Consider the following 55,805-nt stretch of genomic DNA (forward strand, 5'->3'; position numbering starts at 1 on the left):
CCGGCGGTTTCAACGGGTGGTCGCAACACTTTAGTCTTTTTGGAAAGATGGAGTGTTAGAGATGAAATATCGGACGCGGACGTTTTACACGGACAAACAGAAATCTGAGATGTGGGATCGGTGGCAGCGCGGCGAGTCGATGAGTTCGATTGGACGGCATTTCAATCGTGCGTCGTCTTCGATCTTCCCGCATTTGGCCCAGTTCGGCGGAATCCGACCCGCTGCCCGTAAGAGGTCGCGGTTTGCTTTAAGCCTCACAGAGCGGGAGGAGATATCTCGCGGCTTGGTCGCAAAGCAATCCTTCCGTTCAATTGCCAAAAGTCTGAAGCGGTCGCCTTCGACGATCAGTCGAGAGGTCCGCAGGAACGGTGGACGTCAGGCCTATCGCGCGGCGCGCTCGGATCAACGGGCCTGGGACTGCGCAACGCGGCCCAAATCATGTAAGCTCTCGTTCAACGACCCATTGTGTCAACTGATTGCACGCAAGTTGCGTCGGAAATGGTCGCCGCAGCAGATTGCAGGTTGGCTTAAACGCAAGCACCCGGATGAGGAGCAGCACCGCGTGTCGCATGAAACGATCTACCGCAGCCTTTATGTGCAGACCCGTGGTGTTTTGAGGAAGGAATTACAGCAGTGTTTGCGCAGCCCGCGTGCCATTCGACGGTCACGGCATGCGACCCAGAAAGGGCTAAAGCTGCGCAAGATCAAGGATGCGATCCCGATCAGTGAACGCCCTCCAGAGGTCGAGGATCGGGCCGTGCCGGGGCACTGGGAAGGCGACCTGATCGTAGGGTCCAACAACAGCTACATCGCCACACTGGTCGAGCGTCATTCCCGGTTTGTGATGCTGGCCAAAGTCGAGAACAAGGACACCCAAAGTGTCATCACAGCCCTGATCAAGCAGGCCCGCAAGCTGCCCAAAGAGCTGTATCGGTCACTGACCTGGGATCGCGGCTCTGAGATGGCAGGGCATGCGAAGTTCACCATAGCCACAAAGATCGACGTCTTCTTCTGCGATCCGCAGTCACCTTGGCAACGCGGTAGTAACGAAAACACCAACCGGTTGCTTCGCCAATACTTCCCGAAAGGCATTGATATATCGGGCTTTAGTCAAGCCAAACTCAGCGCCGTCGCTCGTCAACTCAACGAGCGACCTCGAAAGACCTTGCAATACCAAACGCCAGCAGAGAAATTTGAAGCATGTGTTGCGGCGATCAGTTGAAACCACACCCGCATAGCGGTTGTTAGACCGTGATGCCGCGAACGACTGGTGTGAGCTTATTCTGTTGAAAAACTCCAGTTTCGGGCCTAATCGATGAACTTTTTTGCCATGCAGGCCGAGTAGTGGGGTTGGCCAAACGCCATCTTAAACGCTGCTGGGCGATCGCATCACGTCTGGTTCACAATCCTATCTAACTTTCGCCGGCCGCGCGTTTCCACCGGAAAATCGTGATTTTCAGAATTTGGTGTCTTTCAACAGAGTAAGCCCTTCCAAGACATTCGCAATCAAACAATCACGCCGGAGTCCAACTGGTCGAACCGGTCAGTCATCCTAAGCACGGTCTCCTACGCTAGTGACGGCTGTTAGCATTCCGAAGCACAGCGGTCGTCCGTATTGAGCGCAACTAGCCTTCGGGTTCTGGCGTCAGTACGTTCTTGTCAATCAACTGGCGGAGGCTCTGTGCTGCTTCTGCTTGTACCCCTGGCGTGTTCAGGGCTGCCGCAAGATTTGAGACTTTCTCGCGGTAGAGTTTGGCGAGGTTCGGATGCAGGGCAGGTGGACGAAACATTTGGATGGCGTTTCGAACAACGACAATTGGTACATCGTTCCGCACGACGAAATGCTGGGTTGGAACGAATTGGCCGCCGCTCAGAGAACTGCGTCATGGCTAAAGGAGAACGCCTGCTACCAAAGCGCAACGCAGTCGAAGACATATTGGAAAGATTGCGGGCACAATCGAGCAAGCTGCGTAGACGAATGATGATGTTGATGACACCACCATTTTTAGAAATCAGCTCTTATGTCGAGTTACAGTTTCGACCATATTTCGATAGTTTTTTTGATCAACCTCAGGCCAATGATAATCGTTAATACGAGAATTGCAGAAGCCTTTGACAGAGCTATAAATTGGAAGAATTATCTCTTCGAAGCTACCGTCAGCTTGGTGAGATATACCGTCTGAATCTGATCCTTCCGTCTCCATGGTCATAGTAAATGCATTTGCCTTACGTGCCAACGACATCACATAGAACGCTGGTTCCAGGCTCAAATGGACCAATTGTTTGTCTTCGTAAGTTAGAAGCCGAGACAGGGCGATCATCGTGTCATCGATAAAGTCATTTGGCACATCTGATATATTTTCTTCGAGGCAATATTCATTGTCAGTGATTGTAAGATTGACCCAACCATGTTCCGGCGCCCCTAGAGAGAATTTCATTTCGTTAGCTCCGATCCACAAAATTACTACCAAATAGGCCCTACCCGGGGAAAGCCTATTATCTGCCGCCAAACTTGGAACACCTTGGCTCAAAAACCGTGACGGGTACAAAAAGATCAAATCACTGTCTTTTGAAATTAGCATGATTTGCGAAAGCAGGCTTCGGATAGGCTAAATGCGATTATTCTGACATTTCCATTTAAGTTGTTATGCTCAAAAAAATATTTTCATGACAGATAGAGACGCAATATTATGAATCGAAACCTAGAAAACAAATTCGCACGGACTTTTATGGTGCTTGCGCTCACTCTTTCGATGGCGTCTGGAGCGCGGGCTGCGTGCGGCGATTTCGCGGGTAATGGCGTTGATTGGTCGCACTGCGATCTCCGGATGGCAGGCTTGAAAGGGGAGAACCTTGCCGACGCAAACCTGACCGCAGCGTGGCTCTCTCGCGCGAACCTGACTGGTGCGAACTTGACAGATGCAGACTTGGATGGAGCCACCCTTCGAGGATCGACCATGATTGGCGCAAACTTGACAAGTGCCTCGTTGAGAGGTGCGAGCTTGAGCCTTGCAGACCTGACGAGCACTAATTTGTCCAGAGCCGATTTGTCGGGTGCTCTCTTGGGAGGGGCACACCTAAACAGTTCGGTTCTAGCTTCGGCGAATCTAGTCGGAGCCCATTTGGGGGTTGCTGATTTGACCGATGCAGATCTTACCGATGCGCTCATGAACTCTGCGCATTTTGATCAAGCCAATCTAGACAGCGCGAACCTGACCAGAGCGACACTTATTGGAGCGAGCCTGACACGAGTGAACTTGACAGGCGCAAATTTGTCGGATGTAAACGCGTCAGCCGCAGACTTCAGTGGCGCAGATCTAACTGGTGCCAAATTGACTCACTCGGTGTTAATCGGCGCAAATTTTGCGGCGTTCTATTTGAGCGAAGATATTGACTACGCGGCCGCGCATCTGACTAGTGCAGACTTAACAGAAGCGAACCTAACGGCATCAAATCTTGCCGGCGTGTCTTTAATTAACGCCGATCTGAGCGGTGCTATCCTTTCTGGTTCCAACCTGATTGGTGCCGATCTGACCAGCTCTAATCTGAATGGTGCCGTTCTTATCGGAGCGGACCTGACCGGCGCAGACTTAACAGATGCAGATTTGACCGGTGCGGAGCTGTGCCGTGCTATTTGGACAAATGGCAGAATTTGCGAATGCGGCTTGCTGGGGCAGTGCAATTGATGGCTGCAGAGCCTACGTCGCATATTGATTTATTTTCGTGAATTTCTCTCTCGAGAAATTCCAGCGAGAGGCGAAGTGTGTCGATTATTGACGGACAACAACGCTGGGTATTTCTGCGCGGATTAAAACTGAACAGGGAAAGGTTTCATTAATGCCAACAAGTGACATGTCGAGCAAACCACCTTGGAAAATCGTTGCTGAACACAAAGGCACGTCCCGCAGAGCGTTCCAGCGCACGGACGAGTTTAAACACACCGGAAACAACGAAGGAACCCAAACCGATTCCGTGAAAGTTCTGGATTCAGAACTGAATATAATTTTTGAGACGTCGATGAAAATTGAATGGGAATACCACGGGTTCATCAGCGTCGCCTTTTCCGATGACGGAACAGAAATAATGCTTAGGGGTTCTGACGGGCAGCAACGCACGGCCCGACTTGTATAGAGTGCGCAAACGGGATTTGCCCTGATTGGCGGTCACTTTGTTTATTTCTTCGGATGCAAAAATCCGATCAGTTGGGTGCACGATTTCCCCAATTTTGAGAAGGCGAGTCACGGCTTAAAACTGCCATTGTCACGGGAAATATCTCTAATCTACTCAGCGTTAGGACTTTGTCAGTTTCCCTGTTACTGTCTATTAATGCTTAAAAAACTTTCAGTCTTAGCGCTCGTTTTTATCTTTCTCGCTTCCACTACTTCATGGGCCCAAGTACTTCGTGCCCGGCCTTTTGATGAAGGCCCGACCAATCAAAGGTTTTCCAGTTTTAGAGAAAATCTGCTGCAAGCAATTAAAATCCGCGACGTAGACTTCGTCGTTAGCCAGGCAAGTAGCGACATTGAGCTCAGTTTTGGCGGCACTGCAGGTCGCGAAGCGTTAAGGGATTTCCTGACAGTAGATCCCCAAAGCCTGTCGGAGGATTATCGCCATTTGGCACCAAAAATCCGCGAGGAAAACTGGGCTAACCTGGAAGGCACGCTCCGTCTTGGAGGGCGGTTTGAAGAAGGTGGTCTTGTCTTCGTCGCTCCGTACACGTGGGTTGTCGAATTACCCCAGTCTGCCAACCCTTTTGAAACGTACTTTGTCACCGGCGATGGTGTGGCGTTACGTAGTCAGCCTAGCCAATCAAGCGAAGTGATTACTCGTTTGAGTTATGACATTGTGACAATGCTGGACAATGACGACAGTAAAACCTACCAAAAAATTCGCTTGATAGACGGGACCACTGGTTTCGCCCACGGTGATTACCTTAGGTCGTCCGTTGGTTATCGGGCTTTTTTCTCCTCCGAAAATGGCCAGTGGAAAATGACAATGTTTATTGCGGGAGATTGATGTGAAGGCTTTCATGAGAGCTCTGCCTCTAGTCCGAACCAAACCAGTTTCACCGTCAGATATCCCGCCTTTTCGCAGCCGAGACAGCGCGAAAATCTGGGTTGCTTTTACCTTTGCAAACTTACTTCTGGCAGCAACCATTTTTACACCCCCAGCCATGGCTCAACGTTTTGTCAATGCAGAGCCGACAGAGGATAATTCAGAAGGTCTTAGATGTTATATCATCAACTCCCGGATTGGCTGGCAGTATATGCCGTTGATCAGAGGATTTGAGAATGAAGTTAGTATTAACATGTCCGACACCTGGTCTGTCGATGCCGCCAATTATGAGAGAGTGGGCATTTTCGGTCATACCGGTGCAGATGCTGAAAGGCTGGGCCCGTATTCAGAGTACAAGTTCAGCCCAGCATTCGACTTCGGATATTTGTTGGTGAGTGATACGAATGGAAATTTCTACTCAAGTGTTGTGAATGAGTTCAAACTCAACCCTAGTATTCAGGGCTTATATTTGCGCATCAATGACAGCGATGAGACGCTGCATGACAATGTTGGATTTATCCGAGTGTGCACACAACAAGTCTTATGGTAATCATGCGCATCGACAGGTCGCTTGATTTCCGCCTCAAGACGCATGTGCCGCCGTGATCAGGGCTCAAATTCGCAGACCGTGGCGCACGTTTACACTCACTCCCGGAATTTTTAACTTGAGGAAATGGTCAGTGAAACAAAGATTTGCCGCAGTAATTATTCTTGTATTCAGCTTTACGCATTTTATCGCAGCGCAAGAAAATAATCTTGCTGAACAACCAGCGGCAAAAACTGCACCTTATCAGATTCTACTGGAAACCGACTACGCCGAACTGACCGGGTGCGACGTCTACCACAGCTATGAAGACTCACTCGTAATCGCTCTGGACTTTCTGGTCTTTGACGAAGGCTCGGACAAAGACGCTCTAGGCTATGTGCAAAGAGAAACCGTCCACTTATTTGAGCATCTGGTTAAAAGCGGTGAAACCGATTTAGTGGATGCCGCCTGTCTTCCCATGTCTCTGCGTCGTTTGGGAGAAGAGTTAGGGCTTTTGAGTGAACTGTCTTCAACTGTTCCCGATTTTGCCTACCCGTTGTCTTTTCGCTATGATGGAGGTTCTACAGGTTTTCCAGATGAAGCGGGCAAAACCTATTCTGTTCAATCACGTGCAAACTATATTGAAACAACCGAATGTCTGGTATCTGCGTCGACCTATGAGAAGCTCCAAAAAGCGTTTATTGAGTTTTTCTACTACTCTGGGCACCCGGGTGACTCCAAAAAATACATGTTAGCATTTCTTACTGACGTAAGAGATAGCCGACCAACGGCAGAGGGTGAACTGAACCCAATGTGTATGACCCCGGAGATTACAAAACTGGCGCAAGACATCGGCGTCTTGACGGAAGGTGGAAAGATAATACCGTGAAGTGATCTGTCGATACCAAGGGGCGTGAGCCTACCCTTTATCAGGTGATCTACGGCGCGGATCGTTTTGAAGTGATCAGACAGAACGGCGTTTTCGAACAACAGCAAGTATCGCGGAAAAATTATGAGCATAGAACAAGCGAAGAAATACATTAGAAGATTGCGAACCGAGGTACCTTTGCGGCAGCAATTCGAGCTGGTCTGGCAAGGAAAGCGCCGCAATCCGGATGATATCTACGTGATCAAGGGAGAATCGATGGTGCCTCATCTGCTGGCCTCGTCAATTCCCGATTTCAAGACTGACCCCAGCGGCAATCAATCATGGTGGAGTATAAGTAGCGCCCAGCAGGATATGCACGACCTGCTGTTTAGCAAATGGGATGGCAAAGACCACGCTCAGCGATATCTAGACGGTGGCACGATCTCAAATGAGAGCATACAGAAAGTGATCGATAAACCTGAGATGGAGGCGGTGCTACAACTCTTGGCCAACGTCGCCAATGCTTGTTGCGGATATGAAATCAGTCTGGCCCACATGAACGAGGCTTGGCATTGCTATGTGCAATGGGTTTACAAGAAAGTTGACTACACGGGAAGGCATGACGAGGTGCAGCGCCTGCGAATGGATTTGGTCGATAAATTGTCCCTGCGTACCCATATCAATGACTTGGTTTCATCCAAGGATATGCCATTGGGCGTTGCGGGTCTTTTAAAAATCTACTTGCAGACGGGATTCACCAACGAAGGTGCGTACGAGGGCTTTGAAGAACATAAAACCCTGCTTGAATCAGTAGTTATTGTAGCCGAAGAGGCTGGCTATAACTTCAGTGCTCTCGACTATCTCAAGGACTGCATCCACAAACAAGCGGAGGACGATCCGGGGCCTGATCTGGATGATCGTTATTGGCCGGAGGACGACCCCAATCGCTGGAACCACCAATCAATCACGCCGGTGCGCCTCAGTTTTTGAGTGATCCTCCCCTTTTGAATTGGACCGCTCTTATGGTTGGGAACAGAGTTCTTCCCCGCACAGGATCATGACCCGACGCGGAGCCCAAACCGGTTAAAACGGGAGGCTGAAGCGATGACACTGATCCGTGCCATGCCGGACAAGGAGCTTCGGATTGCGCTCGCCCAATTGGAATCGCTTTTCAAACTCGCGCCTCACCCAGGGTACAGGCGGATTTCACAGTTAGCCATTGAGAATCCTGCGAGTTCTCTGAAAGTGTTGCCGTGGCCCACAACGGCCAGTGGTCTTTCAGTGAGGCGGGCAAGGTCCTGCGCGAAACCACGTATCCGCTCTTGAAACACGTCCTTGGGTTCGAGGGGCACGCCGTTTTCATTAGTCAGGCCCTGATGCCACCAAATCTCTTCCAGATGATCGAAGGAAAGATCGAGAAATTCGCTTTTCAACGTGCTCGCAGGCCGACCAATGTCGCAGCTGTAGCTAAGAAGCTCACGGTGCTCGGCGACAACCCTTATCGGTGCAATGTCGTCGAAAATGGTTTGCGCCGTCTGGATAGCACGCGTGAGCGGAGAGGTTATCACTTGCATGATCCCAAGGTCCATCGCAGCGGCTTTGGCTTGTTCGGCCTGAAGACGCCCTTTTGGGGTAAGTGGAGCATCGAAGATCATTGGATCTGGATCACCATCTTTGTGCGCTGCATTGAATTCCGATTGTCCGTGCCGGATTAGATAGATTGCCATTTCAATACCTTTGCCGGGCGTCGCCCCGCATTTTTCGGGTCTGAAATTCCGGCATTTTTTCAATTATTTCCCGATACAGAAGTACTGCAATCTCGATTGCATGTCGAACTTAGTCTGAATCCGCCACACCAGAGCTAAGTCCTACGCACTCCAAATATGTGAATCAAGCATCAAACTGATATCGGGACGGTCTTTGCGCACCGCTTGCTGCCGAAGATTTGTGGCCAGTTCACAAACCACCAGTGTTGGCGTGCAAGCCCCAAAGTAGCCGTTGGCGCGGCCGCAGAAAATTGGCATTTTGTCCGCATAGCAGTCGCTCAGGGTAGGAAGAAACAATGTCCGCTAATGGCGCAAAAGGGCCAAGTAATCCGAGCGACCCTACTTCTGCCAAGACATAGGGGAGGTGCAATCTCTCAGACATTGAGAATGGGATCGGCGCGGGTGGTCAGATTTACGCGTGGGCAAAATCAAGACATTTTTCTTAACGGCTAAACGCTAACCTCATAGACCCAACACAGCGTCTCAGAAATGCGCCTATCAGTATTCTGGTACAATGTGGTTTCGACAATCGTACCGACCACTATTTGAATTAGACTTGATATTGTTATTGTGAAAACGACCTTTTGAATCTGCTTTTAGCAATTCTGTCACCACCTGTTCTCCAATCTCGCAGTAATGGTAGTAGGTAGCAGGGCAAGTCTTCTATATCTCCGATCCAACTGTGATGCCTTCTGATGCGTCAATGAGGCACAAATGATTTCATTTGATTGGCCTCAATCTTTTTCATTGTGTGGTAAAATATGTGGTAACAAAAATAGTTACCTACAAATAAAAAATAATAAACAAATAGTTAGCTGATGTTATTGGCGGACTGTCTGTCCGCCACCCACCCCAGTCTCTGTTAGCATAGTCGAAATTTCCCTGTTTTATCCCGACTTTCCGGGGCCTTGCGCTGTGTCATCTGCGTGGGAGACACCTTTGATCCAGTCGATCAGGGCCGAATCCCTCGGCTGTCTCTGCGGCCAGCATCACGCGCTTCGGTAAGGCCTGATTTTCCCTGCTAACAGGGAATTAACAGGGAAATTTTGCTAAAACAGCCCAATTTGATCCAAATCATCCGTCAATAACCATAAAATATCAATGTGTTACGAGTGAATTCCCTGCGCAAATTAACAGGGAAATTTTTCACCGTTAACAGGGACCTTTCCCAAGGGAACAGGGAATGACATGCGCAGATCAGGGATGGTTTAGATCTTGTCTGAACCCGTAAATCCGCGCCTGCACATCCCAGTCGAGCGGGATCGGTTTGCGGATGATCTTTTCCAAAGTCAGTTCTGGCGGCTGACTGCCAACGAGGATCGCTTTTTGGATCTTGGGCGAGAGGAAGGCGAGTTGGGCTCGGGTACGTACATATGATTCAGAGTGGCTGGTTGCGGCGGCAATGTCGTTCAATGATTTTCCCCGGCGCAGGTCGGCTGTCCAGATATGTGCCCGAGCCAGCGCACGCAGCATCGTTCTGTCTGGTTCGGGCTCACGATCGCCAGCGATGATCTTTCCCTCGACGCCGCGTCGACGCAGCGCGAAGGGTGCTTGGATTTGCAGCGCGGATGGATCGATCTCGTCAGGTTTCAGGCCAAGTTCATTTGCTATCTCCGTCGTCTGCAGGTTCAGGACGATGCGCCCATTGGCCAGCTGGCCTCCCACAGTAATGTTTGCGAGAAGCTCGGGTGCACCTTTCAGTAGCCTCTGTGTTAGATCTTCGGCCTTGGTGCGGACTGCGTCTCCAAGCTGAAGATCTGGCATGACGCAAATTCGGTGACCATTGGCGAGGTCGCTCAAATGCCGCGCGATGATGTCAGCAACTGCCTGCTCCATTGCCATTGCGGGCAAGCGCCAGCCACTTGGATCGGTACCGCCTGAGATAAGCCGATTGGAGACGTAATACCGCAACCGTCGTCCATGGCGTTGTGTATGTGTGGGCGTCAATCGGTCTCCGGTCTCGTCCCGTAGTTTACCGGTAAGTGGCGCAGCCCCGATCTTATTGTGACTGCTTACAGAGCCGACCTGCGATCTTGGCCGGGCGCTGGCGTCCTGCAACTTGGCCTGAACGCGATCCCAAAGCTCAATGTCAATGATGGCCTCATGCTGCCCGTCCCAGACATTTGTTTTGTGTCGGATCTTGCCGATGTAGATAGGATTGCGGAGCAGTGCGTAGATCTGACCGCGGGAGAACGAATTGCCGCCCTGGATCCGCCCCGACTTGAAGTGGTGCCGCTTCGATCGCAATCTCATTTTCGTTGTCTCGTGCATGACCTTATTCAGGCAGCCAAGCTGGACGTAGAGGTGGAAGATCGTCTCGACGGTTTTCGCCTCATTCTGACTGATCACAAGCCCGCGGGTTTTTGGATCAGGGTGCGGATCATAGCCAAGGGGCGGCACCCCACCCATCCAGAGGCCCTTCTTTTTTGAGGCAGCGATCTTGTCACGGATCCGCTCGGCCGTGACCTCTCGTTCGAACTGGGCGAAGGACAAAAGCACATTGAGCGTCAGTCGCCCCATCGACGAGGCGGTGTTGAAGGACTGTGTTACAGACACAAAAGAGCAGCCAGCTGCATCAAATCGCTCCACGAGCTTTGCGAAGTCGGCAAGAGAGCGGGTCAGGCGGTCGATCTTGTAGACCACAATCATCTGGATGCGACCCGCGTCAATGTCAGCAAGCAGGCGCTGCATCGCAGGCCGCTCCAGCGTGCCTCCGGAGATGCCACCATCGTCATAGCGGGTTTTATCGGGAACCCAGCCTTCATGCCGCTGGCTGGCGATGTAGGCGGCACAGGCCTCGTGTTGGGCGTCGAGCGAGTTAAAATCCTGATCGAGTCCTTCGTCAGAGGATTTGCGCGTGTAGATCGCACATCGGATCCTTGGTTTGGTCATCGGAGTGCCGACTTCTTGAGTCCGAAGAACCGCGGGCCGGACCATCTGGCACCAGTGATGGCGCGGGCGATCGCTGACAATGATGAATGGCGCTGACCGTTCCAAAGGAACCCACCCTCAACGACATCGACGGCATGGGTTACGCCGTTCCATTCCCGGATGAGCCGTCCGCCCGGTTTGAGCGCCGGGCTTCTGGTCTCAGGCTTCACTGCGTCAGCCCTGTCAAGTCTGTCGATAAGGCCCTTTGGCAGCCCGCCGAATTGTCGCGCCTGGAGTTCGAAGGCGAGGAAACGTCGCAGAAACGGGCTGCTCAGCCGCTTTGGGACCGGTGTGCCGAAGATCTCTGACCAGGCGGCAATCAGGGCCGTCCGGTCCATGGCCTCAATGTCTGTGATGGGTGGTATCATCGGGCACCCTCCGGACCGCCAGTAATACGGTATGTGGCTGTGCCGCCGGGTTTGGCAGCTTCGGTCCGATCAATAGCGTAACCGGCTTTTCTGAGCCCGCTAAGGCCCGCTCGAACCGAATGAGGTTGCCAACCCGTGGCCAATTGCAGGGTGGCAAGGTCGGCACCAGCCTTTCGGGCAAGAAGTCGGCGCAGGACTGCGGCTTTCGTTTCGCGTGGGAGTGTTGTTTTGGAATTTGGCATGTTTGGTCCTCGGATGTGCCGGGCCAGCGGAGTGCTGGCCCTGGTACCGAGTTGCGCCCGGGGTCAGGCCGGGCGTGGCATCAGTGACGCTCGTGTCGGGCGTGAAGTCCAGTCCGGAGTGACTGAACTGTCCGCTATTTCAAACGGTCTGGGATCGAGACACCTGTCCGTTCACGGGCATCCAGGGCAAGCTGTCGCTTGGTATGCTCGTGTTCTTCATCTGCATGAATGGCAGGGCCAACCTCGAGCATCACTCGGATCGCTTCGAGCTAAGACGCTTTGTGGCACTTCAACCCTTATGCAATGGGCAAGATAGGCAGTACCAGACCAGCCGCCGGTTTCCAGGGCGCATAGCTATAGTGGCGCGCTTGCGCTTGTAGTGAAACACTGTTCTCTCATAGGCTTCGCTCTTGAAGATCAGCGCGCCCGTCGCGGCCCAAGCACTCAAGGAGGAAAAATGACCCAAGCCCTCTCTCCGTCTGGCCCCTCCAAAACAGCACAGGTGCGATGGTTGATTCTTTTTGGGGTCTGGCTGATATATTTCTGCTTTGGATTGACCATCGCGTCGATGGCGCCGCTGGTAAGCCCGATAAGTGCCGAGCTTGGCATCAGTAACGGTCTGATGGGGGCGATCCTTGGCGCATGGCCACTGACCTATATTCTGGCCGCCATTCCCTGCGGAATCCTGCTCGACCGTCTGGGTTCGCGGCATATGCTGCTGCTGGCGGCACTCGTTATGGCCGCATCAGGGTTGGCGCGCAGTTGCGCGGAAACGCCGATGCAGCTGCTTCTGGCGGTCGCGCTCTTTGGGATCGGGGGCCCGATGATCTCGGTTGGGGCGCCAAAGATCATCGCGCGCCTCTTTCACGGCAAGACACGCGCTACGGCCATGGGAATCTACGTGACCGGCCCCTACCTGGGCGGGATACTGTCGCTGTCGCTGACCAACAGCGTTGTCATGCCTATGGTGGGCGATGACTGGCGCAGCGTGATGTTAGTTTACGCCGTTCTGGTCGCGCTGAGTGGCGTGGTCTGGTTCGCGATAGCGAGCCTGCCAGCCGCTCGCAAGCAAAGTGGCGGGGAGGAGGGCAGCGCGAAGTTCAACCTCTCGGCCTTTCTCGAAATCGTGCGCTTGCCCGAGGTGCAACTGATCCTTGCGATGAGCATTGGTATCTTCTTCATCAACCATGGCCTGAACAACTGGCTGCCCGAGATTCTGCGCGGCCACGGCTTCTCGGCGGTGCAAGCCGGGTATTGGGCCGCGATTCCATCCTCGGTGGGCATTATTGGCGCGCTGGTGATCCCGCGTCTTGCCGTGCCGGAACGGCGACTGACGGTAATGGCGGCGCTCTTCGTGTTCTCCATGGCCGCAAGCCTGCTGTTACAAGTCTCAGCCGGGCCTCTGCTGGTCGTGGGGCTGATCCTGCAAGGGATGGCGCGCGGTGCGATGATGACGGTGGCGATCCTGCTGCTGATGGAGACGCCGCGCATCCCGGAAGAGCGGCTTGGCCTCGCAGGCGGGCTGTTCTTCACCTTTGCCGAGATCGGGGGCGTGATGGGGCCGATCACCTTCGGTGTTCTGTCCGATCTGTCGGGCGATTTCGTGCTGCCGCTGGCCGCCCTGACGGTGGTGTGTGCCGTCCTGCTGACCATTCTGGCGCGGCTTCGCGCGCTTCTGAGATGGATGGGGGGCTGACTAGCCGTTGTGCGAGGCTTCGATCTTCGCTTGGATATGCCTGCCTGCGGTGATCGGGGGATAAAGCGCCCCGTCGCCAGCACAGCTTGGCAGGCATTCGATCTTGGCGTCGTAATCGGGATGCATGAAGTAGCCGATGGACATCCGTCGTGACATGGCATCGTTCAAGTCTTCCGGCGTCACGACCCGGTGCATGGTTGAAACCCACTTGTCATTGGTCCACCGCTGCATCATGTCGCCCAGGTTCACCACAAGCGCCCCTTTGGGCGGGCGAACGCGTACCCAGCCACCGTCGCGGGCAACCTCCAAACCACCTTTGGCCTCGGTCATGGCCAGAATGGTCAGAGCGCCGTAATCGGTATGCGCGCCGGTGCGCAACTGGCCGGGCAGGGGTGGTTCTGTCAAGGCAGGGTAGTGATGCGCTGACATGATCGAGAAGTGCTTCTGGATAAGGGGCGCAAAATGGTCTTCGGGCATCTCGGCAGCGACCGCGAAGATGCGCAGCAGATCCGCCGAAAGTCCCTCGAAGGCGCGGTAGAGTGCAACCAGCGATGCGTCCAATCCCGATGACGTATCCGGGATCAAGTTCGCTGCGTAAGCCGTTGCAGCTTCAGAGATATGTGCGAAGTCAGCGGCGTGATCGTCGATCGGCCCCAGAAACAGGCTTTCGCGCAAATCCTTGGGCGCATCCTTGCCCAAGGTGGCCGATAGCCCGCGCGTCGCGATCCCGTGATAACCGCGTTGTTTGGCAGGCCCAGTAGGGTGCCACTTTGCCTTCTCTTTATCCGGCAGATCGAAGAATGCGAAGCCTTTCTCGAAAACCGTATCGAACAGGGCCTGCGGAATGCCATGGCCCGAGAGGACAACAAAACCGATGGTCTGCGCCGCCTCGGCAACCTCGCGGGCGACGCGGGCTTTGCCTTCAGGGTCCCCGGCAATGAAGGGGGCGATATCGATCGCGGGAACGTTGTTGGTCATGGTTTTTCCAATCGGGCTATCACGTGGTCATAGGGGATGTCGCGCGAGATCAATCCGCCCGACAGCAATGCCGCCTTCAGCCGAACGAAGGCGGCGGGGGGCAGATCGGTCTCCCGCGCCCAAAGGTTTGAGGCTTGGTAGCCTGCAATGACGCTGGTCAGGACAGTCTGGGGCACATCGGGAAAAAGTTCTGCAAGCTCGGCGGCAATCTCGGATGCAGGTTCGCTCGCCATGGCAGAAAGCGCAGGCGCGATCCCTGCCAGGAGGGCCGCGCAGGTCTCTGGATGCGCCTCCAGATACCCGCGTTTTGTGTAGAAGCTGGTGTAACCGATATCACCCCGGTTGGCGAAGCGATGCCAGATATGAGCGCTTCCCTCGGCCACAGCGGCGGAGGCATAGGGCTCCAGCACCTGCGCCACGTCGATCTCGCCCGCTGCGAGCCGGGCAGGGGCTGTCTTCATCGGGGCCTTGGGTGTGATGTCGAGGCTGGCGGGATCGACACCAGCGCGCGTCAGATCGTCCTGAAACGTCATCCATGGGGTCGGCACCTCGGTCGCAACGGCGAGGCGTCCGCTTTGCAGGTCCTCAAACCGAAATCTAGGGTTGGCTGCGCGCCCGATCAGTACAAACGGGTCCCGCGCCACGATCTGTCCAAAGGCCACGAGCGGGCAATCTGGATCACGGTCATGGTGCAGCAATACGCGCATCGGCCCGCCCCAGGAGATATCGGCACGGCCCGCCAGTAGGCCCTCGGCGGTCTCGACTGGATCGGGGGAGAGCTGGATGTTCACCTCCAGCCCCTGATCCGCCCAATATCCGCGCCGGTCAGCCAGATAGAAGGGCGCGTAGACGATAGTGCGCAGGTTCTCGTAAAGTGTGATCATGGCGCGGAAGCTGGTCCCTTGAGTTCAATCGTGTTGCCATCGGGGTCCCGAAAGGTCAGCGATGGCCCTGTGCCACCCGCCCCAAACCGGTCGCGGGGTGCGGTGGGATCAAGGCCGTGGTTTCGTAGATGCGTCATCAGGGCATCAGCATCAAACGGCTCGATCTGCAGGGCGACGTGATCGACGTTTTGTCCAGTGCTTTCAGGATCCGGCGCGGGCAGCAGGTCGATCATCGAAGACCCTGCCGACAAATGCATAAGGTTCAGCTTGGTGTTATGCCGGACGACCTTGCATCCCAGCACGGCTTCATAAAAGTGCACGGAGCGCTCCATATCCGAGACATAGAGTACAACATGGTCGATCATCTTTACGGTGAATGTCATTGGGGCCTCCGGTTCGGGATTGGTATCGGGTTGCATGGGGCGTGATCTTCGCTAGGCTGCGCGCTGCCAGAGCGAGGGAGCCAGACATGCCGGTTATTAAAGTTACGCTGATCGAAGGCTATGACGCGGAGACAATCGCGACCCTGTCGCGGCGGATGACCGACGCAGTGTGTGCGACGATTGCCGCCCCGCTCGACGCAATCACGGTGATTGCGGAAGAAGTGCCCCCGACCAACTACATGCGCGGCGGGCGGTCGCGCACGCCCGGTGCGCCTGTTCCGGGCGCCGCAGAGGTCGTTCAGGATTTCCTCACCGCGATGGAGGCGCGCAATCTGGCCCGCGCCCAAGGCCATCTGCACGAAGACTTCAAGATGGTCTTTCCGGGCGGCGCTGCGATGCGGACGCTGGACGAGCTTATCGCATGGAGCAAGACGCGCTATTCTAGCATCAGCAAGACCTTCGACGGTTATGACGAGGCGTTCGAGGGAGACCGCGCTATCGTCTGGTGCCGGGGTACTTTGCATGGCACGTGGCTCGACGGCAGCGCTTTCGAGAGCATTCGCTTCAGCGACCGGTTCGAGCTGGTCGCTGGGCGCATACTGCGTCAGGAGGTCTGGAATGATCTGGCCGAGCATCGCACCTCCTAAGCTCCAAATTTGCCGCCAAGCTCGTCGAATTCGAGCGCACCGAGACGGTCCTTGATCTCGCCGAAACCTGCCAACAGGTTCGGCTCTGAGCCGGGCGTGCCCGAGGCTTTCAGGGACGCCAAAGCCTGTTGCACGCCTTTCATGGCCGCAAGGATCGTCGTCACGGGGCAGGAGACCCGTGCTGCGCCCAGCTGTTCCAACTCGGCGAAGGTGAACAGCGGCGTGCTCCCGCCTTCCACCATGTTGATCGAGACGGGGGCGTCGATCTCGGCAATAACGCGTTTGACCTCGTGGCGGGTTTCGATCCCATCGACAAAGATCAGCGTCGCGCCCGCTTCGGCATAGGCATTGCCACGTCGGATCGCCTCATGGACCCCAAGGGATTGCAGTACATCGGTGCGCGCGTTGATGATGAAATCTGCATCCCTGCGGGCATCTGCGGCCGCACGCAGTTTGCCGATCATTTCTTCCATCGGGATAACAGCCTTGCCGGTGAAGTGCCCGCAGCGCTTGGGCATGACCTGATCTTCCAGATTGATCCCGGCAGCTCCCGCAGCCTCGAATTCCCGCACCACATGCCAGGTGGTGGCAGCATCGCCAAAGCCCGTGTCCCCATCTGCCATCACCGGGATATCGACAGCACCAGCGATTACACGCGTCCGGTCCAGCATCTCGCGAAACCCAAGGATACCGATGTCGGGCAAGCCCAGATGGCTGGCCGCTAGCCCGAAGCCAGAGCCTTGCACCGCGTCAAAGCCCGCATCCTCGATCAGCATCGCCGACAGCGCATCGTAAGCGCCCGGCATGACCAGCAACTTGGGCGCTTGGATCAAGGTCTTCAGACGTGTGGTTTTTCGCATCTCTCACCCATTTGAGTGGATTCGGGGGTTGCTGCCTAGCCTGTCTCGTTTAGTGTTAACTGTAAACAGTTTGCAGAGAGGAGACGTGGTGCAACCCAATCGCCCTTTTGCCCATGCCGACCGTGCGCCCTATTCGGCCTGGCCGGATCGACCCAAGATCTCCTGGCCAAATGGCGCGAAACTGGCGCTCTGGGTGGTGCCGAATGTCGAGCACTACGAATACGCGCCGCGTCCGTCACCGGTGCGCAACCCTTGGCCCAGAACCCCGCATCCGGATGTGATCGGGTATGGTTCGCGCGACTATGGCAACCGCGTGGGTCTCTGGCGGATGTTTGATCTGTTTGATCGGCTGAACATCCGCGGCACGGTCTCGCTGTCAATTGCGAATTGGGTGCACTATCCGCACATCTTCGAGGCGATGGAGGCGCGCAACTGGTCGGTGCTCTGTCACGGAATGTACAATACGCGCTACCATTGGAACTATTCCGAGGAAGACGAGCGCGCGGCGATACGCGAATGTGTCGACCTTTACGGCGAGCTGACCGGAAGGCAGATCCGGGGGTGGTTCAGCCCAGCGGCCTCCTACACATTGAATACGCCCGACCTGATCGCGGAAGCTGGCATCACCTATTACACCGACTGGCATCACGACGACCAACCCGCGCCGCTGCGCACCAGATCCGGCTCGCTAATCACGATCCCCTATACGATGGATCTGAACGACTCGATTCTGCACCGCCAGCAGTTCGAGGCAGCCGATTTTTCCCAGATGATCCGCGATGGGTTTGACGAGCTTTATGCCGAAGGCGGGCAGGTGATGTGCATCGCATTGCACCCCTACATGATGGGCCAGCCGCACCGGATTAAACATCTGGCCGAAGCACTGGAGTATGTGCTGGGCCATGAGGGCGTCTGGGCCGCTACGGGTGAAGAGATCGCCGATTGGTATCTGGCCAACTGTCAGGACCATATCGACTGGCATCAGGGGCTTGCGACATGACCGAGCCGCGCGAGGGGATGGATCACAACCTCTACCCGTTCTCGGCGATGCCCGAGCGGCCCGCAATGCACTGGCCCGATGGGGCGCGCATGGCGGTCTGCGTTCTGATCCATCTCGAGTATTGGGAGTTGGAACCGCCCGAGGACGCATGGAAGGACACACGGTTCACGGGTGAATACGGGTTCTATTTCCCGGAATACCGCCCCTTCACCCAGCGCGAGTACGGCAATCGGATCGGGCTTTTCCGCGTGCTGAAAGCGCTGGAGGGGCGGGGGCTTAAGCTGACGGTTGCTGCCAATGCCAGTGCGCTTGAGCGTTACCCAAGGGCGGTGGATGCTTTGCAGGCGCGTGGTGCGGAATTCGTCGCGCATGGCGAATACCAGTCGCGCATGCTGACCTCCGAGCTTGGCGAGGCGGAAGAACGTGCCATCATTCAGCGCACCACCGATACCTTCGAACGCGTCCTTGGCGCACGTCCGCGCGGCTGGCTGGGCCCCGACAGTGGTGAAAGTGCCCGCACTCCGCAATTGCTGGCGGAAACCGGGTATGACCATCTGCTCGACTGGCCCAATGACGATCAGCCGTATCTGTTCCAGACCACGCCACCGCTCGTGTCGATCCCGAACCAGATGGAATGGGACGATGTGACGGCCCTCTGGCTGCGCAAGGTGCCCAATCCACGCTACCCTGACCTCGTGGGGGATGCCGTTGAAACCCTCGCTGCGGAAGGTGGGCGCAGTTTCATGCTATCGCTGCATCCGTGGGTGATCGGGCAGCCGCATCGAATGCGCTATCTCCGCGAGGCACTGGATCGGCTGGGGGCGGTTGAGAATATCTGGAGCGCGACCGCAAGTGAGATTGCCGATCACTGCCGTCAGGTCTGGGGAGCAGGCTGATGGTGCTTTCCGAGCTTGCCTGCGTCGTGCGCTCCAAGAACGCAGGCCCGACTTTACTGACCATTGATGTGCTGTTTGCCGATGAGGCAACGTTCGCGCGGGGGAGTGTGGCGCTTACGGCCGAAGCGGTGGCAGAGCGCTACGGGCACGCGGTCGAAAACATTCAAGTGATTGCTGTGCCAGCAGCCCGCGCGGTGAAGATCGTGCTGCCGCGTGCAGTGCCCGCAGGCACCCCGGGAGATCGGGATGTTTACGGCGCGCAACAACACGCGCTGCTGCTGGAGCTTGCGGTATGAGCGCCTTTGCGCGTCTTGCTGCCCGCTGGCCGGGGCCGGATGCGCCGCTGCGAGTGCTTGCCGCGTCGGGTCAGCTGGGACTGGGTATCCCGCAAATGGCGTTCCAGGCCGGGGTTGCGCGTAAACCTCATGTCATAGCCGCCGATATGGGATCGATCGATCCGGGTCCGGTCTATCTCGGATCGGGCAAGATGGCCGCCTCGCCCTCGATGGCGCGGCGTGATCTCGCCCTTGTCCTGCGGGCAGCGCGCGAATTGGACGTGCCACTCTTGATAGGCAGCGCTGGAACGGCAGGCGGGGCGTCGCATCTGGCCACGGTCGAGAGCCTTTTGCGCAGCGTGGCGGCTGAATTGGGTTTGAACTTTTGTCTGGCAACGATCGGGGCAGACGTGCCGCAGTCTATGGTGCAAGCGGCAGAAAAGGAGGGGCGTCTCACCCCGATCGGACCAATGGAGCCGGATATCGATTGCTCAGTCGCGATTGTCGGCCAGATGGGGCAGTGGGCCTTTGCCAAGGCGCTGGACAGCGGCGCGGATGTGATCCTTGCTGGCAGGGCTTGTGACACCGCCCCCTTCGCGGTGGTCCCGGTCTTGCTGGGCTATCCAAAGGGGCCTTCCGTCCATATGGCCAAGATTCTTGAATGCACTTCTCTGTGTTGCGATCCCGGCGGGCGCGATGCGATGATGGCGACGCTGAAAGGCGATGGCTTCACGCTGGAGAGCATGAACCCTGCACGCGCGGCCACGCCCATGTCCGTCGCCGCCCATGCCCTCTACGAGCAGGCCGATCCGACCCGCGTTTTCGAGCCCGAGGGCCATGTCGACCTGAGTGAGGCGACTTACCAAGCCGTCGATGCCCGCCGTGTCCATGTCCAAGGGGCGGTTTGGCACGACGCCGCCAGTCCCAGCGTCAAGATTGAGGGCGCGCGGTTTCTGGGGCATCGAGTGGTGATGATGGCGGGGATTGCCGATCCGGGGTTCATCGCGGCGTCTGACGATATTCTGAGCGGTGTCCGGGACGCGGTTGCTGACTTGATCCCGTCTGAGCCGGACGCGCCATGGCAACTGTTCTTCCGGCGCTACGGGATCGATGGTGTTCTAGACTGGCCTACACCTCCGGTCACCCCGCCGCGCGAAGTGTTCATCCTTGGCGAGTGTGTCGCCCCCGACACCGAAACTGCGCGGGCCGTTGCCGCTGCCGCCCGCCAGCAGCTTCTGCATTGGGGGTTTCCGGGGCGACTGTGCACCGGCGGAAATCTCGCCATTCCGGTCACCCCGCCTGAACTCGATGCGGGACCAGCTTATGCCTTTTCACTTTACCACATCCTGCAATTAGACACCTGGGAGGCGCTCGACGCGCTCTTTCCCGTCACCCTTCACGATATCTGAGAGGACAGCCCATGACCCAGACAGTCGCCGATTATGTTCAGGAATTCAATGCCGAGCGGGTCACCGACCCCGCGCGCTCGGCCCTTGTGATCGTGGATATGCAATATGCCACGGGTCATCGCAGTGGGGCGCTGGCGCGCAAGATGAAGGCCGAGGGCAACAGCGTAACTGACTGGCGCTTTGACCGGATCGAGACCCTCGTCATCCCTAACAACCAGCGCCTGATCAAGGCGATGCGCGCGGCGGGCGGCAAGGTCGTCTACGTGACCATTGGGGCGGCTCTTACCGATTGTTCGGACGCGCCTGTGCATATGCGCGCGTTCTTCCAGTCGGTGGGCAATTACGCAGGCCAGCGCGAGCACCAGATCATCGATGAACTGGCCCCCGAACCCGGCGATCCCATCGTGCGCAAGACCTCAATTGGGGCCTTTGCCTCGACAGGGCTGGACCATCTGCTGCGCGCCCTCGACCGCGAGCACTTGTTCATGACGGGCGTCTCGACAAACATGTGCGTTGAGACCACAGCGCGCGAAGCCGCGGACCGGGGCTATGCCGTCACGCTGGTCGAGGACGCCTGTGCGACCACCCACAAGGAATTGCACGAAGGAACGGTGCGCAACTTTGGCCGTTTTTTCGGCAAGGTGCGCTCCACCGACGAGGTGATCGAGCTCCTGTCCTAAGTCTTGATGGTGTTGGCACCAGCCATGTAGACGGCGATCTGTGTGATCTGCCCGTCCTGCGTGGAAAAGACATTGGCGTTCGACTTGGGCTCCGCCGCGCCGGGGCCCGAATAGGTCACTGTGAATTGGCTCGCGATCCGGCCTGTCGAGGGTGAGGGCGAATGGGTGAAGTCGTGGTGCACCGCGCGCAGCGGCCCCTCCCAGCGCGTCGCAAAGAGCGTCCGGATCGCATCGCGCCCGTCATAGGTTATGCCGTGGGTTTCAATCGTCATGATGCAGCCCTCTGCCAGTGTTTGGGCCAAGGCGTCAGGATCGCGGGCGTCGAGCGCCCTGAAATATCGCATCGCAAGCTCTGTCAGCGCGTCATCGGTCATGCGGTATCCTTCAAGGTGTTTTGCCCCGTCATGTAGACGCGCACGGTCGCAAAGCGGCCATCCGCGATCTCGAAGAAGTTACAGTTTGATTTGTGGGTCAGGCTGCCATCATGCTCAGTGTTCTGGACCGTGAACCGGGTCGCGATGCGCCCCGATTCCGGGTCGGGGACATGGGTGAACGTGTGATGCAACACGGCCGTATGATCGGTCCAGAGCCGAGTGAACATGGCGGAGATTTCGGCGTGCCCTTCGAGGCGGATACTGTGGGTCTCGACCGTGAAGACGCAATCAGGGGCGAGGGTGTCCAGCAACCCAAGCAGGTCCTCGCCGTCCACCGCATCGAAGTAACGCTTTACTAGGGTGATTTGAGCTTCACGAGTCATGGCACGGTTCCTTCGGGCAGCCCGGCTATATGGCCGGCGATGCCACCGGGCGTGGTCAGCCATAGGTCGTCACGATGTTTCAGGATGTGGTCGAGTGCGCGACGCAACGCTCGCAGGCGGAACGGCTGGCCGATGACGAAGGGGTGCAGGACGATGTTGAAGACCAGTGGATATTTCTCGGATTGCAGCAGCATCTCGTCGAAATGGTCGATGATCATCTCTTCGAACTCGCGGCCCGTGTGGTGACGGAACACCTGTGCTGGGCTGTCGTTCAGCTCGATCGAATAGGGCATGGATAGCATCGGTCCCGCGCGTGTGCGCATCCAGAACGGCTGATCATCGGCGGGCCAGTCGAGCATATAGCTGTATCCCGCCTCCTTCAGCAGATCGAGCGTGATCTCGGATTGCACGATATAAGGCCCCAGCCAGCCTTTGGGCGGCGCGGCAAAATGGTGTGTTATGGTCTGCGTGGTCTCGGCAATCATGGCGCGCTCGGTCGCCTCGTCCATGACATCTTGGCGCTCCGAGTTGGTCACGCCGTGCCCGATCACCTCATCCCCGCGCGCCCGGATACGTGCCACGATCTCAGGGCACTGGTCCAAAGCGGCAGCGTTCACGTTGTGCGAGGCAGGCAGGCCAAGCGCGTCGAGTAGATCGAACAGGTACCAGATGCCCACCCGGTTTCCGTAATCGCGCCACGCATAGTTTCGCGTGGTCTGCGCCGCACCCGGCAGAGTGTGATCACTGCCGAGCCCTGTCATGAACGAAAACCATTCGATGTTGTTGAACAGGCATACGGCCAGACGCTTGCCCTCGGGCCAGTCATAGACCGGGCGCTCGGGAAGGGGAACGAACGGGTACCTATTGTGGTGTCGGATTTCCATGGCGATCCTCTTGGGGACGATAGGAGCAAGGTTGACAACGCCAAACCCATTTCGTCAACTGTTTACAGATTGCAGCAGCCGGGGGAATGCGTAATGCCGCCATGGACCGGGGTTATCACCGAAGAAGAAGAGCTCCGCTACGCATCTGCGGGGTTTGGCGGGGCAGGCGGGTTTGGCAGCCGCCCGGCGCTGCTAATAATCGACGTGCAGTATCGCACCGTCGGCACCGACCGGAAGCCTTACTGGGAGGCGATCAAGGAATATCCAACCTCCTGCGGCGACGTGGGATGGGATGCCGTAGACAAGATCACGCCGCTTTTGGCGGTGTTCCGGGCCAGAGAGTTCCCGGTTCTCTATCCGCATGTGGCCCCCAAGAACGCCGCTACCGATGGTGGGCGTCTTGCCCAGAAGATCCCGTCGATCATGGGGATTGATGCCAAGGGCTATGAGTTCGTCGAGGATATCGCCCCGGTTCCGGGCGATGTGGTTTTGCCCAAGAAACACCCCAGCGCCTTCTTCGGAACGCCCCTGACCAGCCATCTGATCGATCTGGGTGTCGATACGCTCGTTGTGACGGGCTGCACTACGTCTGGTTGCGTACGCTCTTCGGTAACGGATGCCTTTGCGCTCAACTTCAAAGTCATTGTGCCGGAAGACTGCGTCTATGACCGTGCGCCAACTTCCCATGCCGTCAACTTGTGGGACATGAACGGCAAATACGCGGACGTCATGCCTTCGGCGGACGTGATAAAAACCCTGAATGGACTGGAGACCGCGTCATGAGTGCTGCTGATATTGAAACTGCACTGGCGCAACTGGTCGCTTTCACCAGCGGAACCGAATGGGCGGATATACCCGAGCCCGTGCAAAAGCGAGCCACACTTGTTCTTTGCGATGACATAGCCGCGATGGTGGCCGCGCGGGGTGAGCCCGAGATTGTTGCGCTCCACGATGGTGTCGCCAAAAGCGCGGGCCAGCCTGAGGCCACGGTGTTCAATGCGCGGGGGCAGCGGTTCGATCGCTACTCGACCGCTCTGGCCAATGGCTGCGCTGGGGACTGGGCCGAGCTGGACGAGGGCTATCGCCGGGTGATCTGTCACGCGGGGGTCTATTGCCTGCCGGCCTTGCTCGCCGAAGCCGAGGCCGGGAGGCATTGCACGCAAGACCTGCTGCACGCCTTGGTGATCGGCTATGAAACCGTGGCCCGTGTGGCGCGGGCCTTTACCTTTCCGAACCTTGTCCTGCACCCCCATGGCAGCCTCGCCGCTGTCGGGGCCGCAGCGGCGGTCTCGGCCTTGCGCCGCGTGCCTCAGGACATAGCGATCGGGGCGATCTCCAGCGCCGCGACGATGGTTTTGCCGGGCCCCTATACCCACCCAATCCAGGGCTCGCTGGTGCGCAACGTCTGGCCGGGCATTTCTGCCCAAACCGGGCTTCGCGCGGTCGATTGGGCGGCGATTGGCATTCGTGGTCTGCCCTCGGCGCTGCACGACGTCTACACCGATGCATTCGGGGCGGCGGCGGATGCCGAGCAACTGAGCGGCGGTCTGGGCGAGGCTTGGGCGATCTCGGACGGCTATCACAAGGTCTTTGCCTGCTGCCAATACGGCCACGCCACGATTGAGGCCACAAAGAAGCTCCTCCAACAAGTCCCCGTCGAACGTGTCGCGGCGATCCATTTGGAAACCCACGAGAAAGCCCGGATCATGGACAACCCTGACCCGGATACGACGATTGCCGCGAAGTTCTCAATCCAGCACATCGCTGCGACGGCAGCGGTCCATGGCAGTGGCGGGGCGGAAGCGTTTTCGTCCAACTCGCTGCACATCCCTGAAATCATGGCGCTACGCCACAAGGTCAGCACCTCGCCTTACGAGCCGCTGCCCGACTGGCCCAACGACCGTCCTACGCGTGTGACGTGGACGCTCGACGATGGTTCAACCCTTACCGAAGAGGTCATGAGCGCGCGCGGTGGCCCGGACCTGCCCTTCACGCCGGATGAAATCCGCGCAAAGATTCACGGCATTGTCGATGGTCCTTACCCCGCGATGGGCGCCGTCGTGGATGAGCTGCTCGATCTTGAATCGGCTGCGCTGTCGCGGCCTTGGGATGAGACCGTACGCGGTATGACAGGGGCATGAGCGAGACGCTTGATCTGCTGGTCATTGGGGCTGGCGCCTGTGGGCTGGCAGGCGCTATCGCCGCCCATGATGCTGGCGGAACGGTTGCCATTCTGGAGGGGCGCGACCGACCGGGCGGTAATTCCGCACTCTCAACCGGGTCGATCCCTGGCGCGGGCTCCAAATATCAGCGTGCGGCTGGCATCGAGGACAGCCCCGAGCGGATGGTCGAGGATCTGATCCACGTCGCGGGGCATCATGATGCGGATGATCTGACGGAGATGATCGCCGCCGAATGCGGCCCGCTTTGCGAATGGCTGATTGATGACCTAGGCGCGCGGATGGAGCTGATCACCGCCTATCGCCATGTTGGCCACTCGGTCGAGCGTCTGCACGCGCCCAGGTCCCGGCGCGGACAGGACCTCGTGGACGATCTGCTGCGCTTCGTGGCGGACCGGGACATTCCCATCGCCGTGGGCAACCGGGCGGAGGCCTTGCTGGTGGAAGACGGCCATGTTGTGGGAGCCGTCGTGGGGGGCGAGCCCATTCGCGCCCGCAAGGTGCTGCTGGCCACGAACGGGTTCGCCGCCGATCCGACGCTTGTGGCCGAGCATTGCGCCGAGATCGCAGCGGCGGAGTATTTCGGCGCACCCGGCAGCACCGGCGATGCTGTGCGTTGGGGGCAGGCGCTCGGCGCGGCTTTGGGCAATATGGGGGCCTATCAGGGCTATGCGGCTGTGGCCTATCCGCAAGGGCAACTCCTGTCTTGGACGACGTTGGAAAAGGGTGGCGTCTTGGTCAGCAAGACGGGCCGCCGGTTTGGCAACGAAGATCTGGGATACTCGGGCTTTGCCTCGCACGTGATGAAGCAGGGTGCGTTCGCTTGGGCGATCTATGATGCGCGCATCCATGCGGTGGCGGAAGCCGAAGAAGAATACGCCGAGATGTCCGCGATGGGCGCGGTAACATGGGCCGACACGCCAGGGGGGGTGGCCGAGGCGGTTGGACTCGACTCCGCCGGGCTGGAGGAGACGATTGCGGCCTATAATGCAGCGGCGCGCGGCGAAGGGCAGGACGCCTGCGGCCGGACCGCTTTTTCGATGGCTCCGCTCGAAGCGCCTTTCGCGGCCGTCAAGGTCAAGCCGGGACTCTTTCACACGCAGGGCGGTTTGCTGGTGGATACCAAGGCACGGGTGCGCAAGGCGAGTGGGGGCATCGTGCCGAACCTCTTTGCCGGTGGCGGCGCTGCGGCGGGCATCAGCGGGCGCGATGGCGCACTGGGCTATGCCTCGGGCAATGGTCTGATCACCGCGCTTGTGCTTGGTCGTAGGGCTGGAATGGTCACGATGGAAGAAATCAAGGCCGTAGCATGACCGGGGCAGAGCGGATCGCTGAGTTTGCAGCGCGCACCCTGATGGAGGGCGTGCCACAGCTGGTTCTGGACGCTGCGCACTTGCACCTTCTTGATGCGTTGGGCGTTGGGATCGCCTCCTCGACCGTCGTGGGCAACACGGATTGGGCGGCGGCAGCGCCTGCAGGATCGGCCAGCTTGCTGTCCGGTGGAACCGCTGAACCGGGCGCTGCGGCGATGATCAACGGCGCGCTGATCCATTCGCTCGAATACGATGACACGCATATCGGATCGGTCGTGCATGGCAGCGCGGTGGCAGCCCCTTTGGCGCTGGCTGTGGCACAGCTGGCTGGCGCATCCGGGCGTGATCTGATCCTCGCCTATGTCGTTGCGTGGGAGGTTGCGATCCGCATTGGGCTCGCGGCCCCGGGCGCGTTTCAGGCGCGTGGGTTTCAGGTCACCTCGGTTGGCGGGGCGATCGGTGCGGCAGCGGCAGCGGCGCAGGTCCTGGGGCTGAATCACGAGCGTGCGGTTTCGGCTATCGGGATTGCGGGCGGTCAGGCCTCCGGCACGCTCGCGTTTCTGGCCGATGGCGCGACCTCAAAGGCGCTGAACCCCGGATGGGCGGCGCGCACTGGGGTCGAGTCTGCGCGTCTGGCGCAAGCTGGTATGACGGGCCCGGCATCGGTTCTGGAAAGCGCTTTCGGGGTCATGAACGCCTTTGCCGGGGGCGGGGAAGGGCTCGACCACCAACTTGCTACGCTTGGGGAGGACTGGCTGCTGCCACAAGCGGCCTTCAAACTTTATCCCTGCTGTCACTACATTCACCCGTTTCTGGAGGCCTTGGAGCAGGTGATGGCGCAGGGGGGTGTGGCCGCCCATGACATCACGTCCCTGACGGCTTTTGTTCCGCCTCCCGTCGCTCCGCTGGTCTGCGAGCCGTGGTCGCGCCGACAAGCCCCTGCCTCAGGCTATGACGGCAAATGGGGGCTCGCATATTGCATGGCGATGATGCTGGTGGAGGGACGCGTCGATGTGGCGAGCTTCGAGAGCGCGCCGCGCGAAGAGGTTATTGCCGTAGCGCAGAGGATGGTGTGGAAGCCGATGCAAGCGCATGGCTTTCCCGAACGCTTTGCGGCCCGGATCGAGGTCGAGACACCGCAGCGGCAGGTCAGCGCCGAGGTAAATCAGGTACGCGGCGCGCCAGACCGGCCCGTGGAGGGCGCGGATATTCGTGCCAAGTTCGCCGGGAACGCGGAGCGCAAATTCAGTCCGGCGCGGGTCAGCGATCTGGAAGGCACGGTCCTCAATATCCATGCAGCCCGCGACACAGGGTGGCTCGGCACACTTCTGCGCACCTAGTTCATCAGGTTCGGCAGAAAGAGCACGATCGACGGGAAGGCAATCAGCAGCCCCAGCGTGAAGACGTCCATGATCAGGAACGGCGTCACCCCGGCAAACACCTCTTCCAGTCTCAATGGGACGGGCGAGGCAGATCGCACGACATAGACATTCAGGCCTACGGGCGGCGTGATCAGACTGATCTCGGCCAGCTTGATCGCGATGACGCCCAGCCAGATGGGATCGTAGCCAACGCTCGTCATGATCGGGAACATCACGGGCAGGGTCATGACCATGATGGCGATGGGGTCAATCAGCATCCCCAGCAGAAGATAGAGGGCCGCGAAACCAAGGAGGTAGGCGATGGGCGAAAGCTCCAGCGCGAGCATCCAGTCCGAGATGTCGCCGACAAGGCCTGTGTAGGTCAGGAAGCGCGCGAAGATGATGCCTCCGATGACGATGATGAAGATCGTCGAGGTGGTGATGCCTGCGTCCTTGAAGGTCTCGACCAGCATCTTGAAATTCAGTTTGCGCTTGGAAGCCACGATCAAAAAGGCCCCGAACGCGCCCACAGCTCCGGCGTAGGTCGGTACGAAAAAACCCAGATAGATCCCGCCAATGACAAGCAGGAACAGGAATGAGATGCCCCAAACGCCCTTCAGCGACTCCCATTTCTCGCGGCGTGTGATCGTCACGTCCGGAATCGGGGCAAGGTCCGGGCGCGCCCTGGCGACCAGATAGATACCACCCATGTAGATTGCCGCCGACATCAACCCCGGGATTAGGCCCGCCACCAGCAGACGCGCTACGGATTGTTCGGTGATGACTGCGTAAATGATCATCAGGATCGAGGGGGGGATCAGCGAGGCCAAGGTGCCCGAAGCCGCGATACAGCCCGCCGACAGGCGCTTGTCGTAGCCGAATTTTGTCATCTCCGGCATGGCCATCTTGGTAAAGACTGCGGCATTCACGATGGTCGAGCCGCAGGCCGCGCCGAAGGCCGCCGAGGCTAGCGTGGTGGCCATCGCCAGACCGCCTGAGATCTTGCCCAGCCAATTGTAGGCGGCTCGGTATAAGTCCGCCGTTAATCCCGCTTGGGTCGCAAGCGCCCCCATCAGGATGAAGAGGGGGATAACGGCAAGCGTGAAGGAATTTGTCGTCGAAAACGGCACCGTGGCCAACTGCGCCAGGGCCGCGTTCTCGTTGATCGTGATGAAAATGCCAATAAAGCCACTCAGACCGAGCGCAACACCGATGTGCACGCCGGTCGTCAGGAGAAAGAAAAGGAGACAGGCGACAATTACACCCGAGGTCGCTGGATCAAACATTAACCGTTACTCGACTTTCTGCAAGATGCCGAGCGGGTCGTTTTCGAGCCCCTCGCCGGTTTTGATGCGAATTAGATCTTGGATCAGATGCAGCGTCAGTTGGAGGATCATCAGCGCGCAACCAGCCGCGAGAGTGAAACGTGCGGGCCAGAGCGGGAAGCGGATCAGGCCAACGGTGGCCTCTCCGATCTGGAGGGAATACTGGGCTTCGGAAATAGCCTGGGACAGGATTAGGCCAAAGAACGCCATGGCGGCAAGGTCGGTGATGACATCCATCACTGCGCGCACCCGTGGGGGCATCTGGAAATAGACGAGCTCGACCCGTATATGGGCGCGCCGTATCTGCGCATAGGCCAGCGCACCAAAGACGATCAGAACCATCGTGCTTTCGGTCAATTCGCGGGGGCCGGGCACCGGGATCAGCAGTATCTGGGTGCCAACAATGTCAGCCACGCCAAGGAACATCGACATCAACATGCCAACACCGCCAATCATCAGCACGACGAGGGCGAGGCGTTCGACAATTCGGGAGATCAATTTCACGGGGGTGCCTATTGTCGGAGAGCGGTGGCGGGCAAAAACACCCGCCACCAAGTTTGATCTTAGTCAGCGTCGATGATCGCACGCCAGTAGGTGGCGACCTCGGTGGCCTCATCGCCCATTCCACGCGAGGTCATATCATCGACCCAGTTTTGCAGGAGGTCAGGGGCTGCGTCTTTCCACTTTGCCAGTTCTTCTGTAGGGAAAGGCTTGATCGTGCCACCGGCTTCGACGATGGCCGCGCCAGCTGCTTCTTCGGCGACTTCGATGTTGGTGATATAGGCTTGGCCCGCTTTCGTGGCCTCTTCCTGAATAATCGCCTGATCATCAGCCGAAATCGACTCCCACACATCTTCGTTGATCACGATCAGGTGGCCGGTGATGGCCATGACCGGACCACAGCTGTAGGGGCCGGGCTCATAGAGGCGGTTGGACAGGATGTTGCCGCGGTTCAGGAACGAGTAATCCAGCGATCCGCGTTGAAGGGCTTCGTAAACATCGCCCACGCCAACCGAAACCGGCACAGCGCCGATGGCCTCATGCGCTTTGGGGATATCGGCACCAAACGACCGGATCTTCTTGCCTTCGAGGTTCGCGACGCTGTCGCAATTCTCGTCTGCGCCGGTCAGGTAGTAACTGCCCAGGGGTTGGTGGAACAGGAACTTGACGCCGAACTTCGACAGCTCTTCTTGGAAGTAAGGCATGTCCTGGAACGCCGCAGCGGAGATTTCCATCGCCTGACGCGGGCTCTCGAAGACGAAGGGTATCTGATAGGCGCGCCAGAACAGCAACTGGTCGGCGTAGTAGCCTGGCACGACCGAGGCCATGTCGATGGCACCACGGCCTGCAAGTGTCATCACCTCGTTGCCGGCCCCAAGACCGCCTGCGAAGGTGATCTCGACGGTCACGCGACCCTCGGTTCGAGCGGTGACGGCTTCGGCAAAGTCTTTCTCGGCCTGAAGGAAGGCAGAGTCACCCAAATAGTGGCCCCAGCGCAGGGTCACATCCTGCGCACTCGCGGCGCTGGCGGCGAGAAGCGCTGCTCCGACGATGCTGGTAAAACGGTTAAACATGAACGTCTCCCTAATTAAATGCCGCCATTCCGGGGCGGTCGGTTCGTGGTCAGTGAAAACCTGATCGGGACAGAGGAAGCACCTGTTACTTGACCACGAAGCGCGTCACCCTGCGGCAAACGACATAGTCCGGAAAGATGCGCCTTCCAGTGAAAAGATTACCCCCTCAACCAATCGGTCAACTGTTGACAGTTTTGCGAACTTGACAAAGACTTGTCAACGACGACGTTCGTTTTAGGGAGAATTGATTGTGAGCAGCTTGCGAAAAGATGCCGATACGGCCTTGCCGCAAACGCCTGCTGCGGAAGTCCGATCAATCCTCGACAAACTGGCTGCCCGTGCGTCCTGCCGGGACTTTGACAGTAGCCTGATCGCACCTGAAATTCTGGAAGACATCGTGCACGATGGCGTCGAGGCGCCCTCGTCCTGCAATCAGCAAAACTGGCATTTCATCATTGTCACCGACCCGGCCCGAAAAAAGCGTGCGCGCGAAATTTCCGGTGGGAACCATCACTTTGCCGAGTGCTCGGCACTGATCTACCTGTGTTTCCAGAAGGGCTGGACGCATGGCAATTTCTCCATCGTACAGTCGGTTGCCGGGGCCTGCTATCACATGATGCTCTCGGCGCATCTGCGCGGCTTCCAATGCATTTGGAATGCAGGCATTGGGGATCATGTCGCACTGCGTGAAATGCTGGATTTGCCCCAGACATTCGATGTGATCGGCGCGCTTGCGATTGGTCGAGCAAAAAGCACAGCGCCCAAAATGAAGGCACCGCGTAGATCGGTGGAAGAGATTTTCTCGTGGGAGCGATTCGAGCGCCCCGAAGCCAGCCTCTATCCGGTAAAAGACGCCGCTGTTTATCCGTATTGGGAAATCAAGAACGATTCCAACCCCTTCGCGCAATGGGACCCGAGCGCCTGGAGCTGGGCTCAGATCGCGGATTTCCGCGGCTATTCGGTCTGGGCCAAATCCCCTCTTGCGGGGGTCTATGTCTCGCGCCGGCAAGGCGATGCGTTGGAAGCGGAACATGCGCTGCTGCCGGATGCGCAGTCCGGTGCGCGGGTTGCCGAGATCATGCCATGGGGCGGGACCACGACAACGGCCCTTTTGGAAAAGCTGGGGTCGGATGTTTACCTGTCGGTGGCGGAGTTGTCGAAGAACAACCTAAGCTTCATAAAGGAACGTCTGCGCCGCGAAGGGCATGATCTGGGCCGTGTTACTTTTGATCTGATGCACGATGGCAAGCTGCCCTATGCGGGTGCCTCCATTGATCTGGTGGTTTTACCACAAGTGCTGGAACACATGCCGGACCCCAAAGCCCTGCTGGACGAGGTGGGCCGAGTGCTCGCGCCGGGCGGGTCATTCGTGGCCAGTACGCGCAACGCAGACTCGTCCTACGGTGCGCTGTGGCGCGATCAGGAATCAAAGGCGCAGGTTCCAAATCAGGGGCCGTTCACTCTATTGCCCGCAAAAGACGTGGCCGCGTGGGTCGCCGCTCGGTTTGAAATCGACGAAGAGGTTGGGATCGGTGCTGAGGCAACCGGCGACGCCGCTATCCTGACAGGCGCAGCGCGCTATTCCGGCCGGATCTATGCGGTGCGAGCCCACCGTGTTTGAGCGCGCCTCACCTCAACTCACGGGCAACAAACAGCCCGGCACCCACTGCGTCGTCCTGCAACGCGCCATCACGCAAGGCAAAACGACCGCGCGACAGGGTGTGGACGACGCGCGCGCTCATCCGTTCGCCTTCGTAGATGGAATAGCCCGCGTCGGTGCCCAGACTGTCCTTGCTGACCACCCAGTCGGCGTTCAGGTCCACAACCGCGATATCGGCATCCGCACCGGGGCGCAACGTGCCCTTGGCGTTCAGCCCCATGCGGCGTGCCGGGTTCTCGCTGACAAGGGGGATGAGTTTGTCGAGGGGCAGCCCGCGGCGGTCGTACCCGTAGGTCAGCAGGGCGGGGAGGAAGGCATCAAGCCCCGGAAAGCCGGGTTGCGCCTTCCAGATGTTGCCGTCCTTGCAACTGATCGGCCGGTGAATGTGATCGGTCGCAATCGTGTCGATATCTCCACGCGTAATCGCAGCCCAAAGCGCCTCGCGGTCTTCGGGCGCGCGCAGCGGTGGGTTGACCTTGCCGACCGCCCCGATTGCGCTGGTCGTGTCATGGGTCAGATAGTGCAGGCAGGTTTCGATACAGACCTCGGATCCGGCAGCGCGCTGGCGCAGGGCTGCATCGAGCGCTTCGCCAGAGGAGGTATGCACCGCATGAACCGGGGTTCCGGTGATGCGCGCGAAAAAGGTCGCGCGCGACAGGGCATCGGCCTCGACAAACGGCGGGCGGGTGGCGTTCCACGTCGCCAAGCCGTTATTGCCCTCGGGATCAGCGGCGGTGACACGGTCGCGCAGAACCCACGCAACTTCGATGTTCTCCGGGTGCGGGCAGAGCAGGCCGTTGTTGGCCGCCAGCACCTCCAACAGACGGAAGAGAAACCCGTCATCCGTGCCGGGAAGCCCAAGGCGCGCACCCTCATTCCCGCGAATATTCATGAAGAGCTTGGCACTGGGGGCACCGCGTCCGATCAGGTCGGGAAGTTCGGCCAATTGGTCCTCGGTTGCGATGACGAAATGAAAGCCGAAATCGACCCGTGCCCCGGCTTCGGTGATCTGGCAAAGCTCATCAAAAACAGGTATGTAGGGATCGGCGCTCATCACATAAGAGATGAGCGCCGTCACACCGCCAATGGCCGCGGCCCCGGTCTCGCTTTTGGCATCTTCGGGCACGCGTGGGCGGGCTATGTCCATGCCATGCCCCAGGTGGATATGCGCATCCACCGCGCCGGGCAGCACCGTCAGCCCGGTTACATCGATATCCTCGCGCGCATCGCCCGCGCCGGGGGCAGCAATCGCGGTAATTGTGCCATCCGTGACCAGAACATCGGCCGACTGCAGGCCCAACCCCGGCAGGAAAGCAACGCCGCCTCTGAGTGCAAGATCCGCTTTGTGGGCCATGGTCCGTCTCCTTCAATAGGGACTGTACCATGACATTGGAGCGTGTGCCTTATCAACCCATCACCGACCGGCCCCGGCTGACTTGGCCAAATGGCGCGCGTGTGGCTGTCTGGGTTGTATCCAATGTCGAGCACTACGAATACCTGCCGCCGGCGACGGGCGGGCGCGATGCTTGGCCGCGCACGCCGCACCCGGACGTGCTGGGCTATGGCTTGCGTGACTTTGGAAATCGGGTCGGGCTTTGGCGGATGGCTGAGGTGACCGATGATTTGGGGATTCCGCTGACGCTCTCGCTTAATCTGGCGAACTGGATGCATTATCCTGAGATTTTCGAGGCCTCCGAAGCGCGTGGCTGGGATGTGATGGCTCACGGCCTCTATAACACGCGCTATCACTGGGGCATGCCGGAGGAGGCTGAGCGCGAGGTGATTGGCGAGTGCGTCGATATCTACCGCTCCCTGACGGGGCGCATGTTACGGGGCTGGTTCTCGCCCGCCGCGACGTGGACGCATAATACCCCAGACCTCGTCGCAGAGGCCGGGATCAGCTATTACTGCGACTGGTATCACGACGATCAACCCACTCCGATGAACGTGCGGCAGGGCCAGTTGATCACGCTGCCCTATCAGATGGATATCAACGACGCGATGGTCTGGCGGCACCATTTCGAGGCGGAGGATTTCGCCCAGATGGTGATCGATCATTTCGACACGCTCTGGCACGAAGGGGCGGATCAGGGTCGCGTTGTTTGCATCGTGCTGCATCCCTACATCATGGGTCAGCCGCACCGCATCCGGGCGCTGGAACGTGCACTGCGCCATGTCGTGGAGCACGATCAAGTGTGGATGACCACAGGTGCTGAGATTGCGGACTGGTATCTCTCGGATGCGTGGAGGCAGGCCGCATGACCATCTCGGCAGGCATGGACCACAATCTCTATCCCTATCGCGGGGTGCCCCAACGCGCCCCGCTCGCGTGGCCGGGGGATGCGCGAGTCGCCTTCGCGCCGGTGGTCTATCTGGAGCATTGGCCGATGGAATCGACCCCGGACGGCTATGTCGATCCCCGATTCCGCGACCCCTATGGCAAGTTTGAGCCGGATTACCGAACCCATACATGGCGGGAGTACGGCAGCCGGATCGGGATATTTCGGCTGTTCGAGGTTCTGGACAGGCACGGTCTGACGGCGACACTGGCTCTCAACGCCTCCGCCGCTGCGCGATACCCCGCGCTCATCGACGAAGCCCTGAGCCGCGGTTGGGAGATCGCTGCGCATGGTGAAGTCGCCGACGCAATGGTCACCTCGCGGATGTCGGCCGACAAGGAAAGCGCCTTGATCCGCCGCTGCATTGACGTGCTCGAAGCGGCCACGGGCAGTCGGCCCAAAGGCTGGATCGCGCAGGATTTTGGGGAAAGCACGCGCTCAATTGGCCTCTTGGCCCAAGCGGGCTTCGAATGGGTGGCGCATTGGCCCAACGATGACCAACCCTATTGGATGACTTCGTCGCCGCCGATCGTCTCGGTGCCGCAACTCTCCGAACTCGATGATGTAGAGTGCCTTTGGCACCGTCGCGTCCCTACACCGCGCTGGCCTGCGATGTTGGAAGAGGCGGTGAACGTGTTGGCAGGCGAAGCCGGGCGGGTCGCAGTTATCGGTCTGCATCCATGGCTTTTCGGAATGCCCCATCGTATTCGCTATCTGGACGAAGGATTGGGGCGAATCATTCAGACTAAGGGCCTGTGGGCTACGCGTGTCGGGGAAATCGCTGCACATTTTAGATCGAGACAGGCCAAGGAGGATGAGTTGTGAGCGAATCGAACGAATCAGAGCGTCTTGTTGCGCAAAACCTGTCCGGGCTTGCTCTCGAACGCCTTGAGAAGGCCATCATGGAGGGCGAACTTGGCCCCGGTGAGCGGCTCAGCGAAAGCGGACTGGCACGCCGGTTCGGGATTTCGCGCGGCCCGTTGCGCGAAGCCATCGGACAGTTGGAAGGTCGCAAGCTGGTCACGCGTGTTTCAAATCAGGGCGCGCGGGTCGTGTCGCTGTCAAATGAGGATCTGCTCGACCTTTTGCAGGTGCGTGAAAGCCTTGAGGGAATGGCATGCCGCCTTGCCAGCCAGAACATGAACGAAGCCGATCTGGCGCGGCTCGAGGACATGCTGACGGCGCATGAGAAGGCGGACGCCATGCGGACAGGGCGTGGGTATTTTCAGGGTCCTGGAGATGGCGATTTCCATCAGGTCATTCTCGCGGCCTGTGGCAACAGGCGGCTGACGGGCATGCTGGGCCATGAACTTTACTCGCTGCTGCGCCTCTATCGACATCGCCTGTCGATGCGTCCCGGTCGTCCCGCTGAGGCGTTGGAGGAGCATAAGCGCATCGTGGCCGCCTTGCGCGCGCGCGATCCCGATGCCGCCGAAGCCGCTATGCGGGCGCATTTGCGCAGAAGCCGGTCAGCGGTTGAGGACTGGATGACAGATGAGGAGTTGCACCAATGACAGGCAGCCTAGCCGATCGCCGCAAAGCCTTCCGGGCGCGTATGGATCGCCGGGATGCAATGATCCTTCCGGGCGCAGGCAATGCGCTGACTGCAAGGGTGATCGCCGACCGGGGATTTGACGCGGTCTATGTCACCGGGGCGGGCATTGCGAACACCTACCTGGGCGCGCCGGACATAGGGCTTGTCACCTTGACTGAACTTGTGGGCACCGTCTCCGCCATTGCCGAGATCACCGACTTGCCGCTCATCGTCGATATCGACACCGGGTTCGGCAATGCCATCAATACGCAACGCACTGTCCGCATGATCGAGCGCGCCGGGGCCGCTGCGATGCAGATGGAGGATCAGGTTTTCCCCAAGAAATGCGGCCACTTCGCGGGCAAAGCTGTGATCCCGCTTGAGGAAGCCGTTTCGAAGGTCAAAGCCGCCGTCGATGCCCGCGAAGATGCCAACACCCTGATTATTGCGCGCACCGATGCCCGCGCCATCCACGGGCTGGAGGCTGCGCTGGATCGCGCCGAGGCCTTCATCGAAGCCGGGGCCGACATGACATTTGTCGAGGCGCCCACGTCCGTTGAAGAAATGCAGGCGATCACCGCGCGTCTGAGCGTCCCGCAGGTCGCCAATATGGTTGTTGGTGGCAAGACACCGCTGACCGCGCAGGCCGATCTCGTCCGGCTTCGGTTCTCGATGGTGCTTTATGCCAACACCCCGCTGCAGGCGGCCATGCGCGCGATGAGTGACGTGCTCGGCGCGCTCAAGGCCGATGGCGATGTCAGCGGCGTGATCGACAAGCTGGCCGATTTTGAAGAACGCCAACGCCTCGTAGACAAGGATGGCTATGACGCGCTCGAGGCGCGCTACAAACTCGACTGAACCAGAACCGCCCCAAGCGCCGTAGCAACGGCGGCTTGGGTCGGATCGACAACCGGGCGTCCAATCGCCGCTTCAAGCCCGGCGCGATGGGCCGAAAGCCCCGCGCAACCTAGGACAATCACATCCGCATGGTCCTCGCGCACCAGCGTTTCGGAGACCGCCTCCAGCCGCGCAAATGTCTCCGTGCCCGAAGCTGTTTCCGCCACTGACATGTTCAAAGGACGCTCGACCACCATCCGTTCCAGCACGCCCATGCGGCGCAGATACTTGCGGTGCCGCAGGATCGACCCGTCCGATAACGCGATCACCCCGATCCGGTCGCCGCGCGCCATGGCCGTCAGAAACCCGCTTTCCTGCATCCCGAACACCGGGGCAAGGGTCGCTTCGCGCGCCGCATCAATGCCAGGATCTGAATAGCAAGCTATTACCACGGCAGAGGCATCCGCGCGCGCGCGGATCATCGCCAGCAGCGGTGGGACAGCCGCATCGCTGTCGGCCTGGCTTTCGATCCCGAACGGGCCTTCGGGCACGGTGACGCATTCGATGGGCGGGCTTCCCGCTATGCGAAACGGCTCCATCGCGGCGTCCAGACCGGCGGTGACGGCGGGGTTCGAGTTCGGATTGATGACAAGGATCGGGCCGCTCATGGCAGGATCGCCCCGAAATTCTGGGTCGGGTCCAGCTCTGGGACCGGCTGTCCGGGGTGTCCGGTCGAATCAACCGGCGCCCGCTTCACAAACTGGCCAGAGCCGGGTTCCGCGATCAACTCGCCCTTATCGACGATGCGGCGACCCCTGCCCAGCACGGTGACCGGTCGGCCCGTCACCTTAATCCCGGCAAAGGGGTTGTAGTCCATCGCATCGTGCATCTCGTCTGCGAACCATGTCTCGTTCGGGTCCCAGATTGCAATGTCCGCATCGGCCCCGATCGACAACGAACCTTTGCGGGGCAGCATCCCATAAATCTGCGCGGCGTTGGTCGAAGAGAGCGCCACGAACTGGTTCAGACTGATCCTCCCCTTGGTCACGCCTTCGGAGAAGAGAAGTGGCAAACGCATTTCGATCCCTGGCATCCCGTTGGCGATTTGGCGGAAACTGATATCGTGCCCGGCGTTGAATTTGCCCGTTTCGTCATAACGATAGGGCGCGTGGTCGGAGGAGACCAGCGACAGCGACCCGGCCTGCACGTGCTGCCAGAGCGCCGCTTGTGTGGACGTGTCGCGCAGGGGCGGCGAGCAGATGAACTTCGCCCCCTCCATATCCGGTTTGTCCAGATCCTCACGGGTCAGGAACAGGTATTGCGGGCAGGTCTCAGCCCAAACCTGTCCGCCCTTGGCACGGGCATTCGCCACGAGCTCGGCCCCAACCTGGGTAGAAACATGGACGATGAAAAGTGGCGCTTGCGCCAGCCGGGCCAGCGAAATAGCCCGATTGATCGCCTCTTCTTCTGCCAGTCCGGGGCGCGAGGGGGCGTGGTAGCGCGGGGCCACGTTGCCGCCTTCGACCATGCGGCGGGCCATCCAATCAAGCATGTCGTGGTTTTCGGCATGCACCATGGTCAGCGCGCCGTGGCGTCCGGCCACCGATAGAATATCGAGGAACTGCGCGTCCGACACCCGCGTCGCATAGGTCATGAAGACCTTGAATGAGGTGACGCCCTTGGCAAAGACTTCCGGCAATTCGGCCAGAACATCTGGCGTCGGGTCGGTCAGGATCAGGTGATAGGACCAGTCGAGCACGGATTTCGGCACTGCGCGACCGTCATAGGTCTGCATGGTTTCGGCAAGGCTCTGGCCGGTCTTTTGCGCCGCAAACGGGACAAAACAGGAGTTGCCCCCGAACGCTGCCGAGATCGAGCCCGACTGGTAATCGTCCGAGGTCATCACGCCCATGCCGCTTTCCTGCGCGATATGGCAATGCGCCTCGATCCCGCCGGGCATCACGATGCGATCCGTTGCGTCGATCACATCCTCGGCGTCTGTCACCGCCTCGGCAATCGTGACGATGCGCCCATCTCGGATACCGATATCGGCGCGGAAAGTCTCGGTTGCGGTGGCAAGTAGCCCCCCGCGAATGGCGAGATTATGACTCATGGTTCAGCCCTTTGTTCCGTCGGGATAAATCACACCGGTCTGGCCAGTGATGCGGCCGTAATGTTCAGTCCGGCGATGGCGTTTGAAATCAAAGATCGTGGCTTTGCCGAACTTCGTTGCATCCATATCGCAGGCATGGACCAGCAATTCATCTCCGTCCGTTTTCGCCTTTTGAACGATCATGCCGTTCGGCGCCACGATGATGCTACCCGCAAACAAGGGATGGCCGTCCTCATCCCCCGCTTTGGCCACGGCAACCACCCAGGCGGAGTTCTGATAGGCCCCGGCCTGACAGCAGAGATCGGAGTGAAACTCGCGCATCGAGGGTGGCTCGTCCGGGTTTTGCGAATTGGTGGTGGGCGTGTTGTAACCAAGCATGATCAACTCGACACCTTGCAGCCCCAGTTCACGGTATGCCTCGGGCCATCGCCGGTCATTACAGATCAACATTCCCATCCACGCGTCCATGTTGCGGAACACTGGAAAGCCCAGATCGCCGGGTTCGAAATAGCGCTTTTCCAGATGCTGGAAGGCGCGGTCCGGGTCGAATTCGGAGTGGCCGGGCAGATGGACCTTGCGGTATTTGCCGACTATGTTCATGGCCTGATCGGTGAGGATCTGGGTGTTGAAATGCTGCCCCTCCGGTGTCTTTTCCGCGTAGCCAAAGGAAATGGCGACATTCGCTTCCCGAGCGCGGTCAAACATGGGTTGTGTGGCGGCGTTGGGCATTTCGGTTTCGAACCACGTGGCGACCTCGGCTTCGTCTTCCATATACCAGCGCGGGAAGAAAGTGGTCAGGCAAAGCTCGGGGAACACGACCAGCGTGCAGCCTGCGGCGATAGCCTCATCCAGCAGCGCGATCATGCGTGCCACGACCGCGTCGCGACTGTCGGCCTTCTGGATCGCACCCATTTGCGCCGCACCAATGACTATTTCTCGCATAACTGTCTTCCTCTTCTCTGCCTATCGGGGGGCTTGCGCCATGTCTGTAAATAAGTCGTCCAAGGTCTCGGCTGTGCCAAGCGCCATGATCTTGTCCCAGATGCCGATCGCAGCGTCTTCGCGCCAGAGACGTGTGGTTAGGGATAGGTATTTCTCGCGGATTTCATCGGGCGGATAGGGGTCGGACCAGTCGCCGCGATTCGTCTCGGTCGCCGCTTGAAGCACCTCGCCAGATTTCAGGGTCAGCGTGATCCGGGCTGGGCGCTTGTTGGGCAGAAGAGCGGTCAATGCCGGGTCTTCGACCACCTTCACCCGTTGTGCCAGCGCAAGGATTTCAGGGTTTGTGACATTAGGCATCGTGAAGCTGTCGACGCCTGTCGAGTCATTGACCAGCGCCGATGCCATGGCGAAGGGGACCGAGAATTTTCCCGCGAGCACGTTCTTGGGGACCGGGTCGTCCAACCCGACGGCGAGGGAATAGGTCTCGACCAGAACGCTCTCGACCGCGCGGTGATCCAATCTCTCCGGACCCGCACGCAAGCTCGCCAGAGCATCGAGGGCGGCGTGATTGTAGCGACAGCACGAATGCATCTTGAAATAGTTGCGGCTGACTTCCCAGCGAGTGCCCAGGCCTTCCGCAAACGCGGCCTCGTCAAAGCTGTCGGACACCACATGCCCGAACACCTGCGCCACACCGTCATGATCGCCGGTATAGCCCGAGGCGATCATGTCGCCTGCGAGCACGCCCATTTGACCCGAGACACCTGCGAAGACGTTTCGCACCGTGCCGCCCTCCAGCATTGTGCGCCGGGACGTGGACAAGCCGAGGCTGGCCGAAAGGCTGATCGCGTGGCGCATCTGCTCGGTTTGGGCACCCTGCAGGCGTGCCACCGCGGTCGCCGCACAGATCGCGCCCCAAGTGCCATGAGGATGCATTGCCGTGCGCAGCTGCGTCGCAATCCCGACCCGAGCGCCCACGTCATAGCCTATGGCAATGGCTGCCAGCAGGTCCGCGGCACTGACCTGCCCATTTGCCGCTGCGAGCGCGGCGGGTACGGTGTGCATCCCGGGATGACCTTTGCAGAACTGGTTGCCCTCATCCATTTCCAGCGTCGTGCCCGCCGTGCCGTTCAAAAGGGCGGCGGTGCCTGCTGGTCGTGTCTCAAACGTGCCGATCAGCAACGCCGGACCGCTGCCGGTCTGGCGGCTGGCAAGCGCCGCGACATCCGGCTCGGCCGCACCGCCAACAATTGCACCGATGCAATCGGCAAGGATTAGGGCCGTGCGCTCGGTCACCTCAGGTGGAATGTCCGATGTTGCCGTCTGCGCTGCGAAGGCCGCCACTTGCCCCAGACTGTCCATCCCTTGCCTCGCCTTCGTTTTCCTGATTGCGTGGCAGAATAGGCGTGCGATGGGCGGGCCTGCAAGCAATTAGGAGATTTTCATGAAACGGGTTCTGGTGATCGTCCCCTTTCCCATGAGCGAAGAGAACCGCGATCAGCGCCGCGAACAGCTCAATTCGGTCGAACTAGGTCCCGATATCGAGTTTGTCTTTGAGTCCGTCCGCGTCGCCCCGAAAAACTATGTCAGTGCTTCGGATATGGCGCTGGCCGAGTTTGGGGCCTTGGAGGCGGGGCTGGAGGCCGAGGCGCGTGGCTTTGATGCGGTCTGTATCGACACGATGTCCGATAGCGGCATGGCTGGGCTGCGCTCGGAATTGTCGATCCCCGTGATTGGCCCGGGGCGGGCGTCAGTACTGATGGCGATGATGCTGGGCCACCGGTTCTCGATCATCGCGATGTGGCCGCATTGGCAGCATCTATATCGCAAGACGGTGATGGAGTTGGGGGTTGACGCGCATTGCGCCTCGGTGCGCTGGATCAATGCTTTGCCTGATAACCAATCGCTGCTGGCAGGCAAGGAAAGTGATATCTTCCCGGCCCTTGAGGCGGTTGCGCGGCGCTGCATCGACGAGGACGGCGCCGATGTGATCCTGCTGGGCTCTACCACGATGCACCAGTCCCACGCTTACCTCGCCGAGCGTTTGCCGGTGCCGGTCGTGAATCCCGGTCCGCTGACCTACAAACTGGCTGAAACCGTGCTGGGGTTGGGCCTGACCCATAGTCGTGCGGCCTATCCCGCCACGCTCGCCCCACGCCGGGATGTGATCCACGCGATGCTGGACGCGGCAGCAAAACACGACCGTTAGACAATAGCATCTTGCGTTAATGATATATAGTTATAACATTAATGCATGATCACAATTGATTCTCCCGTTTTGTCGTGACCAACGCGGCTCACTCCTCTACCAAGGGAAAACCTCTGGTGCGGTTGGACCCGGCCTCGCCGATGCCGCTCTACCAGCAGATGGTGGTGCAGTTGCAAAGTCGCATCGAAAGCGGCGAATTCGGTCCGAGCGCCGTTCTGCCCGGCGAGTTAGATCTGTCGCGTGACTACGGCGTCTCGCGCATCACGGCGAAGCGGGCGCTCGATGAACTGGCCGAGGCAGGTCTCGTCAAGCGTGAACGCGGGCGCGGCACGCGGGTACTGGAGCGCCCCGGCTCGACAACGATGCGTACCTCGATTGACGGTTGGCTGGAAAACATCAGCCTTATGCAAAGCACGACCGAGGTGCGCCTGCTGTCGTTCGACTATCTCAACGCCGGGCCGGATATCGCCAGCGCCTTGGAATTACCCGAAGGCGCGGAGGTGCAGCGCTCGGTCAGGGTGCGCACCTTGGACGGCGCGCCAATGTCCTATCTGGTCTGTTTCCTGCCCGGCGCGGTTGGGCGCAGCTTTCAGGCCGCTGATCTGCGCTCGACCGCGATGCTGAAATTGCTCGAGCGAGCCGGGCATGGCGTGGCCTCTGCGCGCCAGACGGTCTCGGCGACTCTTGCCGCCCCCGACACGGCTCAGGCGCTGGACATTCACGCGGGCGCGCCGCTGCTTGAAGTGCGCCGGATCGCGCGCAGCGCCGATGAGCGGGTCGTCCAGTATATCCGGGCGCTCTACCGTCCTGAGCTTTACCACATTGAAATGTCGATGACGCGCAAGGCCGGGCCGGATGGCCCGCTTTGGTCGGCAGAGGAGGGGGTAAGCTGATGCAGCAAACCTTGGCGCAAAAGATCATCTCGCGGGCCGCAGGGCGCGACCACGTCATCCCCGGAGAGGTTGTGACCGCGAAGGTTGATCTGGCGATGATCCACGATTCCGGAGGGCCGCGTCGCGTGGCTCCGATCCTCAAGGACCTCGGCGTCGGTCTTTGGGACAAGGAAAAGGTCTTTCTTGTCTCGGACCATTTCGTGCCCGGTGACACGGAGGAAGGCGCTTCCATCCTCGCGCTGACCCGCGACTGGGCGCGCAGCACGGGCGTGCGGTTTCATGACGGGCAGGGCATTTGCCACGTGGTGCTGCCGGAAAGCGGACAGCTGCAGCCCGGCATGTTCGCGGTCGGCGGCGACAGCCATTCGCCCACCGGCGGGGCGATGGGAGCCTTCATGTTCGGGATTGGGGCGACCGAGATGGCAGGCGTTCTGGCGACGGGTGAGATCTGGGTGAAGGTGCCCGAGACGATCCGCATCGAGTGGACCGGTCGTCTGGGCGATGGGCTCATGGCCAAGGATATCATGCTGGCGCTCTGCGGGCGTCTTGGCATGGACGGGGGGAAATATCAGGCGGTCGAATACACGGGCGATGCGATCAAGGTCCTGTCGATGCAGGAGCGGATGACGCTGGCTAATATGGCCGCCGAGTTGGGCGGGCAAACCGGGCTGGTCGCTCCCGACGAGGTAACCGCCGCGTTCCTGCGCAGCGTCGGCGGCGAAGTCCCTGACCTGGGCGATCTTCATACCGACCCTGATGCGTTGGTGCTCGAGCATCACAGTTTTGACGCCACGTCCCTCACCCCACAGGTCGCAGCCCCACATTCGCCCGCCAATGCGATGCCTGCCCTGGAGGCAGAAAAGACCGCAATCGGGGTGGCCTATGTCGGCGCCTGCACCGGGGCGAAATATGAAGACCTGCAGGCCGCCGCCCGTATCCTGAAGGGGCGCAAGCTGGCCGCGGGCGTCGAGCTTCTGGTCGCCCCGTCTTCCAAGCGCGATCAGGATCGCGCCACCAAAGACGGCATCATGGCCGTGTTCGAGGCGGTAGGCGCGAAGATCCTGCCCAATGCCTGCGGGATTTGTGCAGGCTACGGCACCCACCGTTTGGGCGCGGATGTCACCTGCATTTCCTCGACCGCGCGCAATTTCAAGGGCCGAATGGGCGAAGCTTCCTCGCAGGTCTGGCTTGGCTCGCCCCTGACCGTGGCCGCCGCAGCGGTGGCCGGACATATCGTGGACCCAAGGGAGATGCTGGCATGAGCGGGCGTATCTTTTTATTTGGCGATGACATCGATACCGATCAACTTGCACCCGGCCGATACATGCGCGGCGGGATCGAAGCGCTGGCCGCCCATTGTCTCGAGGCGACCCGCCCTGACTTTGCCCAAACCGTGCAGCCCGACGATATCGTGGTGGCTGGGCGCAATTTCGGCGCGGGCTCGTCGCGCGAACAGGCTGCTGAAGCCCTGCGTCACCTGCAGGTGGCGGGCGTCGTGGCGCTGTCTTTTGCGGGCATCTTCTACCGTAACGCCGTCAATCTGGGGTTGCCCGTCCTGATCGCCCCGTCGCTTGGTGGGGTCGCGGATGGAGACGCCGCCACGCTCGATCCAGAGGGCGGTGTGCTACGGCTGATCGACAAGGCCGCCGACATTGAGCTCGAGACGATGCCCGAGAACCTCCGTGCCATCATAGAGAACGGTGGATTGGTGCCACATCTGAAAAAACGCTTCGCGGCGGAACACAAAGGACATGCCGAATGACTTTGAAAGCCCTTCTCAGTGGGCCTGACATATTACTGGCACCCGGCGTTTGTGATGCGCTGACCGCCCTGATTGCAGAGCAATCGGGGGCAACGGCGCTTTATCTTTCGGGCGCGGGCATTGCCTACACGCGCTTTGGACGCCCCGATATCGGGCTTGTCTCCATGGCCGAGGTGGCCGAAACGATTGCGCTGATCCGCGACCGGGTGGGGATCCCGCTGATCGTGGATGCCGACAACGGCTTTGGCAACGCGCTGAACGTGCAACGCACTATGCGGGTGTTCGAGCGGGCCGGGGCCAATGCTTTGCAACTGGAAGACCAGACCATGCCCAAGCGCTGCGGACATCTGGATGGTAAAACGCTGATCACCGCGACCGAGATGGCCGGAAAGGTCCGTGCGGCGGCCGATGCGCGCGCCAGCGACGATACGCTGATCATCGCGCGCACGGATGCAATTGCAGTGGAAGGATTTGAGGCCGCCATCGACCGGGCCGAGCTTTATGTCGAGGCGGGAGCGGATGTTCTCTTCATCGAAGCCCCGCAAGACCGCGCGCAGCTTGAGTCGATTGCTCACCACTTTGGCGGACGCATCCCGCTGATGGCCAATATGGTTGAAGGCGGCAAAACCCCGATCCACGGCATGGCCGATCTGCAAGCTTTGGGTTTCTCGCTCGTCATTTTCCCGGGCGGTGTGGTGCGGGCTTTGGCGAAAACGGCAGGCGACTATTACAGGGGCCTGATCTCGACCGGCTCGAATGAAGGGTTCCGCGACCGGATGTACGATTTTGCCGGCCTCAACGAGATCATTGGGACACAAGACATGCTGAAGCAGGGAAAAACCTATGGAGATTGATCCAGTCACCCTCGCGATCCTAAAGGGTCGCTTCGAGCAGATCGCCGACGAGATGGACGCAACGCTGTTCCGGTCGGCCTTCAACCCGATCATCGCCGAGGCTCATGACGCCAGCCACGGGCTCTATGATGCCGAAACCGGGGATACGCTGGTCCAAGGCAAGTCCGGCCTGCCGATCTTCGTGGGTGTCATGGCTTTTGCCGTGAAGGCGGTAATCCGCAAAGCCGCAGCCCAAGGCGGCGTGAACGAAGGTGATGTGTGGATTTTCAATGATCCCTACGATGGTGGCACCCATCTGTCGGATTTCCGTCTGGTAAAACCCGTGTTCCGCAATGGCGCGGTGTTCTGCTATCTCGCCTCGGTCGGTCACTGGCACGATGTGGGCGGCAATGTGCCGGGCAACTACAACCCGGCGGCGACCGAGTGCTTTCAGGAAGGCATGCTAATCCCGCCGGTGAAGCTTTATGATCGGGGGGAGTTCCGGCAAGACGTGGTCGATATCCTAACGGCCAACTCGCGCCAGCCAATGTCGCTCTATGGTGATCTAAATGGTCAGATCAACGCGATGGATCTGGGCGAAAAGCGCCTGAGCGCGCTGCTCGATGAATACGGTGTTCCAACCGCGCGCGGCGCACTGGCGGCCCTCAAGGCCCGCGCTGCGACCATGATGCGTGCGCAAATCTCGAACCTGCCCTCGGGCACCATCTCGGCCGAGGATTGGCTGGACAATGACGGCATCGATGATGTGCCGCTGAAGATCGCGCTCGATATGACGATCGAGGGGGACAAGATGATCCTCGATTTCACGCGTTCCTCACCTGCCTGCAGGGGCCCGGTGAACATCTCGCGCGCGACGACGATTGCGGCCTGCTACGTGGCCCTCAAGCATATCTTCGGCGATGTGCCAGCCAATGCGGGCGTGCTGGAGCCTGTCGAGTTTCGCATCGACGACGATTCGCTTCTGTCGGTGAAAGCGCCCAAGCCTGTGGGCGGCTACACCGAAACCATCCTGCGCCTGATCGACGTGATGTTTCAGGCGGTGGCCCAAGTGGCCCCGAAATCTGCGATGGCCTGCGCCTATGGCACGATCAACGCGTTGTCGCTGGCCGGTCACCGTGCCAATGGCGCGCGCTGGGTGATGTTCTCATTCTTTGGCGGCGGGCACGGCGCGCATGGGGCGGGCGATGGCCTGAACCACGGCAACGCGCCGATTTCCACGGCGACGATCCCGCCTTTGGAGATACTCGAATCCGCATATCCCATCCGCTTTACGAAATGGGCGCTGCGGCCCGATTCCGGGGGGGCGGGCCTCTATCGCGGCGGATTGGGTGCCATCTACGAGATCTCCCTGCTCGAACAGGAGGCGGATGTGTTTCTCTTCGGCGAGCGCGGAAAGGTTCCGCCGCGCGGTGTGGTGGGCGGTGGCGATGCCGCGACGAACCGGTTCTTCTTTGAACAGGCGGATGGTGAGCACACGCCGCCAATGGTCTCGAAGATGGTGGGCATTCACATCGAGAAGGGCCAGTACGTGCGCCTTGAGACGCCCGGTGGGGGCGGCTACGGCGATGCGCAGCAGCGAGACCCCGAAGCGGTGCGTGCGGATGTGATCGAAGGGTATGTCAGTGCCGAGGCGGCGTGCGAGGCTTACGGCGTCGTTATTTCAACGGATGGTTCTGTAGATCAGGCGGCGACCTCTACCCTGCGGAAGGAGCGCGCAGCATGAGCGGCACAATCGTAATTGGCGTGGATGTGGGTGGCACATTCACGGACGTATTCGTTTACAATGAAGCAACCGGGCAGGTTGAGACGACCAAGGTGCCTTCGACCCGCGGTGACCAGTCCAAAGGGTTTATCGAAGGTATCAGTCGGAAGGTCGTGGATTTCGGCGATATTCGCACCGTCGTCCATGGCACCACCGTAGGCACCAACGCGCTTCTGGAACGCAAGGGCGCGCGCACCGGGATCATCACCACCGAGGGGTTCCGCGATGTGCTGGAAATGCGCCGCCGCGACCGCCCTACCACATGGGGGCTGCGCGGTGCGTTTGACCCCGTCGTGGATCGCCCCGACCGGGTCGAAGTGGTCGAGCGGGTGCTAGCCGATGGGACTGTTCTGCAAGCCGTCGATCCTGAGGCGGTCAAAGTGCAGGCCCGTGCATTGGCCGAGGCCGGATGCGAAGCGGTGTGCGTCTTCTTCATCAACGGCTATGCCAACGCCGAGAACGAACGGATCGCGGTCGAAGCTGTGCGCAGCGTCTGGCCCACATCTTATGTGACCGCGGCCACCGAAATCCTGCCCGAGATCCGAGAGTTCGAGCGCCTCTCGACCGCCACGCTTAACGCCTATCTGCAGCCTGTCGTGTCCTCCTACCTCGACAGGTTGGAGCAGGGGCTGGATGCTAATGGCTTTGATGGCGAGTTGCTGATCGTGCAGTCGAATGGCGGCGTGATGGGCGTGGGCACGGCCAAGGACTTTCCAGTCCGCACCGCGCTGTCGGGCCCGGCTGCGGGTGTTATCGCGGCGCAGGCCATCGCCGAGGCGGCAGGCTTTGAGAATATCGTGACCTGCGATATGGGTGGGACCTCGTTCGATGTGTCGCTCGTGGCTGAAGGGGCAGCAGCGCTGGCGCCGCAAACCTCCATTGATTTTGGCATGGTCGTGCGCACGCCGATGATCGAGATCACGACCATCGGTGCGGGCGGTGGCTCCATCGCCAGCGTCGATGCCAGCGGACTGTTGACCGTTGGACCGGAATCGGCGGGCTCTGATCCCGGTCCCGTTTGCTACGGTCAGGGCAATACCCGCCCGACCGTGACGGATGCGAACCTTGTCTTGGGGCGCATCAACCCCGACCGCCCCATCGGTGGTAAGCTCGACCGCTTGGATATAGAGGCGGCTCGTGAGGCCATTTGCACCAACGTCTCTGATCCGCTCAGGCTGACGGTCGAGGAAGCCGCCGAGGCGATCTTGCGTCTGGCTAATGCCAAGATGGCGGGCGCAATCCGGCTGGTGTCCATCGAGAAGGGTCATGATCCGTCGAAATTCGCCGCCATGCCCTTCGGCGGCGGTGGGGCACTACATACTGGGGCCTTGATCAAGGAAGTCGGCCTTGGCTCGGCACTCGTGCCGCGCTTCCCGGGCGTTACCTCGGCCCTGGGCTGCGTGGTAGCCGATATGCGCCATGATCGGGTGCAGACGGTGAACCGTCTTTTGTCCGACATTGACGCAGCAGTTCTTGGAAAAGAGCTGCAAAGCGTGGCCGACACAACGGAGACGGTTGTGACCTCCGCCGGAGCCGAGTTTGCCCGTATCGACCGGGTGTTTGAATTCGACATGCTCTACCTGGGCCAGACCCACACCGTGGCAGTCGCTGTCGATCCGACGGGCGGTCTGACGACGGACACAATCCAGAAAGCCTTCGATGCGGCCTATAATGCCGCCTATGGACGGCTGCTCGACGGTATTCCTGTGCGGGTGATGAATTACCGCGTCACCGTGATCGGACGTCGTCGGGCCTTCGACATGGCGGTCTTTGCGCCCAAGGACGGCAAATCGGCTGAAGCCTGCCGCACGGGCATACGCATGGTATGGGCCGAGGGGGCCTTCCACGAAGCGGGCCTCTATGACCGTCTGTCGCTGGCAGTTGGCGAACGCATCGCGGGGCCGGCGATCCTTGAGCAACCCGACTCGACGATCTTTGTCGATCCCGGCCTTGCCGCCACGGTCGATGCGTTCGGAAACCTTGTCATTCGCCCGGAGGCTTAAGCATGGACTTTGATCTGATTCCCGCCCGCACAGGTCTTCTGATTGTCGATCTGCAAAACGACTTTCTGCATCCCGAGGGGGCCTATGCCCGCGGCGGCCAGACCTCCGAAGCGATTGCCGCCTTGCCCGACCGGGTCCTGCCCGTGGCCAATGCCCTGCGCGAAAAGGGTGGCTGGATCGTCTCGACACAGTTCACGCTGGTGCCAGGCAAAGGCGGTGAACCGTTCATCGCGCCTCACCTCAAGTCGATCCGCCCGTTCCTCGGCAAGGGGGATTTCGCGCCGGGGAGCTGGGGGCACTCGCTTGTCGATACGCTCCAACCCGCTGACCTGACGGTCGAGAAGGTTGCGTATTCGGCCTTCTACCAGACCCGGATGGAATTCAGCTTGCACAAGGCGGGGATAGATACGCTCTTTGTCTGCGGTATTGTCACCAATGGCGGCGTGGCCTCGACCGTCCGGTCCGCCCATGTGCGCGACTTCAAAACCATGGTTCTGTCAGACGGATGCGCGGCCTTCTCACAAGCCACTCACGACAGCGCGATTGCGGATCTGTCCACGGTGGGCAAGGTGATGACCTGCGCTGAGGCGCAAGGCCTGATCGAGGCTGCCTGATGCCGGAGATCAGCAGAGATACGCCCAAAATCGACTTCACCGCCGATGTGGTGATCATTGGGGCAGGCGCCTCTGGCCTGACGGCTGCGCTTGCTGCTGCCGAACAGGGTGCTGAGGTGGTGGTGCTGGAGCGCGATGCCTCGCCCTCGGGCTCGACCTCCATGTCCTCGGGTTTCGTGCCCGCGCCCGGTACGCGGTTTCAGCGCGCGATCGGTGTGACCGACGACACGCCCGATCTGTTTTGTGCGGACCTAATGGCGAAATCCTACGGCAAGTCCGATGAACGTCTCGCTCGTCTGGCCGCGCTGACGATTGGCCCGGCGATGGAATGGCTTGCCGATGCCGGCAAGGTTGAGTGGCACGTGCTCGACGATTTCCTTTATCCCGGCCATGCGCGCCACCGGATGCACGCTGTCCCTGAAAAGACTGGGGCAGCGCTGGAGGCGCGCCTGCTGGCGGCAGCGGCCGAGGCCGATATTGCTCTCGTGACCGAGGCCCTTGCCGAGACGCTATATGTGGACGAAACGGGCGAGGCGATGGCGGTGGGTGTTTCGCGCCCCGACGGCTCCGTCGAGGTGATCGGCTGCAAGACCTTGATCCTTGCCTGCAATGGTTATGGCGGCAGTGCCGAGATGGTGGCCGAGCACATCCCCCAGATCGCCGGGGGCGAATACTACGGCCACGCAGGCAACACAGGCCACGCGGTGGCGTGGGGGCAGGCTCTTGGGGCGGCATTGAAGCATCTGTCGGGCTATCAGGGCCACGGCTCGCTGGCGTATCCACATGGCATCCTGATTTCATGGGCGTTGATGATGCAGGGCGCCATTCAGGTGAACCGAGAAGGGCGTCGGTTCTCGAACGAAATGGGCGGCTATTCCGAACAGGCGGTCAAGGTCATCGACCAGTTAGGTGGGATCGCGTGGAACATCTATGACGGCGCGCGCCACGATTTCGCGGTCGCAGGGTTTCCCGACTACCGCGAGGCGATCAAGGCGGGTGCTATCCGGTCGGCCGAAACTGTGGCGGAACTGGCAGCAGCCACGGGTTTACCCGCGGGTGCGCTGGCCGAAACGATTGCCGAAGCGCAGGCGCTGGCGCAAGGCACTGGCACAGACTCGCTCGGTCGGGATTTCTCGGATGTCGCTCCACTGGCTGGCCCGTTCTATGCGGTTAAGGTTACCGGGGCACTGTTTCACACCCAAGGAGGGCTCGTGATTGGCGATGATGCGCGGGTTCTGCGGAAAGACGGCACGACTTTTCCAAACATCTACGCCTCTGGCGGCGCAGCGTGCGGGGTATCCGGGCCTGCGGTTGAGGGCTATCTTTCTGGCAACGGGTTGTTGACCGCGATTGCCTTTGGCTATTTGGCTGGCCGTCATGCGGCAGCACAGACGAAAGGAGGCGAGGCATGATGGACGGCGATCTGAAACAGGTGGTGAAGCCCGGCATGGGCCCCGATCTTGGCCGGTTTTCCTAGGGTGACCCGTTTCTCCTGGAATACCACCGTAATTCAAGGCAAGATCGATCCCGGCGCGCTGATCACCCTGCGCAAGGATTTGTTCACCGCACCGAAAAAGGACTGATCGCATGACAAGCTGGGACACCATCATCATCGGCGCCGGAAACGCCGCGTTTTGCGCAGCACATGCGGCGCGCGAAAAAGGCGCCAGCGTGCTGATGCTGGAATGCGCGCCCGAGGCCGAGAACGGCGGAAATTCACGCTATACCGCCGGAGCGATCCGCTTTGCCTACGACGGGGTGGATGACATTCGCGCTCTTTGCCCCGATCTGAGCGAAGAGCAGATCGCCATCACCGATTTCGGAACCTATACAACCGATCAGTTCTTTGACGATATGTTCCGCGTCACCCGTTTTCGGACCGACCCCAGCCTGTGCGAACGTCTGGTGACCAACTCGCGCGAGACGATGCACTGGATGTACAAAAAGGGGATCCGCTTTATGCCGATCTATGGGCGGCAGGCCTTCAAGGTCGATGGGCGGTTCAAATTTTGGGGTGGGCTAACGCTTGAGGTTTGGGGCGGTGGGCCGGGATTGGTGGATGCACATACGCAAATCGCCAAGACCAGCGGAGTTGAAATTCGCTACGAAACACGAGCACTTTCGCTGATCACGGATGGCCATGCGGTGGCCGGGGTGAAAGTGCGCCACAAGGGCGAAGTGTCTGACCTGAAGGCCCATTCTGTCGTGCTGGCCTCTGGGGGATTTCAGGCCAACACCGAAATGCGCGCGCGTTATCTTGGCCCCGGTTGGGAAATGGCCCGTGTGCGCGGGTCGCGCTTCAACACAGGCGAGGGTATTCGCATGGCGATGGAAGTGGGCGCGTCGAGCTATGGCAACTGGTCGGGCTGTCACGCGGTTGGCTGGGACTACAACGCGCCAGAATTCGGCGATCTGGATGTAGGCGACGGATTTCAGAAACATTCATATCCATGGGGTATCATGGTCAATGCGGAGGGGCAGCGGTTCGTCGACGAAGGTGCGGATTTCCGCAATTACACTTACGCAAAATATGGCCGTGTTATCCTGAACCAACCTGATCAGTTCGCTTGGCAGGTTTTCGACGCCAAAGTGACACATCTGTTGCGCGACGAATATCGTATCAAGCGGGCCACCAAGGTGACGGCGCCGACATTGGAAGAGCTTGTTCAAAAGATGGAAGGTGTTGACCCGAAAGGGTTCCTTGACGAGATCAAGGCCTATAACGCGGCCGTCAATACAGACATACCGTTTGATCCCAACGTCAAGGATGGGCGCGGTACCAATGGTCTGGCTGTGCCAAAATCAAACTGGGCCCACACGATCAACGAGGGCCCATTCGAGGCCTATCAGGTAGGTTGCGGCATCACTTTCACCTTTGGTGGGCTGCGGATCGACCCCGACCGGGCACAGGTGCTGGACAATGACCTCGCCCCAATACCAGGGCTTTATGCGGCAGGCGAACTGGTCGGCGGTGTTTTCTTTTTTAACTATCCAGGTGGCACGGGCCTGATCAACGGTTCTGTCTTCGGCCGCCTTGCCGGAGAGCATGCATCAATTGGTTAGTTCAGGGCAGGTAATCTACGCAAGGTATTGTCAGAGAAAATGGACTTGAGCAGGCCAGGGAGGCTTCGTAGCGTTTCGCAATGAAGGAAAAAGCCCACTCGGCTATTTTAAAACCAGCCCTGAGATCATGCGCCTAGCGGTGATGTTCTACGCCAGCTTTGTTCCGCGTAAGTCCCGGAATTTGGCGGAAAACAGAGACTGGTTCGAATTTGTCTGACAGCACCGCCAGATTAGCTCACTAAGTAATTGACTAGATTTAAGTAAATGCAAGGTGACCTCTAACAGGCCCATATCCAGCCCCACACCATACGTTCATCACAGCCTATTTACTTGGTTAGTTTTATTGCGTCTTTTTATGTAACACATCGGTTGTTTTCGCAAAATCCGTTTCGCGGCTTGCCGCAAGACTTTAAATCAATCTAATGTGTTAGATGCGCTGTGATTGCCTACACTAAGGGTGATCAGCCATGCCTATACATTAGCAATCGTGATCCTGAACCAGACCTATCAAACCCGTTGCAATAAGGCGGGGTCCACATATTACACCACTTATCCAAGTCATCAGGAAATCAGTGCCGATAGGCTTTTCGCAGCGTTCCTTAGCGCATCAAGATGGTTTAAGGCATCATGCATGGTCAATCGCTGCACTGGAGCATGAAACGACAGTGTCGAAACGAGTCGATTGTTTTTATCCAAAATAGGGACGCCAACGGCAACCATTCCTTCCATGAATTCTTCGTTGTCGGTCGCAAACCCATTTTTTCGAATCTTTCGAATCTCTTTGATCAAGCTATCCGAAGTACGATGTGTCTGACTTGTGAACGACGTGAATTCTGCAGCCTGTGCATACTGATTGAGAAGCGTGCTGCTCAGCGAGCTGAGGTACAATTTACCGCTGGCTGTACAATAAAATGGCACTCGCGTCCCGATTGGCAACTGAATGCGCAGCGGCCATTTGGTTTCAACCCGATCAATATAGATCATGCTGTCGCGCTCGGGCAGGGCGATGTTGCAGGTTTCACCTATCTGCTCCGCCAGACGCGTGAGGATTGCAATCCGCGCGGTTCTGACGCGCAGTGAAGAGAGGACACCAGCAGAAAGGGTGCGTAGGCGAAGGCCGGGCAAAAATCTGCGCCCGTCGATCTCGCGCTGAATAAATCCTTCATTCTCGAGCGTCGTAAACAGCCGATGGATGGTTGGCTTGGGCAACCCCAAAACCAAATTGACATCAGTCGGCGTTGCGGAGGCGCCGACTGATGCCATTTGTTCCAGGACCAAGAGGAGACGCAGGTTGGTGGGGATATTTCCTGATGTCTCGGATGAGTCCTCTGGCATGTTTGTTCCTTACAGCGATGGCACCAACATCAGCGCGAGTTGCGGTACCAAAGCAACGATAAACCACGTGCCGATCAGAGCAACAAGATAAGGAACTGTGTATCGTAGCAGCCTGAAATATGGAACACCCGTTACGCCAGATGCGACATAGAGGTTCAGCCCGTAGGGTGGTGTGATGAACCCGATCGAAGCACCGACAAGAAAGATCACCGAAAAGTGGATCGGATCAATTCCGACAGAGGCGGCAATGGGTGCCAAAATCGGGGCCAGAATGATCGTAACAGGAAGGGATTCCAGAATCATCCCTGACACGAACACAATCGCCATAGACGTGAACAGAACCGCATAGTAGCCACCCATCCCGGTCACAAACTGACCGATCACCTGCTGGGCTCCCAATAGTGACAGGTTCTGTTGCATCACAACCGAAACCCCTATGAGCGGCGCGAGAATGCCGGTGATCTGCGCAGAGCGAACAACAATCGAAGGGATTTGCGGAATGGTAAAGCCTTCAACAACCAGCATATCGGCGTAAGTTTTATCATTCACGTCGGTGTCTTTGTCATTCTTCATCATTTTGTTGATCGGAAAACAGATCACGCCGACAATGATACAGAATCCCACGGTTACACCCGCCGCTTCAGTTGGCGAGAATTTTCCGGTGTAGATACCCCACAGGACAAGGCCGATGGCAAAAAATCCAAGCCATGCGCCAAAAGCGGTTTTCAGAACACGGTTTAAGTTCAACGAGATCAGATTGCCCCATCCGTTGATGGTGCAAATGATGAACGCTGCCGCCATCATTGCAAAAACCATCAGTGCGCCGGGAATGATGCCCGCAATAAACAGATCAGAGATCGAAAGGTTCATCAGGTAGCCGTAGACGATGAAGATAATCGAGGGCGGGATGATAATCCCAACCGTACCACCCGCAGCCGCCGTGGCCGCCGAAAATCGTTCGTCATAGCCGCCTTTGACCATTTCTGGATGCAACATAGACCCGATCGTGGCAGTGGTTGCAGAGTTT

The 55,805-nt window shown here is 59.1% G+C and carries 57 protein-coding genes (1 of these 57 running past the window's edge); 34 read left to right on the top strand and 23 right to left on the bottom strand.

Going from position 1 to position 55,805, the window contains the following annotated elements:
* Positions 1 to 61: 61 nt before the first annotated feature.
* Positions 62 to 1,222 (top strand): IS30 family transposase, encoded by a 1,161-nt coding sequence (locus tag MWU63_RS00005; RefSeq protein WP_247076537.1) that lies wholly within the window; start codon positions 62 to 64, stop codon positions 1,220 to 1,222.
* A gap of 403 nt (positions 1,223 to 1,625) precedes the next feature.
* Here the strand turns inward: MWU63_RS00005 and MWU63_RS00010 are convergent, their stop codons facing one another.
* Together MWU63_RS00010 and MWU63_RS00015 are read right to left on the bottom strand one after the other, a co-directional pair.
* The gene (locus tag MWU63_RS00010; protein WP_213888618.1) at positions 1,626 to 1,835 is read right to left on the bottom strand and encodes a hypothetical protein; all 210 of its coding nucleotides are present in this window, start codon (positions 1,833 to 1,835) and stop codon (positions 1,626 to 1,628) included.
* A 177-nt stretch (positions 1,836 to 2,012) separates the two neighbouring features.
* Positions 2,013 to 2,438, bottom strand: a complete 426-nt coding sequence (locus tag MWU63_RS00015) for a hypothetical protein (protein WP_213888617.1) — start codon at positions 2,436 to 2,438, stop codon at positions 2,013 to 2,015.
* 252 nt (positions 2,439 to 2,690) lie between these two features.
* Between MWU63_RS00015 and MWU63_RS00020 the strand changes: the two genes are divergently transcribed.
* From MWU63_RS00020 to MWU63_RS00045, 6 genes are all read left to right on the top strand, one after another.
* Positions 2,691 to 3,686 (top strand): pentapeptide repeat-containing protein, encoded by a 996-nt coding sequence (locus tag MWU63_RS00020; protein WP_247076538.1) that lies wholly within the window; start codon positions 2,691 to 2,693, stop codon positions 3,684 to 3,686.
* A gap of 151 nt (positions 3,687 to 3,837) precedes the next feature.
* Entirely contained in the window at positions 3,838 to 4,131 is a 294-nt protein-coding gene (locus MWU63_RS00025) for a hypothetical protein (RefSeq protein WP_213888615.1), read from the top strand.
* Positions 4,132 to 4,326: 195 nt separating this feature from the next.
* Positions 4,327 to 5,016 carry an SH3 domain-containing protein gene (locus MWU63_RS00030; RefSeq protein ID WP_213888614.1) on the top strand — a complete coding sequence of 230 codons (690 nt, stop codon included), beginning with the start codon at positions 4,327 to 4,329 and terminating at the stop codon, positions 5,014 to 5,016.
* Between the two features lies 1 nt (position 5,017).
* Entirely contained in the window at positions 5,018 to 5,605 is a 588-nt protein-coding gene (locus tag MWU63_RS00035; RefSeq protein ID WP_213888613.1) for a hypothetical protein, read from the top strand.
* Between the two features lie 130 nt (positions 5,606 to 5,735).
* Entirely contained in the window at positions 5,736 to 6,470 is a 735-nt protein-coding gene (locus MWU63_RS00040) for a hypothetical protein (RefSeq protein ID WP_213888612.1), read from the top strand.
* A 123-nt stretch (positions 6,471 to 6,593) separates the two neighbouring features.
* The gene (locus tag MWU63_RS00045) at positions 6,594 to 7,439 is read left to right on the top strand and encodes a hypothetical protein (RefSeq protein ID WP_213888611.1); all 846 of its coding nucleotides are present in this window, start codon (positions 6,594 to 6,596) and stop codon (positions 7,437 to 7,439) included.
* A 194-nt stretch (positions 7,440 to 7,633) separates the two neighbouring features.
* Here the strand turns inward: MWU63_RS00045 and MWU63_RS00050 are convergent, their stop codons facing one another.
* From MWU63_RS00050 to MWU63_RS00065, 4 genes are all read right to left on the bottom strand, one after another.
* Positions 7,634 to 8,176, bottom strand: a complete 543-nt coding sequence (locus MWU63_RS00050) for a histidine phosphatase family protein (protein WP_213888610.1) — start codon at positions 8,174 to 8,176, stop codon at positions 7,634 to 7,636.
* A gap of 1,236 nt (positions 8,177 to 9,412) precedes the next feature.
* Entirely contained in the window at positions 9,413 to 11,107 is a 1,695-nt protein-coding gene (locus MWU63_RS00055) for a recombinase family protein (RefSeq protein WP_247076540.1), read from the bottom strand.
* Entirely contained in the window at positions 11,104 to 11,514 is a 411-nt protein-coding gene (locus tag MWU63_RS00060) for a DUF2924 domain-containing protein (RefSeq protein ID WP_247076542.1), read from the bottom strand. Before MWU63_RS00060 ends, MWU63_RS00055 begins: the two co-directional genes overlap by 4 nt.
* The gene (locus tag MWU63_RS00065; RefSeq protein ID WP_247076544.1) at positions 11,511 to 11,756 is read right to left on the bottom strand and encodes a DUF3489 domain-containing protein; all 246 of its coding nucleotides are present in this window, start codon (positions 11,754 to 11,756) and stop codon (positions 11,511 to 11,513) included. Before MWU63_RS00065 ends, MWU63_RS00060 begins: the two co-directional genes overlap by 4 nt.
* A gap of 457 nt (positions 11,757 to 12,213) precedes the next feature.
* On the opposite strand from MWU63_RS00065, the gene MWU63_RS00070 reads away from it, so the two are divergent.
* Positions 12,214 to 13,452, top strand: a complete 1,239-nt coding sequence (locus tag MWU63_RS00070; protein ID WP_247076546.1) for an MFS transporter — start codon at positions 12,214 to 12,216, stop codon at positions 13,450 to 13,452.
* Here MWU63_RS00070 and MWU63_RS00075 read toward each other — a convergent pair whose 3' ends face one another.
* Genes MWU63_RS00075 through MWU63_RS00085 form a run of 3 tightly spaced genes read right to left on the bottom strand, consistent with a single transcriptional unit; the run spans position 13,453 to position 15,697 of the window.
* On the bottom strand, positions 13,453 to 14,430 hold the full coding sequence (locus MWU63_RS00075) for a 2-oxoglutarate and iron-dependent oxygenase domain-containing protein (RefSeq protein ID WP_247076548.1): 978 nt from the start codon (positions 14,428 to 14,430) through the stop codon (positions 13,453 to 13,455). It lies immediately after the preceding gene.
* Entirely contained in the window at positions 14,427 to 15,314 is an 888-nt protein-coding gene (locus tag MWU63_RS00080) for an ABC transporter substrate-binding protein (RefSeq protein WP_247076556.1), read from the bottom strand. Before MWU63_RS00080 ends, MWU63_RS00075 begins: the two co-directional genes overlap by 4 nt.
* On the bottom strand, positions 15,311 to 15,697 hold the full coding sequence (locus tag MWU63_RS00085; protein ID WP_247076558.1) for a VOC family protein: 387 nt from the start codon (positions 15,695 to 15,697) through the stop codon (positions 15,311 to 15,313). The genes MWU63_RS00080 and MWU63_RS00085 overlap by 4 nt, the downstream gene beginning before the upstream one ends.
* Before the next feature lie 86 nt (positions 15,698 to 15,783).
* On the opposite strand from MWU63_RS00085, the gene MWU63_RS00090 reads away from it, so the two are divergent.
* Complete coding sequence (locus MWU63_RS00090; RefSeq protein WP_247076560.1) at positions 15,784 to 16,344, top strand: tautomerase family protein; 561 nt, start codon at positions 15,784 to 15,786, stop codon at positions 16,342 to 16,344.
* Here MWU63_RS00090 and MWU63_RS00095 read toward each other — a convergent pair.
* Complete coding sequence (locus tag MWU63_RS00095; RefSeq protein ID WP_247076561.1) at positions 16,341 to 17,204, bottom strand: isocitrate lyase/PEP mutase family protein; 864 nt, start codon at positions 17,202 to 17,204, stop codon at positions 16,341 to 16,343. The two genes, MWU63_RS00090 and MWU63_RS00095, sit on opposite strands and share 4 nt — an antisense overlap.
* Positions 17,205 to 17,292: 88 nt before the next feature.
* Between MWU63_RS00095 and MWU63_RS00100 the strand changes: the two genes are divergently transcribed.
* Genes MWU63_RS00100 through MWU63_RS00120 form a run of 5 tightly spaced genes read left to right on the top strand, consistent with a single transcriptional unit; the run spans position 17,293 to position 21,464 of the window.
* Positions 17,293 to 18,204: a polysaccharide deacetylase family protein gene (locus MWU63_RS00100; protein ID WP_247076563.1), complete on the top strand. Its 912-nt coding sequence runs from the start codon at positions 17,293 to 17,295 to the stop codon at positions 18,202 to 18,204.
* Positions 18,147 to 19,100, top strand: a complete 954-nt coding sequence (locus tag MWU63_RS00105) for a polysaccharide deacetylase family protein (RefSeq protein ID WP_247076565.1) — start codon at positions 18,147 to 18,149, stop codon at positions 19,098 to 19,100. Before MWU63_RS00100 ends, MWU63_RS00105 begins: the two co-directional genes overlap by 58 nt.
* Complete coding sequence (locus tag MWU63_RS00110; protein ID WP_247076567.1) at positions 19,100 to 19,396, top strand: DUF4387 domain-containing protein; 297 nt, start codon at positions 19,100 to 19,102, stop codon at positions 19,394 to 19,396. The genes MWU63_RS00105 and MWU63_RS00110 overlap by 1 nt, the downstream gene beginning before the upstream one ends.
* The gene (locus tag MWU63_RS00115; protein WP_247076569.1) at positions 19,393 to 20,784 is read left to right on the top strand and encodes an acyclic terpene utilization AtuA family protein; all 1,392 of its coding nucleotides are present in this window, start codon (positions 19,393 to 19,395) and stop codon (positions 20,782 to 20,784) included. Before MWU63_RS00110 ends, MWU63_RS00115 begins: the two co-directional genes overlap by 4 nt.
* Positions 20,785 to 20,795: 11 nt before the next feature.
* On the top strand, positions 20,796 to 21,464 hold the full coding sequence (locus tag MWU63_RS00120) for an isochorismatase family cysteine hydrolase (RefSeq protein ID WP_247076571.1): 669 nt from the start codon (positions 20,796 to 20,798) through the stop codon (positions 21,462 to 21,464).
* On the opposite strand, the gene MWU63_RS00125 is transcribed toward MWU63_RS00120, so the two are convergent.
* From MWU63_RS00125 to MWU63_RS00135, 3 genes are read right to left on the bottom strand one after another with little or no spacing between them, the layout of a single operon-like run.
* On the bottom strand, positions 21,461 to 21,838 hold the full coding sequence (locus tag MWU63_RS00125) for a nuclear transport factor 2 family protein (RefSeq protein WP_247076573.1): 378 nt from the start codon (positions 21,836 to 21,838) through the stop codon (positions 21,461 to 21,463). The two genes, MWU63_RS00120 and MWU63_RS00125, sit on opposite strands and share 4 nt — an antisense overlap.
* The gene (locus MWU63_RS00130; protein ID WP_247076575.1) at positions 21,835 to 22,221 is read right to left on the bottom strand and encodes a nuclear transport factor 2 family protein; all 387 of its coding nucleotides are present in this window, start codon (positions 22,219 to 22,221) and stop codon (positions 21,835 to 21,837) included. Before MWU63_RS00130 ends, MWU63_RS00125 begins: the two co-directional genes overlap by 4 nt.
* Positions 22,218 to 23,105: a polysaccharide deacetylase family protein gene (locus MWU63_RS00135; protein ID WP_247076577.1), complete on the bottom strand. Its 888-nt coding sequence runs from the start codon at positions 23,103 to 23,105 to the stop codon at positions 22,218 to 22,220. The genes MWU63_RS00130 and MWU63_RS00135 overlap by 4 nt, the downstream gene beginning before the upstream one ends.
* Before the next feature lie 93 nt (positions 23,106 to 23,198).
* Between MWU63_RS00135 and MWU63_RS00140 the strand changes: the two genes are divergently transcribed.
* From MWU63_RS00140 to MWU63_RS00155, 4 genes are read left to right on the top strand one after another with little or no spacing between them, the layout of a single operon-like run.
* The gene (locus MWU63_RS00140; RefSeq protein ID WP_247076579.1) at positions 23,199 to 23,888 is read left to right on the top strand and encodes an isochorismatase family protein; all 690 of its coding nucleotides are present in this window, start codon (positions 23,199 to 23,201) and stop codon (positions 23,886 to 23,888) included.
* A complete protein-coding gene (locus MWU63_RS00145; RefSeq protein WP_247076581.1) occupies positions 23,885 to 25,246 on the top strand; it encodes an MmgE/PrpD family protein in 1,362 nt (453 codons plus the stop codon). Before MWU63_RS00140 ends, MWU63_RS00145 begins: the two co-directional genes overlap by 4 nt.
* Positions 25,243 to 26,598 carry an FAD-binding protein gene (locus MWU63_RS00150; RefSeq protein WP_247076583.1) on the top strand — a complete coding sequence of 452 codons (1,356 nt, stop codon included), beginning with the start codon at positions 25,243 to 25,245 and terminating at the stop codon, positions 26,596 to 26,598. The genes MWU63_RS00145 and MWU63_RS00150 overlap by 4 nt, the downstream gene beginning before the upstream one ends.
* On the top strand, positions 26,595 to 27,938 hold the full coding sequence (locus MWU63_RS00155) for an MmgE/PrpD family protein (RefSeq protein WP_247076585.1): 1,344 nt from the start codon (positions 26,595 to 26,597) through the stop codon (positions 27,936 to 27,938). Before MWU63_RS00150 ends, MWU63_RS00155 begins: the two co-directional genes overlap by 4 nt.
* Here MWU63_RS00155 and MWU63_RS00160 read toward each other — a convergent pair.
* Genes MWU63_RS00160 through dctP form a run of 3 tightly spaced genes read right to left on the bottom strand, consistent with a single transcriptional unit; the run spans position 27,935 to position 30,858 of the window.
* Entirely contained in the window at positions 27,935 to 29,245 is a 1,311-nt protein-coding gene (locus tag MWU63_RS00160; RefSeq protein WP_247076587.1) for a TRAP transporter large permease, read from the bottom strand. The two genes, MWU63_RS00155 and MWU63_RS00160, sit on opposite strands and share 4 nt — an antisense overlap.
* 6 nt (positions 29,246 to 29,251) lie before the next feature.
* A complete protein-coding gene (locus MWU63_RS00165; protein WP_247076589.1) occupies positions 29,252 to 29,788 on the bottom strand; it encodes a TRAP transporter small permease in 537 nt (178 codons plus the stop codon).
* A gap of 59 nt (positions 29,789 to 29,847) precedes the next feature.
* Positions 29,848 to 30,858, bottom strand: a complete 1,011-nt coding sequence (gene dctP / locus MWU63_RS00170) for a TRAP transporter substrate-binding protein DctP (protein WP_247076591.1) — start codon at positions 30,856 to 30,858, stop codon at positions 29,848 to 29,850.
* A 250-nt stretch (positions 30,859 to 31,108) separates the two neighbouring features.
* On the opposite strand from dctP, the gene MWU63_RS00175 reads away from it, so the two are divergent.
* Positions 31,109 to 32,479, top strand: coding sequence for a nitroreductase family protein (locus MWU63_RS00175; protein WP_247076593.1), 1,371 nt, complete (start codon positions 31,109 to 31,111; stop codon positions 32,477 to 32,479).
* A 7-nt stretch (positions 32,480 to 32,486) separates the two neighbouring features.
* Here MWU63_RS00175 and MWU63_RS00180 read toward each other — a convergent pair whose 3' ends face one another.
* Positions 32,487 to 33,872, bottom strand: coding sequence for a dihydroorotase family protein (locus MWU63_RS00180; protein WP_247076595.1), 1,386 nt, complete (start codon positions 33,870 to 33,872; stop codon positions 32,487 to 32,489).
* Positions 33,873 to 33,901: 29 nt separating this feature from the next.
* Here MWU63_RS00180 and MWU63_RS00185 point away from each other — a divergent pair, with 29 nt between their 5' ends.
* The 4 genes from MWU63_RS00185 to MWU63_RS00200 all read left to right on the top strand — a co-directional run bounded on the left by MWU63_RS00185 (position 33,902) and on the right by MWU63_RS00200 (position 37,249).
* The gene (locus tag MWU63_RS00185) at positions 33,902 to 34,780 is read left to right on the top strand and encodes a polysaccharide deacetylase family protein (RefSeq protein WP_247076597.1); all 879 of its coding nucleotides are present in this window, start codon (positions 33,902 to 33,904) and stop codon (positions 34,778 to 34,780) included.
* 125 nt (positions 34,781 to 34,905) lie between these two features.
* Positions 34,906 to 35,682 (top strand): polysaccharide deacetylase family protein, encoded by a 777-nt coding sequence (locus MWU63_RS00190; protein ID WP_247076598.1) that lies wholly within the window; start codon positions 34,906 to 34,908, stop codon positions 35,680 to 35,682.
* Positions 35,679 to 36,371, top strand: a complete 693-nt coding sequence (locus MWU63_RS00195) for a GntR family transcriptional regulator (RefSeq protein WP_247076600.1) — start codon at positions 35,679 to 35,681, stop codon at positions 36,369 to 36,371. The genes MWU63_RS00190 and MWU63_RS00195 overlap by 4 nt, the downstream gene beginning before the upstream one ends.
* On the top strand, positions 36,368 to 37,249 hold the full coding sequence (locus MWU63_RS00200; RefSeq protein ID WP_247076602.1) for an isocitrate lyase/phosphoenolpyruvate mutase family protein: 882 nt from the start codon (positions 36,368 to 36,370) through the stop codon (positions 37,247 to 37,249). Before MWU63_RS00195 ends, MWU63_RS00200 begins: the two co-directional genes overlap by 4 nt.
* On the opposite strand, the gene MWU63_RS00205 is transcribed toward MWU63_RS00200, so the two are convergent.
* The 4 genes from MWU63_RS00205 to MWU63_RS00220 are packed head-to-tail and all read right to left on the bottom strand — an operon-like array spanning position 37,234 to position 41,645.
* Positions 37,234 to 37,896: an aspartate/glutamate racemase family protein gene (locus tag MWU63_RS00205; RefSeq protein WP_247076604.1), complete on the bottom strand. Its 663-nt coding sequence runs from the start codon at positions 37,894 to 37,896 to the stop codon at positions 37,234 to 37,236. The two genes, MWU63_RS00200 and MWU63_RS00205, sit on opposite strands and share 16 nt — an antisense overlap.
* Positions 37,893 to 39,341 (bottom strand): dihydropyrimidinase, encoded by a 1,449-nt coding sequence (hydA, locus tag MWU63_RS00210; protein WP_247076611.1) that lies wholly within the window; start codon positions 39,339 to 39,341, stop codon positions 37,893 to 37,895. The genes MWU63_RS00205 and hydA overlap by 4 nt, the downstream gene beginning before the upstream one ends.
* Before the next feature lie 3 nt (positions 39,342 to 39,344).
* Entirely contained in the window at positions 39,345 to 40,283 is a 939-nt protein-coding gene (locus MWU63_RS00215; protein ID WP_247076613.1) for an N-carbamoyl-D-amino-acid hydrolase, read from the bottom strand.
* A 21-nt stretch (positions 40,284 to 40,304) separates the two neighbouring features.
* Positions 40,305 to 41,645 (bottom strand): MmgE/PrpD family protein, encoded by a 1,341-nt coding sequence (locus tag MWU63_RS00220; RefSeq protein ID WP_247076615.1) that lies wholly within the window; start codon positions 41,643 to 41,645, stop codon positions 40,305 to 40,307.
* Positions 41,646 to 41,727: 82 nt separating this feature from the next.
* Here MWU63_RS00220 and MWU63_RS00225 point away from each other — a divergent pair, with 82 nt between their 5' ends.
* The 11 genes from MWU63_RS00225 (at position 41,728) to tcuA (ending at position 53,443) form a co-directional block, all read left to right on the top strand.
* Positions 41,728 to 42,492, top strand: coding sequence for an aspartate/glutamate racemase family protein (locus MWU63_RS00225; RefSeq protein ID WP_247076624.1), 765 nt, complete (start codon positions 41,728 to 41,730; stop codon positions 42,490 to 42,492).
* A 140-nt stretch (positions 42,493 to 42,632) separates the two neighbouring features.
* Positions 42,633 to 43,385: a GntR family transcriptional regulator gene (locus MWU63_RS00230; protein WP_247076626.1), complete on the top strand. Its 753-nt coding sequence runs from the start codon at positions 42,633 to 42,635 to the stop codon at positions 43,383 to 43,385.
* On the top strand, positions 43,385 to 44,647 hold the full coding sequence (locus tag MWU63_RS00235; protein WP_247076628.1) for a 3-isopropylmalate dehydratase large subunit: 1,263 nt from the start codon (positions 43,385 to 43,387) through the stop codon (positions 44,645 to 44,647). Before MWU63_RS00230 ends, MWU63_RS00235 begins: the two co-directional genes overlap by 1 nt.
* Entirely contained in the window at positions 44,644 to 45,147 is a 504-nt protein-coding gene (locus tag MWU63_RS00240; protein WP_247076630.1) for a 3-isopropylmalate dehydratase, read from the top strand. The genes MWU63_RS00235 and MWU63_RS00240 overlap by 4 nt, the downstream gene beginning before the upstream one ends.
* Complete coding sequence (locus MWU63_RS00245) at positions 45,144 to 46,001, top strand: isocitrate lyase/phosphoenolpyruvate mutase family protein (RefSeq protein ID WP_247076632.1); 858 nt, start codon at positions 45,144 to 45,146, stop codon at positions 45,999 to 46,001. The genes MWU63_RS00240 and MWU63_RS00245 overlap by 4 nt, the downstream gene beginning before the upstream one ends.
* Complete coding sequence (locus MWU63_RS00250; RefSeq protein ID WP_247076634.1) at positions 45,991 to 47,724, top strand: hydantoinase B/oxoprolinase family protein; 1,734 nt, start codon at positions 45,991 to 45,993, stop codon at positions 47,722 to 47,724. Before MWU63_RS00245 ends, MWU63_RS00250 begins: the two co-directional genes overlap by 11 nt.
* Complete coding sequence (locus MWU63_RS00255; RefSeq protein WP_247076636.1) at positions 47,721 to 49,766, top strand: hydantoinase/oxoprolinase family protein; 2,046 nt, start codon at positions 47,721 to 47,723, stop codon at positions 49,764 to 49,766. Before MWU63_RS00250 ends, MWU63_RS00255 begins: the two co-directional genes overlap by 4 nt.
* Before the next feature lie 2 nt (positions 49,767 to 49,768).
* Positions 49,769 to 50,380, top strand: a complete 612-nt coding sequence (locus MWU63_RS00260) for a cysteine hydrolase (protein WP_247076638.1) — start codon at positions 49,769 to 49,771, stop codon at positions 50,378 to 50,380.
* 50 nt (positions 50,381 to 50,430) lie between these two features.
* A complete protein-coding gene (locus MWU63_RS00265; protein ID WP_247076640.1) occupies positions 50,431 to 51,792 on the top strand; it encodes an FAD-dependent oxidoreductase in 1,362 nt (453 codons plus the stop codon).
* A 48-nt stretch (positions 51,793 to 51,840) separates the two neighbouring features.
* Entirely contained in the window at positions 51,841 to 51,963 is a 123-nt protein-coding gene (locus MWU63_RS20340; RefSeq protein ID WP_281496521.1) for a hypothetical protein, read from the top strand.
* A gap of 4 nt (positions 51,964 to 51,967) precedes the next feature.
* On the top strand, positions 51,968 to 53,443 hold the full coding sequence (gene tcuA / locus MWU63_RS00270) for an FAD-dependent tricarballylate dehydrogenase TcuA (RefSeq protein WP_247076642.1): 1,476 nt from the start codon (positions 51,968 to 51,970) through the stop codon (positions 53,441 to 53,443).
* A gap of 561 nt (positions 53,444 to 54,004) precedes the next feature.
* Here tcuA and MWU63_RS00275 read toward each other — a convergent pair.
* Both MWU63_RS00275 and MWU63_RS00280 read right to left on the bottom strand, forming a co-directional pair.
* The gene (locus MWU63_RS00275) at positions 54,005 to 54,778 is read right to left on the bottom strand and encodes an IclR family transcriptional regulator (RefSeq protein ID WP_247076644.1); all 774 of its coding nucleotides are present in this window, start codon (positions 54,776 to 54,778) and stop codon (positions 54,005 to 54,007) included.
* Between the two features lie 9 nt (positions 54,779 to 54,787).
* Positions 54,788 to 55,805: the 3' portion of a TRAP transporter large permease gene (locus MWU63_RS00280; protein ID WP_247076646.1), read on the bottom strand. Its footprint extends 341 nt past the window's final position; only the last 1,018 of its 1,359 coding nucleotides appear in the window; its start codon lies beyond the right edge, outside the window; its stop codon occupies positions 54,788 to 54,790.

The organism is Pseudohalocynthiibacter sp. F2068 (assembly GCF_023015645.1).
Taxonomy (GTDB): Bacteria; Pseudomonadota; Alphaproteobacteria; order Rhodobacterales; family Rhodobacteraceae; genus Pseudohalocynthiibacter; species Pseudohalocynthiibacter aestuariivivens.

Excerpts from the sequence above, each read along its gene's own strand:
- MWU63_RS00005 (WP_247076537.1), top strand. The coding sequence starts at position 62 with ATGAAATATCGGACGCGGACGTTTTACACGGACAAACAGAAATCTGAG.
- MWU63_RS00015 (WP_213888617.1), bottom strand. The coding sequence starts at position 2,438 with ATGAAATTCTCTCTAGGGGCGCCGGAACATGGTTGGGTCAATCTTACA.
- MWU63_RS00020 (WP_247076538.1), top strand. The coding sequence starts at position 2,691 with ATGAATCGAAACCTAGAAAACAAATTCGCACGGACTTTTATGGTGCTT.
- MWU63_RS00025 (WP_213888615.1), top strand. The coding sequence starts at position 3,838 with ATGCCAACAAGTGACATGTCGAGCAAACCACCTTGGAAAATCGTTGCT.
- MWU63_RS00030 (WP_213888614.1), top strand. The coding sequence starts at position 4,327 with ATGCTTAAAAAACTTTCAGTCTTAGCGCTCGTTTTTATCTTTCTCGCT.
- MWU63_RS00045 (WP_213888611.1), top strand. The coding sequence starts at position 6,594 with ATGAGCATAGAACAAGCGAAGAAATACATTAGAAGATTGCGAACCGAG.
- MWU63_RS00050 (WP_213888610.1), bottom strand. The coding sequence starts at position 8,176 with ATGGCAATCTATCTAATCCGGCACGGACAATCGGAATTCAATGCAGCG.
- MWU63_RS00055 (WP_247076540.1), bottom strand. The coding sequence starts at position 11,107 with ATGACCAAACCAAGGATCCGATGTGCGATCTACACGCGCAAATCCTCT.
- MWU63_RS00060 (WP_247076542.1), bottom strand. The coding sequence starts at position 11,514 with ATGATACCACCCATCACAGACATTGAGGCCATGGACCGGACGGCCCTG.
- MWU63_RS00065 (WP_247076544.1), bottom strand. The coding sequence starts at position 11,756 with ATGCCAAATTCCAAAACAACACTCCCACGCGAAACGAAAGCCGCAGTC.
- MWU63_RS00070 (WP_247076546.1), top strand. The coding sequence starts at position 12,214 with ATGACCCAAGCCCTCTCTCCGTCTGGCCCCTCCAAAACAGCACAGGTG.
- MWU63_RS00075 (WP_247076548.1), bottom strand. The coding sequence starts at position 14,430 with ATGACCAACAACGTTCCCGCGATCGATATCGCCCCCTTCATTGCCGGG.
- MWU63_RS00080 (WP_247076556.1), bottom strand. The coding sequence starts at position 15,314 with ATGATCACACTTTACGAGAACCTGCGCACTATCGTCTACGCGCCCTTC.
- MWU63_RS00085 (WP_247076558.1), bottom strand. The coding sequence starts at position 15,697 with ATGACATTCACCGTAAAGATGATCGACCATGTTGTACTCTATGTCTCG.
- MWU63_RS00090 (WP_247076560.1), top strand. The coding sequence starts at position 15,784 with ATGCCGGTTATTAAAGTTACGCTGATCGAAGGCTATGACGCGGAGACA.
- MWU63_RS00095 (WP_247076561.1), bottom strand. The coding sequence starts at position 17,204 with ATGCGAAAAACCACACGTCTGAAGACCTTGATCCAAGCGCCCAAGTTG.
- MWU63_RS00110 (WP_247076567.1), top strand. The coding sequence starts at position 19,100 with ATGGTGCTTTCCGAGCTTGCCTGCGTCGTGCGCTCCAAGAACGCAGGC.
- MWU63_RS00115 (WP_247076569.1), top strand. The coding sequence starts at position 19,393 with ATGAGCGCCTTTGCGCGTCTTGCTGCCCGCTGGCCGGGGCCGGATGCG.
- MWU63_RS00120 (WP_247076571.1), top strand. The coding sequence starts at position 20,796 with ATGACCCAGACAGTCGCCGATTATGTTCAGGAATTCAATGCCGAGCGG.
- MWU63_RS00125 (WP_247076573.1), bottom strand. The coding sequence starts at position 21,838 with ATGACCGATGACGCGCTGACAGAGCTTGCGATGCGATATTTCAGGGCG.
- MWU63_RS00130 (WP_247076575.1), bottom strand. The coding sequence starts at position 22,221 with ATGACTCGTGAAGCTCAAATCACCCTAGTAAAGCGTTACTTCGATGCG.
- MWU63_RS00135 (WP_247076577.1), bottom strand. The coding sequence starts at position 23,105 with ATGGAAATCCGACACCACAATAGGTACCCGTTCGTTCCCCTTCCCGAG.
- MWU63_RS00140 (WP_247076579.1), top strand. The coding sequence starts at position 23,199 with ATGCCGCCATGGACCGGGGTTATCACCGAAGAAGAAGAGCTCCGCTAC.
- MWU63_RS00145 (WP_247076581.1), top strand. The coding sequence starts at position 23,885 with ATGAGTGCTGCTGATATTGAAACTGCACTGGCGCAACTGGTCGCTTTC.
- MWU63_RS00150 (WP_247076583.1), top strand. The coding sequence starts at position 25,243 with ATGAGCGAGACGCTTGATCTGCTGGTCATTGGGGCTGGCGCCTGTGGG.
- MWU63_RS00155 (WP_247076585.1), top strand. The coding sequence starts at position 26,595 with ATGACCGGGGCAGAGCGGATCGCTGAGTTTGCAGCGCGCACCCTGATG.
- MWU63_RS00160 (WP_247076587.1), bottom strand. The coding sequence starts at position 29,245 with ATGTTTGATCCAGCGACCTCGGGTGTAATTGTCGCCTGTCTCCTTTTC.
- dctP (WP_247076591.1), bottom strand. The coding sequence starts at position 30,858 with ATGTTTAACCGTTTTACCAGCATCGTCGGAGCAGCGCTTCTCGCCGCC.
- MWU63_RS00180 (WP_247076595.1), bottom strand. The coding sequence starts at position 33,872 with ATGGCCCACAAAGCGGATCTTGCACTCAGAGGCGGCGTTGCTTTCCTG.
- MWU63_RS00185 (WP_247076597.1), top strand. The coding sequence starts at position 33,902 with ATGACATTGGAGCGTGTGCCTTATCAACCCATCACCGACCGGCCCCGG.
- MWU63_RS00190 (WP_247076598.1), top strand. The coding sequence starts at position 34,906 with ATGGAATCGACCCCGGACGGCTATGTCGATCCCCGATTCCGCGACCCC.
- MWU63_RS00200 (WP_247076602.1), top strand. The coding sequence starts at position 36,368 with ATGACAGGCAGCCTAGCCGATCGCCGCAAAGCCTTCCGGGCGCGTATG.
- MWU63_RS00205 (WP_247076604.1), bottom strand. The coding sequence starts at position 37,896 with ATGAGCGGCCCGATCCTTGTCATCAATCCGAACTCGAACCCCGCCGTC.
- hydA (WP_247076611.1), bottom strand. The coding sequence starts at position 39,341 with ATGAGTCATAATCTCGCCATTCGCGGGGGGCTACTTGCCACCGCAACC.
- MWU63_RS00215 (WP_247076613.1), bottom strand. The coding sequence starts at position 40,283 with ATGCGAGAAATAGTCATTGGTGCGGCGCAAATGGGTGCGATCCAGAAG.
- MWU63_RS00220 (WP_247076615.1), bottom strand. The coding sequence starts at position 41,645 with ATGGACAGTCTGGGGCAAGTGGCGGCCTTCGCAGCGCAGACGGCAACA.
- MWU63_RS00225 (WP_247076624.1), top strand. The coding sequence starts at position 41,728 with ATGAAACGGGTTCTGGTGATCGTCCCCTTTCCCATGAGCGAAGAGAAC.
- MWU63_RS00230 (WP_247076626.1), top strand. The coding sequence starts at position 42,633 with ATGCCGCTCTACCAGCAGATGGTGGTGCAGTTGCAAAGTCGCATCGAA.
- MWU63_RS00235 (WP_247076628.1), top strand. The coding sequence starts at position 43,385 with ATGCAGCAAACCTTGGCGCAAAAGATCATCTCGCGGGCCGCAGGGCGC.
- MWU63_RS00240 (WP_247076630.1), top strand. The coding sequence starts at position 44,644 with ATGAGCGGGCGTATCTTTTTATTTGGCGATGACATCGATACCGATCAA.
- MWU63_RS00245 (WP_247076632.1), top strand. The coding sequence starts at position 45,144 with ATGACTTTGAAAGCCCTTCTCAGTGGGCCTGACATATTACTGGCACCC.
- MWU63_RS00250 (WP_247076634.1), top strand. The coding sequence starts at position 45,991 with ATGGAGATTGATCCAGTCACCCTCGCGATCCTAAAGGGTCGCTTCGAG.
- MWU63_RS00255 (WP_247076636.1), top strand. The coding sequence starts at position 47,721 with ATGAGCGGCACAATCGTAATTGGCGTGGATGTGGGTGGCACATTCACG.
- MWU63_RS00260 (WP_247076638.1), top strand. The coding sequence starts at position 49,769 with ATGGACTTTGATCTGATTCCCGCCCGCACAGGTCTTCTGATTGTCGAT.
- tcuA (WP_247076642.1), top strand. The coding sequence starts at position 51,968 with ATGACAAGCTGGGACACCATCATCATCGGCGCCGGAAACGCCGCGTTT.
- MWU63_RS00275 (WP_247076644.1), bottom strand. The coding sequence starts at position 54,778 with ATGCCAGAGGACTCATCCGAGACATCAGGAAATATCCCCACCAACCTG.